The sequence below is a fragment of the Actinomyces bouchesdurhonensis genome, from assembly GCF_963540955.1.
In the GTDB taxonomy this organism is placed as follows: Bacteria; Actinomycetota; Actinomycetes; order Actinomycetales; family Actinomycetaceae; genus Pauljensenia; species Pauljensenia bouchesdurhonensis.
In genome coordinates, this window is sequence record NZ_CAUTSL010000015.1 from 1 (window position 1) to 42,861 (window position 42,861).

42 protein-coding genes and 1 tRNA gene are annotated in these 42,861 nt (G+C 63.7%); 31 read left to right on the forward strand and 12 right to left on the reverse strand.

The annotated features are described in order from the left end of the window. On the forward strand, positions 1 to 254 hold a 254-nt coding region (locus RYL44_RS03965; protein ID WP_314975152.1), incomplete at its 5' end, for an HU family DNA-binding protein. A 174-nt stretch (positions 255 to 428) separates the two neighbouring features. Here the strand turns inward: RYL44_RS03965 and RYL44_RS03970 are convergent. The 4 genes from RYL44_RS03970 to RYL44_RS03985 form a co-directional block, all read right to left on the reverse strand. Continuing rightward, a complete protein-coding gene (locus RYL44_RS03970) occupies positions 429 to 2,489 on the reverse strand; it encodes an ABC transporter ATP-binding protein (RefSeq protein ID WP_314975153.1) in 2,061 nt (686 codons plus the stop codon). Between the two features lie 8 nt (positions 2,490 to 2,497). Continuing rightward, positions 2,498 to 3,397 carry an ABC transporter permease gene (locus RYL44_RS03975; RefSeq protein ID WP_009059324.1) on the reverse strand — a complete coding sequence of 300 codons (900 nt, stop codon included), beginning with the start codon at positions 3,395 to 3,397 and terminating at the stop codon, positions 2,498 to 2,500. Next, positions 3,394 to 4,353, reverse strand: coding sequence for an ABC transporter permease (locus tag RYL44_RS03980; protein ID WP_314975154.1), 960 nt, complete (start codon positions 4,351 to 4,353; stop codon positions 3,394 to 3,396). The genes RYL44_RS03975 and RYL44_RS03980 overlap by 4 nt, the downstream gene beginning before the upstream one ends. A gap of 81 nt (positions 4,354 to 4,434) precedes the next feature. Continuing rightward, the gene (locus tag RYL44_RS03985; RefSeq protein WP_314975155.1) at positions 4,435 to 6,231 is read right to left on the reverse strand and encodes a peptide ABC transporter substrate-binding protein; all 1,797 of its coding nucleotides are present in this window, start codon (positions 6,229 to 6,231) and stop codon (positions 4,435 to 4,437) included. Positions 6,232 to 6,480: 249 nt separating this feature from the next. Between RYL44_RS03985 and RYL44_RS03990 the strand changes: the two genes are divergently transcribed. The 7 genes from RYL44_RS03990 to RYL44_RS04020 all read left to right on the forward strand — a co-directional run bounded on the left by RYL44_RS03990 (position 6,481) and on the right by RYL44_RS04020 (position 13,737). After that, on the forward strand, positions 6,481 to 7,629 hold the full coding sequence (locus RYL44_RS03990) for an ROK family transcriptional regulator (RefSeq protein ID WP_314975156.1): 1,149 nt from the start codon (positions 6,481 to 6,483) through the stop codon (positions 7,627 to 7,629). After that, a complete protein-coding gene (locus tag RYL44_RS03995) occupies positions 7,626 to 9,083 on the forward strand; it encodes a M81 family metallopeptidase (RefSeq protein ID WP_314975157.1) in 1,458 nt (485 codons plus the stop codon). Before RYL44_RS03990 ends, RYL44_RS03995 begins: the two co-directional genes overlap by 4 nt. Continuing rightward, the gene (locus RYL44_RS04000; protein WP_276739164.1) at positions 9,080 to 10,012 is read left to right on the forward strand and encodes an ROK family protein; all 933 of its coding nucleotides are present in this window, start codon (positions 9,080 to 9,082) and stop codon (positions 10,010 to 10,012) included. Before RYL44_RS03995 ends, RYL44_RS04000 begins: the two co-directional genes overlap by 4 nt. After that, positions 10,009 to 10,689 carry a copper homeostasis protein CutC gene (locus tag RYL44_RS04005; protein WP_314975158.1) on the forward strand — a complete coding sequence of 227 codons (681 nt, stop codon included), beginning with the start codon at positions 10,009 to 10,011 and terminating at the stop codon, positions 10,687 to 10,689. The genes RYL44_RS04000 and RYL44_RS04005 overlap by 4 nt, the downstream gene beginning before the upstream one ends. A gap of 73 nt (positions 10,690 to 10,762) precedes the next feature. Continuing rightward, complete coding sequence (gene nagB / locus RYL44_RS04010; protein WP_314975159.1) at positions 10,763 to 11,536, forward strand: glucosamine-6-phosphate deaminase; 774 nt, start codon at positions 10,763 to 10,765, stop codon at positions 11,534 to 11,536. Between the two features lie 129 nt (positions 11,537 to 11,665). Then, positions 11,666 to 11,998 (forward strand): DUF3039 domain-containing protein, encoded by a 333-nt coding sequence (locus tag RYL44_RS04015; RefSeq protein WP_276739158.1) that lies wholly within the window; start codon positions 11,666 to 11,668, stop codon positions 11,996 to 11,998. Then, positions 11,995 to 13,737, forward strand: coding sequence for a DEAD/DEAH box helicase (locus tag RYL44_RS04020; protein ID WP_314975160.1), 1,743 nt, complete (start codon positions 11,995 to 11,997; stop codon positions 13,735 to 13,737). The genes RYL44_RS04015 and RYL44_RS04020 overlap by 4 nt, the downstream gene beginning before the upstream one ends. Positions 13,738 to 13,839: 102 nt before the next feature. Here RYL44_RS04020 and RYL44_RS04025 read toward each other — a convergent pair whose 3' ends face one another. Beyond that, on the reverse strand, positions 13,840 to 15,183 hold the full coding sequence (locus RYL44_RS04025) for a nicotinate phosphoribosyltransferase (protein ID WP_314975161.1): 1,344 nt from the start codon (positions 15,181 to 15,183) through the stop codon (positions 13,840 to 13,842). Between the two features lie 81 nt (positions 15,184 to 15,264). Between RYL44_RS04025 and clpS the strand changes: the two genes are divergently transcribed. Genes clpS through RYL44_RS04045 form a run of 4 tightly spaced genes read left to right on the forward strand, consistent with a single transcriptional unit; the run spans position 15,265 to position 17,773 of the window. Further along, complete coding sequence (gene clpS, locus RYL44_RS04030) at positions 15,265 to 15,552, forward strand: ATP-dependent Clp protease adapter ClpS (RefSeq protein ID WP_276739151.1); 288 nt, start codon at positions 15,265 to 15,267, stop codon at positions 15,550 to 15,552. Positions 15,553 to 15,556: 4 nt separating this feature from the next. Then, on the forward strand, positions 15,557 to 16,129 hold the full coding sequence (locus RYL44_RS04035) for a DUF2017 family protein (RefSeq protein ID WP_073982729.1): 573 nt from the start codon (positions 15,557 to 15,559) through the stop codon (positions 16,127 to 16,129). Positions 16,130 to 16,145: 16 nt separating this feature from the next. Beyond that, positions 16,146 to 16,976 carry a glutamate racemase gene (murI, locus tag RYL44_RS04040; protein WP_073982728.1) on the forward strand — a complete coding sequence of 277 codons (831 nt, stop codon included), beginning with the start codon at positions 16,146 to 16,148 and terminating at the stop codon, positions 16,974 to 16,976. Further along, positions 16,973 to 17,773, forward strand: coding sequence for an MBL fold metallo-hydrolase (locus tag RYL44_RS04045; RefSeq protein ID WP_073982727.1), 801 nt, complete (start codon positions 16,973 to 16,975; stop codon positions 17,771 to 17,773). Before murI ends, RYL44_RS04045 begins: the two co-directional genes overlap by 4 nt. 48 nt (positions 17,774 to 17,821) lie before the next feature. On the opposite strand, the gene RYL44_RS04050 is transcribed toward RYL44_RS04045, so the two are convergent. Continuing rightward, positions 17,822 to 18,736 (reverse strand): LysR family transcriptional regulator, encoded by a 915-nt coding sequence (locus tag RYL44_RS04050; protein WP_073982726.1) that lies wholly within the window; start codon positions 18,734 to 18,736, stop codon positions 17,822 to 17,824. Positions 18,737 to 18,822: 86 nt separating this feature from the next. On the opposite strand from RYL44_RS04050, the gene RYL44_RS04055 reads away from it, so the two are divergent. Then, positions 18,823 to 19,152 (forward strand): CBU_0592 family membrane protein, encoded by a 330-nt coding sequence (locus RYL44_RS04055; RefSeq protein ID WP_314975162.1) that lies wholly within the window; start codon positions 18,823 to 18,825, stop codon positions 19,150 to 19,152. Between the two features lie 249 nt (positions 19,153 to 19,401). Continuing rightward, a complete protein-coding gene (locus RYL44_RS04060; RefSeq protein ID WP_268753698.1) occupies positions 19,402 to 19,524 on the forward strand; it encodes a hypothetical protein in 123 nt (40 codons plus the stop codon). A gap of 111 nt (positions 19,525 to 19,635) precedes the next feature. Here the strand turns inward: RYL44_RS04060 and rdgB are convergent, their stop codons facing one another. Next, complete coding sequence (gene rdgB / locus RYL44_RS04065) at positions 19,636 to 20,250, reverse strand: RdgB/HAM1 family non-canonical purine NTP pyrophosphatase (protein WP_276739142.1); 615 nt, start codon at positions 20,248 to 20,250, stop codon at positions 19,636 to 19,638. Continuing rightward, positions 20,247 to 21,014, reverse strand: coding sequence for a ribonuclease PH (gene rph / locus RYL44_RS04070; protein WP_276739141.1), 768 nt, complete (start codon positions 21,012 to 21,014; stop codon positions 20,247 to 20,249). The genes rdgB and rph overlap by 4 nt, the downstream gene beginning before the upstream one ends. Before the next feature lie 36 nt (positions 21,015 to 21,050). Between rph and nudC the strand changes: the two genes are divergently transcribed. Next, a complete protein-coding gene (gene nudC, locus RYL44_RS04075; protein WP_314975163.1) occupies positions 21,051 to 21,986 on the forward strand; it encodes an NAD(+) diphosphatase in 936 nt (311 codons plus the stop codon). A gap of 25 nt (positions 21,987 to 22,011) precedes the next feature. Continuing rightward, positions 22,012 to 24,021 (forward strand): ATP-dependent DNA helicase UvrD2, encoded by a 2,010-nt coding sequence (locus tag RYL44_RS04080; protein WP_314975164.1) that lies wholly within the window; start codon positions 22,012 to 22,014, stop codon positions 24,019 to 24,021. Between the two features lies 1 nt (position 24,022). On the opposite strand, the gene RYL44_RS04085 is transcribed toward RYL44_RS04080, so the two are convergent. Both RYL44_RS04085 and RYL44_RS04090 read right to left on the reverse strand, forming a co-directional pair. Continuing rightward, positions 24,023 to 24,901 carry a hypothetical protein gene (locus tag RYL44_RS04085; protein ID WP_276739136.1) on the reverse strand — a complete coding sequence of 293 codons (879 nt, stop codon included), beginning with the start codon at positions 24,899 to 24,901 and terminating at the stop codon, positions 24,023 to 24,025. Positions 24,902 to 24,996: 95 nt separating this feature from the next. After that, the gene (locus RYL44_RS04090) at positions 24,997 to 26,466 is read right to left on the reverse strand and encodes a zinc-dependent metalloprotease (RefSeq protein ID WP_314975165.1); all 1,470 of its coding nucleotides are present in this window, start codon (positions 26,464 to 26,466) and stop codon (positions 24,997 to 24,999) included. 136 nt (positions 26,467 to 26,602) lie between these two features. On the opposite strand from RYL44_RS04090, the gene RYL44_RS04095 reads away from it, so the two are divergent. After that, on the forward strand, positions 26,603 to 27,781 hold the full coding sequence (locus RYL44_RS04095) for a YlbL family protein (RefSeq protein ID WP_314975177.1): 1,179 nt from the start codon (positions 26,603 to 26,605) through the stop codon (positions 27,779 to 27,781). 95 nt (positions 27,782 to 27,876) lie between these two features. On the opposite strand, the gene RYL44_RS04100 is transcribed toward RYL44_RS04095, so the two are convergent. Further along, on the reverse strand, positions 27,877 to 28,446 hold the full coding sequence (locus RYL44_RS04100; RefSeq protein WP_314975166.1) for a PPA1309 family protein: 570 nt from the start codon (positions 28,444 to 28,446) through the stop codon (positions 27,877 to 27,879). A gap of 175 nt (positions 28,447 to 28,621) precedes the next feature. Here RYL44_RS04100 and RYL44_RS04105 point away from each other — a divergent pair, with 175 nt between their 5' ends. Both RYL44_RS04105 and RYL44_RS04110 read left to right on the forward strand, forming a co-directional pair. Further along, complete coding sequence (locus tag RYL44_RS04105) at positions 28,622 to 31,645, forward strand: UPF0182 family membrane protein (protein ID WP_314975178.1); 3,024 nt, start codon at positions 28,622 to 28,624, stop codon at positions 31,643 to 31,645. Positions 31,646 to 31,780: 135 nt separating this feature from the next. Then, positions 31,781 to 31,857, forward strand: a tRNA-Met gene (locus tag RYL44_RS04110). On the opposite strand, the gene RYL44_RS10190 is transcribed toward RYL44_RS04110, so the two are convergent. After that, positions 31,814 to 32,206, reverse strand: coding sequence for a helix-turn-helix domain-containing protein (locus tag RYL44_RS10190; protein ID WP_390883783.1), 393 nt, complete (start codon positions 32,204 to 32,206; stop codon positions 31,814 to 31,816). The genes RYL44_RS04110 and RYL44_RS10190 overlap by 44 nt on opposite strands. A 44-nt stretch (positions 32,207 to 32,250) precedes the next feature. Between RYL44_RS10190 and RYL44_RS10195 the strand changes: the two genes are divergently transcribed. The 12 genes from RYL44_RS10195 to RYL44_RS04165 all read left to right on the forward strand — a co-directional run bounded on the left by RYL44_RS10195 (position 32,251) and on the right by RYL44_RS04165 (position 42,846). Continuing rightward, positions 32,251 to 32,496, forward strand: a complete 246-nt coding sequence (locus tag RYL44_RS10195) for a helix-turn-helix domain-containing protein (RefSeq protein WP_390883784.1) — start codon at positions 32,251 to 32,253, stop codon at positions 32,494 to 32,496. A gap of 56 nt (positions 32,497 to 32,552) precedes the next feature. Further along, positions 32,553 to 32,819 carry a hypothetical protein gene (locus tag RYL44_RS04115; RefSeq protein ID WP_314975167.1) on the forward strand — a complete coding sequence of 89 codons (267 nt, stop codon included), beginning with the start codon at positions 32,553 to 32,555 and terminating at the stop codon, positions 32,817 to 32,819. After that, the gene (locus tag RYL44_RS04120; protein ID WP_314975168.1) at positions 32,816 to 34,210 is read left to right on the forward strand and encodes a helix-turn-helix domain-containing protein; all 1,395 of its coding nucleotides are present in this window, start codon (positions 32,816 to 32,818) and stop codon (positions 34,208 to 34,210) included. The genes RYL44_RS04115 and RYL44_RS04120 overlap by 4 nt, the downstream gene beginning before the upstream one ends. A gap of 70 nt (positions 34,211 to 34,280) precedes the next feature. Beyond that, positions 34,281 to 34,748: a single-stranded DNA-binding protein gene (locus RYL44_RS04125; RefSeq protein ID WP_314975169.1), complete on the forward strand. Its 468-nt coding sequence runs from the start codon at positions 34,281 to 34,283 to the stop codon at positions 34,746 to 34,748. Next, positions 34,745 to 35,767, forward strand: coding sequence for a conjugal transfer protein (locus RYL44_RS04130; RefSeq protein WP_314975170.1), 1,023 nt, complete (start codon positions 34,745 to 34,747; stop codon positions 35,765 to 35,767). Before RYL44_RS04125 ends, RYL44_RS04130 begins: the two co-directional genes overlap by 4 nt. 2 nt (positions 35,768 to 35,769) lie before the next feature. After that, entirely contained in the window at positions 35,770 to 35,994 is a 225-nt protein-coding gene (locus RYL44_RS04135; RefSeq protein ID WP_276739962.1) for a hypothetical protein, read from the forward strand. Positions 35,995 to 35,998: 4 nt separating this feature from the next. Continuing rightward, positions 35,999 to 36,571 (forward strand): hypothetical protein, encoded by a 573-nt coding sequence (locus tag RYL44_RS04140; protein ID WP_314975171.1) that lies wholly within the window; start codon positions 35,999 to 36,001, stop codon positions 36,569 to 36,571. Then, positions 36,564 to 39,029, forward strand: a complete 2,466-nt coding sequence (locus tag RYL44_RS04145; protein WP_314975172.1) for an ATP-binding protein — start codon at positions 36,564 to 36,566, stop codon at positions 39,027 to 39,029. Before RYL44_RS04140 ends, RYL44_RS04145 begins: the two co-directional genes overlap by 8 nt. Next, entirely contained in the window at positions 39,026 to 39,541 is a 516-nt protein-coding gene (locus tag RYL44_RS04150) for a hypothetical protein (RefSeq protein ID WP_314975173.1), read from the forward strand. The genes RYL44_RS04145 and RYL44_RS04150 overlap by 4 nt, the downstream gene beginning before the upstream one ends. Beyond that, positions 39,505 to 41,451: a TrbL/VirB6 family protein gene (locus tag RYL44_RS04155; protein WP_314975174.1), complete on the forward strand. Its 1,947-nt coding sequence runs from the start codon at positions 39,505 to 39,507 to the stop codon at positions 41,449 to 41,451. Before RYL44_RS04150 ends, RYL44_RS04155 begins: the two co-directional genes overlap by 37 nt. Then, complete coding sequence (locus tag RYL44_RS04160; RefSeq protein WP_314975175.1) at positions 41,435 to 42,079, forward strand: hypothetical protein; 645 nt, start codon at positions 41,435 to 41,437, stop codon at positions 42,077 to 42,079. The genes RYL44_RS04155 and RYL44_RS04160 overlap by 17 nt, the downstream gene beginning before the upstream one ends. Continuing rightward, on the forward strand, positions 42,076 to 42,846 hold the full coding sequence (locus tag RYL44_RS04165; RefSeq protein ID WP_314975176.1) for a lytic transglycosylase domain-containing protein: 771 nt from the start codon (positions 42,076 to 42,078) through the stop codon (positions 42,844 to 42,846). Before RYL44_RS04160 ends, RYL44_RS04165 begins: the two co-directional genes overlap by 4 nt. Positions 42,847 to 42,861 lie beyond the last annotated feature (15 nt).

Genomic DNA, 42,861 nt, shown 5'->3' on the forward strand with positions numbered 1-42,861 from the left:
CTCAGATTGCCGAACGTGCCGACCTGACCAAGGCGAAGGCCGACGAGGCCCTGGCAGCTTTCCAGGCCGTCCTCGTTGAGTCCCTGGCCAAGGGTGAGGCCGTGAAGGTCACCGGTCTCCTCTCCGTCGAGCGCGTCGAGCGCGCCGCCCGTACCGGTCGTAACCCCCGTACCGGTGAAGAGATCAAGATTCCCGCCGGCTACGGCGTCAAGCTCTCCGCTGGCTCCACGCTGAAGAAGGCCGTCTCCAAGTGACGCGCTGACCGAAAGTATCTCGGGTGTGGGGTGCGACCTGACGGTCGCACCCCACACCCATATCCGCGTCGCGTCGCCTCAGCGGGGGAGCGCAGAAAGCGACCCCGACCTGATTGCTCGGGTCGGGGTCGCGTTGGAGTCCGCCATGAACGTCTGCGTGCTTACATGCCTAGCTCATCCTTCGTTGGCCTGCACGAGCGGGTGGTGGCACGCCACCCGGTGTGTCTCGTCCGTCAGGAGAGGTTGCACCTTGCACTCTTCGCCAGCGAAGGGGCAGCGCGGGCGGAAACGGCAGCCCTTTGGCGGGTTGACGGCACTCGGTGGCTCACCCTCCAGTTTAATGGCCCGATCGTTGTGAGAGAACTCGGGGTCGGGCACGGGAATTGAGTCGATGAGTGCCTTCGTGTAGGGGTGCTTCGGGTTCTTAACGACCTCCTTGGCTGGCCCCTCTTCGACGATGCGACCCAGATACATGACGCCGATACGGTCCGCCATGTACTGGACGACCGCCAGGTCGTGACTAATGAACAGGTAAGACAGCCCCAGTTCGGTCTGCAGGTCCTTCATGAGGTTCAGGACCTGCGCTTGGACAGACACGTCCAGGGCGGACACGGGCTCGTCGGCGACGATGAGGTCCGGTGCCAGCGTCAAGGAACGTGCGAAGCCGATGCGCTGGAGCTGGCCGCCCGAGAACTCGTGCGGGTAGCGATCCAAGATTTCTTCGGTCAGGCCGACCTGCTCGATGATCTCCATGATGCGCTCAGCGATCTGACGCGTGTTCCCCGTCTTCTGAATGCTCATAGGTTCGGCCAGGATCTGGTCAATACGCATGCGCGGGTCCATTGCCGCGTAGGAATCCTGGAACATCATCTGCACGTCGCGGTGGATACGAATCGCGTCGCGGCCTTTCAGCTTAGCCAGGTCACGTCCACCCAACTCAATGGAGCCGCCCGAGGGGGATTCGAGTCCCGCAATCAGACGTCCCATCGTTGATTTGCCGCAACCCGACTCGCCGACCAAACCGTAGGTCTCACCCTTCTTCAAAGTGATTGAGACGCGGTCTACCGCGGAAACGACACCCTTGTCCCGCTTGAGGAAACCGGAGCCGGAGGACTCGTATTCGCGAGATGCCTCCTTGACTTCAAGGAGGACCTCGCACGAGTCTGCTTGCTGTACCGGTGTTCCCCCCGATGCTTCCACGGCCTCGTTCGAGGATGAAACAGCATCGATCTTTGCCTGCAGCTGGGCAGGTGACTCGTCGCCCTTCTGGACAGGATGGAAGCAGGAGTATGTGTGGAAGTCCTCGCCCGACAGACCCGGGTAACGGTCCACGCACTCGGCTCCGGCCCACAGGCAGCGGGAGGCGAAACGACATCCCACCGGCAGGTTAGTCAGCGAGGGGGGAGCACCCGGAATCGAGAACAGCTTCGTGCCCGCGGCGAGCGCCCGCTCGGGTAACGCTGCCATGAGGGAACTCGTGTAGCGGTGCTTAGGTTCCGTGAAGAGCGTCTTGGTGGGTGCTGTCTCCACGATGCGGCCCGCGTACATGACTGCCACACGGTCCGTGTGGCCGGCGACCACACCCAGGTCGTGGGTGATGAGAATGACGCCCATCTGGTATTCGTCGCGCAGCTCGTCGATGAGATCAAGGATCTGCATCTGAGTCGTCACGTCCAGGGCCGTCGTTGGTTCGTCAGCGATGAGGATACGTGGTTCGCACACGAGGGCCATGGCGATCATGACGCGCTGGCGCATACCGCCCGAGAGTTGGTGCGGGTAGTTGTTGATGACGATCTCGGGTCGGGGCATGCCCACGCGCCTAAGGATCTCGACGGCGCGCTCAAGCGCGTCCTTCTTCGACATTTTCTTGTGCACGCGCAGCGGCTCACAGACCTGCAAGCCGATCTTCATGGTCGGGTTCAGCGAAGTGAGCGGGTCCTGGAAGATCATGCCGACCTTCGTGCCGCGTAGCCTACGCTTCTCGCGCAGCGACATCTTCGTTAGGTCCTGCCCGTCAAGGATGATCGAGCCGGAGGATACCCGGCCTCCCTGGGGGAGCAAGCCCATGAGTGATAGGGCGGTCATCGTCTTTCCGGAGCCCGATTCGCCCACGATACCCAGGGTCTCGCCGGGGTTCACGTGCAGGTCGACACCCGAGAGGGCGTGGACCACGCCGGAGCGAATCTCAATGTCCGTATGGAGATCCTGGATGTCCAGGAGCGGAGAATAATCCATGGTAGTTCTCACCTCTTGCGCAGTCGAACTTCGAAGGCGTCACGCAGGCCGTCGCCGATGAAGTTGAACGACAGGACCAGGATGATGATGAGGACGCCCGGCGGGTAGAGCAGCCACCAGTTGCCCGAGTAGACGTGCGACTGGCTGTTGGAGAGCATGGCTCCCCAGTCGGTGGCGGGAGGCTGCGCGCCCAGGCCAAGGAACGACAGGTAAGCGACGTAGAGGACAGCGTCGGCGACTTGGAAGGTCGCGTTCACGATGACGGTACCGATCGTATTGCGCACGATGTGCGTGCGGATCGCTCGGGGCATCGATCCGCCCATGCCGCGCATTGCCACGACGTACTCGCGGGTGCGAAGAGACAGTGCTTCGCCGCGGATCAGTCGGGACGTGCCCAGCCAGGACAGCGCCGACATGATGATGATCAGGACGGGGACCGTCGGGGGAATCATCGTGGCGATCAGCATGAAGAGGAAGAGGACGGGCACGGACATGAGCGCGTCAACGATGCGCATCATGATCGCGTCGATCCAGCCTCCCACGAAGCCAGCGATGGCGCCGTACAGGGTGCCGATCGTGGTCGCGATGATGCCGGCGAAGAGGCCGACGATGATCGAGGTCTGTCCACCCTTCATGAGGCGCCCGAGCTGGTCGTAGCCGACCATGTCCGTGCCGAGGGGGTGTTCGGAGGAGGGGGGCAGCGCCGAGTTCATGAGGTCGGTGTGAACCTGGTCGGTGACGTAGAAGAGTGGACCGATGAAGGAGAACGCCAGCAGAATCAGGAGCATGCACACGCCGAAGACGGCGAGCCGGTTCTCCATGAAGACTTGCAGGCCCTGGAGCTTGGTGGACTTGCGGGCGGTGCGCGCTTTCGCGGGCGCGGTGGGGGTGGCGGTTGCTGTGCTCATTTGGATCGTCCTGCCAGTCGGATTCGAGGATCGGCGATGGCGTACAGGAAGTCAGCCAGGAGGGCGCCGATGACGGTTGCGAAGGAGACGATGAGCGCCACGCCCAGGAGGATCGGGTAGTCTCGCCTGCCGGTGGCCTGGTAGTACAGGTAGCCCATGCCGTTGAAGTTGAAGAGCGTCTCGATGACGAGGGCGCCACAGAACATCGCGGGAATGTAGAGGCCGATCATGGTGATGACGGGGAACATGGCGTTGCGCAGCGTGTGCACGAAGACGACGCGGAACTCTGATAGGCCCTTGGCGCGTGCAGTGCGCACGTACTGCTCGTTGAGGTTATCCACCATTGAGGAGCGCACGTAGCGGGCGTAGGCGGCGATCGTGCCGATCGATAGGGCGCACACCGGCAGGATCAGGTGATCCCACTGTTCCCACATGACGGAGAGATTCTCGCCCTGTGGGGCGTCGTTGGGCAGGATGGGCCACACCTGGGAGAAGAGGACGATGAGGAGGAGTCCCGCGAAGAAGATGGGCGTCGAGTAGGCCAGCAGACATGCGATCGTCACGATGTAGTCGGGTGCTTTGTTTCTCTTCACTGCCTGCCACACGCCCAGGGGGACCGCGATGATGAGGGCGAGGATGGTGGAGAGCAGGGAGAGGAAGATGGTGCGCGGTAGGCGGGCGGCTAGCAGGTCGTTGACGGACTGGTTGTGCTGGTAGGAGTAGCCGAAATCGCCGTGCGCAATTTTGCCCAGGTAGGTGACGTATTGCTCGGGGATCGGCCGGTCGTAGCCGTTTTCGTGGTCGAAAGCCGCGAGCTGTTCTTTTGTCGCGTCCTTGCCCAGTGCGGCTCGGGCGGCGCCGCCCGGCTGGGACTGGAGCAGGACGAAGGTGATGATGGTGACCAGGAAGACGACGACGACTGCCTGGCCGAGACGTTTGAGGATGAATTGAATCATTGCGAACTCCACAAGTTGGGGGCAGGCGCCCGCGCGGCAGCGGGTGCGGGCGCCTGCCCCGTGAGGCGGTGGGACGAGCGCTTACTTAGTCCCGTCGGTCTTCCACGCCCAGTCCTCGGGCCAGGTGTCACCCGTGGCGTCGAGTTCGCCCAGGTCGAGCGTGTTCTTCACTGCGGTGATCTGGTAGTACGGGTTGGGCATCCACAGGACGGGGAGGTCCTCCGCGAGGAAGTCGTTGTACGCCTGGAGGGCGTCGGGCGCGGTCGAGCGCGTCGACTCCTCGATGAGCTTGTCGGCCTCGGGGTTGGAGTACTGACCGAGGTTGACGGGCGCGTCGGTCGCGAAGAGACGTTCACCGGAGGCGTAGATCGGGAAGCCCCACGAGGTCTGGGATCCGAAGAAGGACAGGTCCCAGGTGCAGGGGGTCTCGTCGTCACATGCCTGCGAGGCACCGACCGAGTCGGGGACCTCGTTCATGTCGATCTTGATGCCGAGCTTGCCGAACTGGGAGATGATCTCTTCGAACATCTGGTGCGTGGAGACGAAGCCCGACTGGGAGATGAGCTTGAAGCTCAGGGCGTCGCCGGCTTCGATGCCCTCGCCGCACTGGTTATCCCCGGTGCCGGGGTTCTCGCAGGTGGTGGAGCCGTCGGGGACGACCTTCCAGCCGTGGTCCTCGAGGAGCTTCTTGGCGGCGTCCGGATCGAACTTGTAGACGCAGCCGTCGGTGGTGCCGACCTTGTCAGAGGCCATGGGGACGGGGCCGCAGGTGGGGGAGGCTGTGTTGGACCAGATTTTTTCCGACAGGGTCGGCTGGTCGATGAGCTGCTGCATCGCCTGGCGGATGTACTTCTGGTTGATGAACTTCGAGCCTGGTGCTTGGGGTGCGAAGTTCAGGGCCAGATAGGTGATGGTGTTACCGGGCCACAGGAAGACGTTGTAGCCCTTGCTCTCGACGGCGCTGCGCTGGTTGTATGACGCGGCCGGGATATAACCGAAGTCGATGGCGCCTGAGCGCACGGAGTTGAACTCGGCGTCGTCACCCGTGAAGGCCTTGTAGATCAGCTTGTCGATCTTGGGCTTGTCCTCGCCCCAGTAGTTCTCGTTGGGGACCAGTTCGAGGCCCTGGTCGGGGGTGAAAGAGGAGAGCTTCCACGGGCCGTTCACCGTCTGCCACAGCGGGTTCTTGGCGTAGGAGGACAGGTCTTTGGCTTCGCCCTGCAGGTAGGCGAAGACTGCTTGCGCACCCTCGGGGGTGCGGTCCAGGTCGGAGACGGCCTCGTCGGCGCTGGTCTTGTCCCAGGCGTGCTGGGGGAGCAACGCAACCTTGTTGATCTGGTTGTCGATGAACCAGGACGGGTTGAACACCTCTTCGGTCGTGATGGAGAAGGTGTAGTCGTCCAAGACGGCGAGCGAGGCTCCGTCGGGGAAGAAGCCCTCCTTATAGGAGGCCCACTGATCCTTGTTGTTGGTCACCAGGTTCCACCAGAACTCGATGTCGCGGGTGGATACGGCGGTGCCGTCGGACCACTTGGCATCATCGCGCAGGGTGATGGTGTAGGTCTTGCCGTCCTCGGAGACGTCGGGGACCTGACCTAGGGACTTGGGGAGGTTGATCTTGTAGGGGGTCTCGGAGGTGGATTTGTAGGCGAAGAGCGGGCGGTACAGCGACTGGATGAACTGGCCGTTTTCGCCCTGCGTGTAGCCCTTGGCGGAGATGGGGAAGATCCAGTTCGGTGTGCGTGAGGCCATGGTGACCTCGTTCTTTCCTGTCTCTGAGCTGAGCGCACGGTTGGTGCTACAGGCGGACAAGCCCATGGTGGCGACCATGGCCAGTGTCGCGCCGGCGGTGATCCACCGCTTCAATCTAAGGTTCATGACTGCTCCAAATCAACGTTGATCGGGGACTCTGACGGAACATGGTCCCACCAGATGAATCCCATCATATGACAGATTGTCAGCCGATGCTGCCAGTTTCGATAGATGTGCAAATGTTACGAAAAAATAACAGGAAATTTCGGCGAAAGAAGTAGCAAACTTTTGCCAGTGAGGCATAATGGGTCCTGTCCTCAGTGTTGAGTGCCATGTAACATTGCAGTTACCGAATAACTAATCAGGGGAGGTGTCATGGCGACCCACGATGTCGATGAGACTGTATTGACACTGATTGGCTCCGGCCAAGCAGACACCCGGCCCGCAATTGTCAAACAAACCGGACTCGCGGCGTCGACCGTGTCAGCGGCCGTGTCGCGACTCGTCGAAGCTGGAGTCATCGCAGAAGCAGACGAGTCCGTCTCGACGGGCGGACGCAGGGCCCGCCGCCTCGTCACATCTGAGGGAGCCGGTGCACTCGCCCTCGTCGAGCTGGGAGCCCACCACGGCCTCGTCGCCCTGACTGACCCGACCCGCGGTATCGGGCGCGCCACCAGCCTCCTCGTCGACATTGCAGACGGACCCGAGGTGGTCCTTACAGCTGTCATGGAAGAAATCAGCCGCCAGGAGAAAGCAGCCGGCGTGCGCGTAGGCGGCCTCGCACTGGCCGTGCCCGGCCCCGTCGATGCCGAACGCACGCGAGTTATCCGCCCCGCCCGCATGCCCGGTTGGGATGGCATCAACGTCGCCGAGGAAGTGGCCCGCCACTGCGGCCTACCCGCCATCATCGAAAACGACGCGCGCGCTGGGGCCATCGGTGAATCCATCTATCGACGTCGACTTCAAGGAGTCACCCCGATCGATACTCTCATCTACGTCAAAGCAGGCTCAGCGATCGGCGGAGCCTACCTGATCGAGGGCATCCCCCACGTGGGAGAAGGAGGCCTGGCCGGGGACATCTCGCACATCCCCGTCGATGCAGCCGCGGGGCGCCCATGCACATGCGGCAACATCGGGTGCCTGGAAACAATCGCTTCCGCCGACTCCATTCGAACCGACCTAGCCGCCTCAGGTCTGGTCTACACAAACAACGCACAACTGTTGGCGGCAGCCCGCGACGGAATCCCCGCAGTAGCGACCGCCATCCGCCACGCGGGAGCTCTCCTGGGCCATAGCCTCGCACACCTCGTGTCCTTCCTGGCGCCACAGGGCGTCATCCTCGGCGGAGCCCTGTCCGCCGTCGACGCCTTCAGCGCTGGCGTGCGAGCCGCGCTTCACCAGTCCTGTCTGCCATCCATCATGGAAGACCTCGTGATCGAATCATCCCGCTCCGGACGTGACGCCGCGCTCTGGGGCCTGTCGACACTCACGCCACACAAGATCTCAAAGGAGAATCACTCATGACCAAGCCCCGCATCGCGGTCGCCGGCATCCACATCGAATCGTCGACCTTCACCCCATATATCTCCACTGCTGACGACTTCATCGTCACGCGCGGCGAGGAGCTGATGGAACGCTTCTACTGGCGAGACGAAGGCTGGGCCACCCAGATCGAATGGATCCCCGTCCTGCACGCGCGTGCCCTGCCCGGCGGCGTCGTCGAGCGTGGCGCCTACGAGGCGTGGAAGGCCGAGATCCTCGAAGGACTCGCGGCTGCCGGACCTCTCGATGGTCTCTTCTTCGACATCCACGGCGCGATGAGCGTCCAGGGCATGGACGACGCCGAGGGCGACCTCATTAACGCCATCCGCGCCGTCATCGGTCCGGAGCCCATGGTCAGCGCCTCCATGGACCTGCACGGCAACGTCTCCCAGGATTTGTTCGACGGCTGTGACCTGCTCACCTGCTACCGTCTGGCCCCCCACGAGGACGCCCTCGAGTCGCGCCGACGCGCCGCTTACAACCTAGGCATGCGCCTGCTTAACGGAGCGCCCAAACCCATCAAAGCACTCGTCCACGTGCCCGTCCTACTGCCCGGCGAAAAAACCTCAACCCGCATCGAACCGGCCAAGTCGCTCTACAAGATGATCGATCCCATCGAGGCGATGGACGGCATTCTCGACGCCGCCATCTGGATCGGCTTCGCGTGGGCCGACCAGCCGCGCTGCAAGGGTGCGGTCGTCGTCACCGGCGACGACGCAGACCTCGTTAAGGAACAGGCCGAGCGTATCGGCCAATACTTCTGGGACGTGCACGACCGCTTCGAGTTCGTCGCCCCCGTCGCCTCCATGGAGGAGTGCCTGGCCGCCGCCGAGGATGGTCCCAAGCCCTTCTTTATCTCTGACTCCGGCGACAACCCGGGTGCGGGCGGCGCCGACGACGTGACCGTCGCGCTCGCAGCCTTGCTCGCGTGGAAGCCCGTCCAGGAGGCCACGCTTGACGTCGTCTACGCCTCGATCATCGACCCGGTCGCAGCCGGTCTCGCCTGGGAGGCGGGTGTCGGCGCCGAGGTGGACCTCGAGGTCGGCGGACACATCGACACGCGCGAGCCTGGAACTCTCAAGGTCCGCGCCACTGTCGAGGCCTTGGCTGACGATCCGATGGGCGGCCACACCGCGCTGGCGCGCACAGGCGGCCTGCGCTTCATCGTCACCACGAACCGCAACCAGTACACGATGTTTAGCCAGTTTGAGCTGCTCGGCGTCGACATCACTGTCGCCGACGTGGTCGTCGTCAAGATCGGCTACCTCGAACCCGATCTGTACGACACCCAGAAGGGTTGGCTCATGGCACTGACCCCCGGCGGCGTGGACCAAGATCTGATCCGCCTGGGACATCACAAGATTGAACGCCCAATGTTCCCCTTCGACCCGGATATGACGGAACCCGATCTGTGCGCTCAGGTGGTCGTGCCATGAGTCCCGTCATGGCGTCGACGGGTCCGGTATTTGCGGGCATTGATATTGGGGGAACGTCCATCAAGTGGATGATCGTCGATGAGGCCGGTGCGATTGCGACCCAGGGCAACGAACGGACCGATCGCGAGGCCGTGGCCCCTCAGGTGGGGCGCATCGGCGCGCGCCTGGCGGGGGAGTTCCCGGGACTGGTCGGTTTCGGCCTTATCTGCCCCGGCCTCGTTGATGAGGAGAAGGGGGCCGTTATCTACGCAGCGAACCTGGAGTTGCGCGGAGTTGAGCTCGCGCGTGCTGTCGAAGATGCCACGGGCGTGCCTGCCGCCCTCATGCATGATGGGCGGGCCGCTGGCCTGGCCGAAGGACTGCTAGGTGCCGGGCGTGGGGCTTCGTCCTTCCTCATGATGCCCATCGGTACCGGTATTTCCGTGGCTCTCATGCTCGGAGGAAGCCTGTGGAGCGGCGCGACCTTCAGCGCCGGCGAGGTGGGTCATGCGCCCGTCTTTCCGGGTGGCGAGTCCTGTCGCTGCGGGTCGCGCGGCTGCCTGGAGGTCTACGCCTCCGCGAAGGGTATCGCCAGGCGCTACGAGCAGGCCACCGGTGAGGACATTGGCGCGAAGGCAATTGAGAAGGCGGTCGGTACTGATCCTGTGGCCACCGAGGTGTGGGGGACGGCGGTGCAAGCCCTCGCACTGTCGCTTACTCACATGACTCTCACCGTTGACGTCGAGCGCATCATTATTGGTGGTGGTCTGTCGCACGCGGGGGACAACCTGCTCGCGCCGCTGCGGGCGCAGTTCGCGTCGATGTTGACCTTCCGTGATGCCCCCGAGATCGTGCGCGCCGCCCTAGGTGGGGCAGGCGGTCGTTGGGGTGCCGCGATCCTGGCCGCCCGCGTGGGCGGATCGTCGTGCTATGAAAGGTGGCAGCCGTGACCATCGTGGAAATCTGCGTTGAGGATGCCCTTGGTGCGCGCCGTGCGCGTGACGGGGGAGCCGATCGCATCGAAATTTGTGCTGACCTGTCGTGCGGGGGATTGACCCCCGCCTTCGACGAGGTGGGCGCCGCCCTCGAGGTTGGACCGGCTGGCGGCGTTCAGGTGCTCGTGCGCCCGCGCCCTGGAGACTTTGTGCATTCGCGCGAAGAAGTTGACCGCATCGCCTCCGACATTGTGGCGCTTCGTGCTCTTGGTACTGGCGCTGGTATTCGCCTTGGTTTCGTCGTTGGTGTCCTTACTGATGAGGGAACCATCAACGTGGGGGCGGCCGCCCGCCTGCGCGACGTCGCCGAGGATGCGCCGTTGACTTTCCATCGGGGCTTCGACCAGGTGCGCGACCAGGATCGTGGTCTTGATGTCCTGATGGAGCTGGGCTATGACCGGGTTCTGACGACGGGTGGCGATCCGGCGGTTGCCCAGCCGGGCGCCCTCGCTCGGCTCGTGGAGCGCGGGGGAGCGGACATCATCATCTTGGTGTCGGGGGGGCTGCGGGCTCATAACGTTGCCGAGGTCGTGGCGGCGTGTGGCGCCCGTGAAGTCCATATGCGCGCGCCGGGCACCACTGGAACCGATCGCAGCGAGGTTGAACGGATCGTGGCTGCTTTGCGCGGCTAACGCATTTCGAGTGTCCTCACAAATACCGCCGATTCGTCTGACAAATCGGCGTCAAGGGTGTAAGGTTAACCACATGAGAATTGGAATTTTCAACGACGAAGATCAGATCGCATCCCTCGCAGCGGACCGTATCCTTCAGGTGTACCGCGCCAAGCCAAACTTCGTGCTCGGCCTGGCCACAGGCTCCTCGCCGCTGAAGCTCTACGCGGAACTCGTGCGCCGCTACCAGGCCGGTCAGATCTCCTTCGCCCAGGTTCGCTCCTACAACCTCGACGAGTACGTGGGCCTGCCCCGCGACCACTACGAGGGCTACGCGAACTTCATCCACCGCAACCTCGTCGACCTGGTCGACATGCCCGAGGGTGCGGCACACGGCCCCGACGGCTGGTGCGATGACCTCCACGCCGGCGCCGCCGCCTACGACGAGGCCATCAAGGCCGACGGCGGCATCGACATCCAGGTCCTCGGCATCGGAAGCGACGGCCACATCGGCTTCAACGAGCCCGGCGGCACCCTCGCGTCGCGCACCCACGTGGGCGTCCTGACCGAGCAGACCCGCCGCGACAACGCCCGCTTCTTCGACGGCGACATCGACCAGGTCCCCACGCACTGCGTGACCCAGGGCCTGGGCACGATCATGGACTCGCGCGCCCACATCTTCATCGCCACGGGTGAAGGCAAGGCAGACGCTGTCAAGGCCATGATCGAGGGCGGCGTCACCCAGCGCTGGCCTGCCTCCATCCTCCAGCACCACCCCGACGTCACCGTGCTCCTCGACGAGGCCGCCGCCTCCAAGCTCGAGCTCGCAGACTTCTACAAGGAAGTCTGGGAGAAGGAACACCTGTGAGATAGTTTCCCCTCCCACCAAGCCCCGACCTCGTTCGCCCGAGGCCGGGGCATTATCATGCCCGCGTTTGCGCTCCCCGCGTACACCGCCTCCTGCCCCCGGCCCCCTTCGGGTCGTACAATAGACCCCATGCGTAACGCCCTTGACGAACCCACCGGTCCCTCCGCGCCCTCCGGTCCCTCCACCGCGTCCTCGACCGGTCTGCTGGAGCGCACCGAGACCCGCAAGGAGCGCACCGACGGCGACGGGGACCGCTTCGCGCACTTCGTGCGCAAGGACAAGGCGAACTCTTCAATGCTGACTGGCCAGCCCGTCGTTGCCCTGTGCGGCAAGGTCTGGATTCCCACCCGCGACGCATCCCAGTACCCCGTGTGCCCCACCTGCAAGGAGCTGCGCGACTCGATGGGCAAAAACGGGCGCAACTGGCCATTCTCCGACGGTGGTAAGGGCTCCGACAAGTGAGCGAGACAACCCGGCGCGCGCCCGTTGGCAGGCTGCGCGCCTGGCAGGCCGACGCCCTCGACCGATACATGGATGCCTCTCCGCGCGATTTCTTGGCCGTCGCGACCCCCGGGGCCGGCAAGACGACGTTCGCACTGACGCTCGCGACCGAGCTGATCGCCCGCGGTATCGTCGATAAGCTCACCGTCGTGTGCCCGACCGAGCACCTCAAAGGCCAGTGGGCCTCGAGCGCCGCTCGTTTCGGCATTCATATCGACCCCGACTTCACGAACTCCCAGGGCGTGGCCGGCTCGCACTTCGACGGCGTGGCCATCACGTACGCTCAGGTCGGCTCCAACCCGGCCGTCCACGCGGCCCGCACCCGCGCCTACAGGACCCTCGTCATCCTTGACGAAATCCACCACGCCGGAGACGCCCTCTCGTGGGGCGACGGCGTGCGCGAGGCCTTCACGGACGCGACCCGGCGCCTGGCCCTCACGGGCACGCCCTTCCGCTCCGACACCTCGCCGATCCCCTTCGTGACCTACGCGGAGGACGCCGAGGGCATCCGCCGCTCGCGCGCCGACTACACCTACGGCTACGGCGACGCCCTCAAGGACGGCGTCGTGCGCCCCGTCCTGTTCATGTCCTACTCCGGACAGATGGCCTGGCGCACCAACGCGGGCGACGAGGTCAGCGCACGCCTGGGCGAGCCCCTCACCAAGGACATGATGAAGCAGGCCTGGCGCACCGCTCTGGACCCCACAGGCGAGTGGATTCCCGCGGTCCTGCGCGCCGCTGACCTGCGCCTCGAAGAAGTACGTCGCGCCGTTCCCGACGCTGGTGGCCTCGTCATCGCCTCCAACCAGGAACACGCGCGCGCCTACGCCCGCCACCTGCGCCTCATCACCGGCAAGGCTCCCACAGTCGTCCTCTCTGACGACGCGGACGCCTCCGACCGCATCTCCGAATTCGCTGACTCCACCGACAAGTGGATGGTCGCCGTGCGCATGGTGTCCGAAGGCGTGGACGTGCCCCGCCTCGCGGTCGGCGTCTACGCCACTAACGCCTCCACGCCGCTGTTCTTCGCCCAAGCGATTGGCCGCTACGTGCGAGCCCGGCGCCGCGGCGAGACAGCCACCGTCTTCATCCCCTCCGTTGTTCCGCTTCTCGCCCTGGCGGGAGATATGGAGGTCGAACGCGACCACGCGCTCGACCGCCCCCGGCGCGAGGAGGCCAGCGAAGACGACATGTGGAACCCCGAAGACGCCCTGATGGCGGCCGCGAACCGTGAAGAAAAGGCTTCTTCCGACCTGCTCTCCCAATTCGAGGTTCTCGGCGCGGACGCCGAGTTCGACGGCGTCCTCTTCGACGGCGCCGCGTGGGGTGCGGGCGCGGAAGTCGGATCCGAGGAAGAGCAGGAATACCTGGGCATTCCCGGCCTCCTCGACGCCGAGCAAGTCACGACCCTACTGCGCGCTCGCCAAGCCGACCAGGTGGCCGCCCAGAAGAAGAGCCGTGCCGCCCAGAAGATGCGCGAGGACAACGCCGGTATTCCCGCCCACAAGCTGCGCGCAGCCAAACGCAAAGAACTCCAGCACCTGGTTTCCACCTGGTCGCGACGCTCCGGGGAGACGCATGCGACCATCCACTCGCGCCTGCGCTCTCGGTGCGGCGGCCCCGAAGTCGCCCAGGCAACGACCGAACAGATCGAAGCCCGCATCGCGCTGCTGCGCGAGTGGTTCGTCGGGCGTCACTGACACCGTCCGCTGCACTCGACGCGCCCTGACGCATCACGAACTCCGGCCTCGTCCCTCCGTAAGAAGGACGAGGCCGGGGCGTCGCTGTGGGAACGGACGTCCTCAGCCGACTTTCTCGTAGCGCGTCGGAATTGCTGCGTCGCCTTCGGATAGGCGCCAGGCCTGGTAAGGCAGCTCATTACGTGCGCGCAGGTGACGCTCCTGGGCGGCCATAAGCGCACCCTCGCCCCATGCCTGCGCATCGATGACGCCACCGCGTACGAGCGGGACCTGCAAGGGGCGGGCGCCGCGCTCAGCCAGGAGGGCCTGTCCCTCCTCGAAGGTGGTACCCACGAGGAGAAGTTCCTCGGTGGCGTAGCCGTCCTCGCCCAGAACGCGACCGGCGACCTTGCGTCCACCGACCGTGGACTTCGACTCGGCCTTCTTAGCGACCAGCACGGTCTTGCCGTCTTCGTCCTCGCGCTGAACGATCTTGTAGACCAAGGCAGCCGTGGGCACGCCCGATCCCGTCACCAGCTTCGTGCCAACGCCGTAGGAATCCACGGGCGCCGCGCCCAGGGCAGCGATCGCGTACTCATCCAGGTCCGAGGTCACGGTAATCTTCGTCGAGGTCGCGCCCATCGCGTCGAGCTGGCCACGCACCTTGAACGCCTCGGCGACCAGGTCGCCCGAGTCCAGGCGTACCGCACCCAATTCGCCGCCAGCCGCGCGTGCGGCCTCAACAGCGTTGACGACACCCTGCGTGATGTCGTAGGTGTCCACCAGCAGGGTCGTGCCCGCGCCCAGCAGAGCCACCTGCGAATCAAAGGCGTCACGTTCCGTGTCATGCAGAAGCGTGAACGCGTGTGCTGCCGTGCCGATACAACGAATGCCATAGCGCTTGGCGGCTTCCAGGTCGGAAGTGCCCTGGAACCCGCCGATGACCGCCGCCCGGGCAGCCGATACCGCGGCGCGCTCATGGGCGCGCCGCGCGCCCATATCCATGCAGGGGCGACCATGCGCGGCGATCGTCATACGCGAGGCCGCTGACGCCACCGCGCAGTCGTGGTTGAGGATCGACAGGAGCAGCGTTTCCAGGAGCGTGCAATCCGCGAAGGAACCCTCAACGGTGAGCAGGGGAGAACCCGAGAAGTAGCATTCGCCTTCCGCATAGCCCCAGATGTCGCCAGTGAAACGCCACGACGACAGGAAATCAGCGGCCTGTTGGGAAATGACACCCCCCTCGCGGAGCCAATCGATTTGGTCGGCGTCGAACTCGAAACGCTCCAGGGCCTCGAGGATTCGACCAGTACCGGCCACGACTCCGAAGCGGCGCGTGGCGGGGAGACGACGTCCGAACAGCTCGAACGTGCAACGGCGATGCGCGGTCCCGTCCTTTAGGGCAGCGTCGAGCATCGTGAGTTCGTACATATCAGTTAGCAATGAAGTGAATGTCGATGCAGGCATACTGTGAGCCTACCCTGAGAAGCGTGTCACCGGTGTGCGAAAACGCTTCCGTGGACGCACAAATCGACTTAGGGTTGACACATGACCACCATCGTCCAACCGGTACCGCGCACGCACGAGGCCCCCACCGCCGTGCCACGCTGGCGTACCGTCGTGTGGGACGACCCCGTCAACCTCATGAGCTACGTGAGCGCTGTCTTCCGCGAGTACTTCGGATACTCCGCTGCGCGCGCCGAAGAACTCATGATGACCGTCCACACGCGCGGACGCGCGACCGTGTCCACGGGCGTGCGCGAACGCGTCGAGGCCGACGTCATGGCCATGCACTCCTACGGCCTGCGCGCCACCATCGAAGCAGACGGGGACTAGCTCCATGGAAGCCTTCGCTTACCGTGACGGGGGCTTCGCAGCGTCGATGAGTACCGGCGAAGCCCTCCTCCTACGCCAGCTTGCCAGCGAGGTCCTGGTGGTCCTCGACGACCCCGGGGACTTCGCTACGACCTCGTCCATGATTAGAGCAGTCACCGAAACTGAGCAGCGCAGGGAAGCGCCCCGCGAGCGCTCCCTGACGATGCTGCTGCCCTCCATGAGCGATGACGAGGAGGACGCGGGGCGGATGCGTGCCCTCACGGAAGACCTGCTGCGTACCGAAAAGTCGGTTCGGCTGCGCGCCATGGTCAGCGATCTTGAACACATTACTCATGGGGAGGGGGATACCCTCGTCATTCCTCGGGAGTCCGTGTGGTCGTGGTTGGGAGCTCTCAACGACATTCGCCTCGGCTTAGCCGGTGAGCTGGACCTTTCCGATCAGGGGGACGCTCAGCGAATCGAACGACTGGCGATGAGCGAGCCGACGGGGGAGCGCACACAGGCGGTTGCTGCGATCTACGTCCTCGTGACATGGTGGCAGGACTCACTGCTGGACGCCGTGAATAATTCTCAGTAAGGAATAAGGTCGAAGCATGAATAATGCCCCGATCGGAATCTTCGACTCGGGCCTGGGTGGGCTGACGGTAGCCCGTGCGGTCATCGATAAGCTGCCCGACGAAGAGATCATCTACCTGGGCGACACCGAGCACACTCCCTACGGTCCGCGCGCGATCGCGCAGGTGCGCTCACTGACGCTGTCTGCCCTCGACGAATTGGCTTCGCGCGGAGTCAAAGCCCTGGTGATCGCGTGCAATACGGCGACGGCTGCCGCGCTCGCGGACGCACGCGAACGCTACTGGATCGATGCTGGCATTCCTGTCGTTGAGGTCATCACGCCCGCCGCACGCCAGAGCGTCATCGCGACGCGTAACCATCACGTCGGCGTCATCGGGACGAAGGCGACGATTCAGTCCGAGGCCTACCTGCGTGCGCTCGCGGCTGTTCCCGGGCTGACGGTCAGCCAGCAGGCCTGTCCCGCTTTCGTTGATTTTGTTGAGGCTGGGGTGACCACGGGTGAGGAGATCGAGGCTGTGGCGCGTGAATACCTCACGCCGCTGAAGGAGGCGGGTGTCGATACTCTGATCCTGGGGTGTACGCACTACCCGCTGCTCACCGGCGTCATTGGGCGTGTCATGGGTGAGGGTGTCGCCTTGGTGACCTCCTCGGAGGCCACCGCGAACGTGACGTACAACGAGTTGGTGGATCGTGGTCTCCTGCACGACCCGTGGCCCGAAGGGACGGGGCCGCAGCATCAGTTCTTGGCTACTGGTGCGTCAGAGAATTTCCCGCGCTTGGCGCGCCGCTTTCTGGGGCCCGAGGTCGGTTCGGTTGTCCGCGTGAACACCCGTGGGGGTCTCGCGTGAAGCTCACTGTCATCGGCGCGACAGGTTCCATGTCGGGACCGGAGTCTCCCGCCTCTTCCTATCTGGTTCAGGCGCGCGGCGTTGACGGTGCGTCCGGTCAGGAGCGGATCTTCTCTCTGGTGTGTGACATAGGGCCTGGCTCTTTCGGCGCGCTATGGGAGCGCATGTGCCCGTGCGAGCTGGATGCTCTGGCGCTGTCGCACTGTCACGCGGACCATATGGGCGACATCATTTCGTTGCAGGTGTATCGCAGGTGGGGGCCCGGTGCGGGCGCTGTTTCGCCCGTTGCTCTTTTCGGTCCTGCTGACACGTTGCATAGGGTGCGTCAGATTGAGGGTGCGTCGCACGAGGAGTCCTACGAGGGTGAGTTTGCGTTTTCCCCCTTGGTGCTTGGCCGTTCCTACGAGGTGGGGCCGATGACGATGTGGCCTGTCCGTGCGCTGCACCCAGTGGAGGCTTTTGGCCTGCGCATCGAGGGGCCTTCGGAGGAGGATCCTTCCCGTCGCGTGACCCTGTTTTACACGGGCGACACGGATTTGTGCGACTCGATCGTCGAGGGAGCGCGCGGCGTTGACGTTCTCCTGAGTGAGGTTGGCTTTACCTCCGATGAGACAGCGCCCGATATGCATATGGATGGTCGGCGCGCGGGTGAGTTGGCCTCGCGCGCGGGCGTTGGGCGTATGATCGCCACCCACATTCAGCCGTGGGTTTCCCGCGATCGTGTGGCGTCCGAGGTTCGCCAGACTTGGTCTGGGTCCCTTGACTTCGCGACCCGGTCGATGGTCGTTTCCCTCTAGAGGCAACCACGGCCTCGTTCGCGCGAGGCCGTGGTTGCGTGGCGCTCTTTAGTCCGCCGGGGCGGAGTAGGAGTTGTGTCGCTGCCATTCGGCCAGGAATGTAGCGACGCGCGCGGGGCCGCCGCCTTCGCTCCACCCATGGTTTTTATGTCGTAGCAGGATTTTTCGTGTGCCCAGCGACGGCAGGGGAGTGATTCGCATTCCTTCGGTGTGCGCGCCGGCGAGCGCCATTGCGGGCAGGATCGTTGATCCTGCGCGTGCTCGCACGAGGGAGCGGGCGGCCTCGTAGGTCGTGTACAGGTGAGGTGCCCAGCGTCTGTCGGGGAATGCCTTCGTGATGCGGCGCATGACGTGGTCGCCGCTTGAACCGGGGCTGACGCGCAGCCAGGTCAGGTCTGCGAGGTCCTCGATGGAGCCGATGGGGGGAGCGGAGTCAGGAGTGACGAGTACCCACGGTTCGTCGATGAATGGTATATCCGTGTAGCCGCGTGGCGGCATGCCGGGGTCCTCGTCTCGTTCGATGACGAGAATGTCGAAGTGACCCGTGCGCAGTGCTGCCATCCCGGGTGTTTCCTCTGTTTCCTCAATGTGTAGGTCAATGCCGGGTAGTGCCTGGGAGAGGTCGGGGAGCGCGGGGATGAGGGTTGAGCGGCAAATGGTGAGGAACGCACCGAGCGTGACTGTGCCCGTGACTTGGCCTGTCAGGGGCCGCAGTGCTTTGAGGGCTTCGGCGATGTCTGCGTTGATGCGTTCCCCGGCTTCGGCGACGATTGTGCCGGCGGGGGTCAGGATTGCCCCAGAGGTTGTACGCTCGACCAGTTTGAGGCCGACTTCTTCCTCGAGTTTTTGGATCTGCTGGGAGACCGCAGAGGGGGAGACCATGAGTATGTCTGCGGCGGCTACGATGCCGCCTTCGCGTGCCACCGAGAGCAGAAACGGTAGGCGACGGGGGTCGATGTCCATGAACACTCCATAGTTAAGTGAAACTGCAAGATAACTATAGAACCATTCAATTGTGCTTGACTAGTGGAGGGTGCACAATTGCTGTCATGACCTTCTCGCACCTGGCAATTGTGATCCTCGGATGGGTTGGCGCCGCAGCCTCCATCACCGCTTATTACCTCGTGTCCACCAAGCGCGTAGCGCCCGACTCTCTGCGTTATCACACGTTGAACGCGTCTAGCTGCATTCTCCTGGCTCTTGCCTGTGCGTCCACGGGCGCCTGGCCTTCTTTCCTGACTAATGCGATCTTCATCGGTGTTGGTCTCACCATGATCTGGCGTGTGCGCGACCGCCTGGTGCGTCGCCTTATGCAGGTGGTGCGCTTCTTTGACGTGCGCCGTTTCCTATCCGGGCGTCGCGTGGCGCGCGCTCGCTGACTCTTGTTGAATCGGGATAGTGAGGGGGTGGGCCGCGGGCCTGCCTCCTCACTGTATTCACCACCCCATAAATTAAGGATAGAAGCTTTGAAGAGTCAACGATTTATCAAGGCATATCAAGGAAAAGTCTGTAAGAAATACTTCAGTGAAAAATTAGAAAGAATCGATGGAAAGAAGTCCTCGCGCGCGTCATCATAGAGTCACAGTGCGATGACAGATCCATCGCACGTACTCAAAGAGGAGCCCACCATGTCTCGTTTCATCGCATCAGTCCTTCAGCGACTCGCCTATTACGGGCGCGGACGCCAACAGCGCAACCCGCTGCAATTCTCGATGGACCGGCCCTTCTTCGGTAACCTCGTGGCCCGCTGATGGAGCGCCCGCCGGGCGCAGCCACGTGCCGGACACCCTTAGGGTGCCCGGCACACCCGTGTTGACGAGCAACGATGTCCCATGGGCTGGCGGTTGGCGCGCGCGGGAATCTTAGCCGCGCAGGTAGTTCACGATGTGGGGCATGAGCGCGCGGAATGCGATGCCGCGGTGGCTGATCGCATTCTTCTGCTCGGCGCTCATCTGCGCGGTCGTGACCTCGAAGCCATCGGGTACGAAGATCGGGTCGTAGCCGAAACCACCCTCGCCTCGCGGGGAACGTGTCAAGGTGCCACGCACCTCGCCGCGCCGGGTGAACTCGCGACCGTCTGGGGTCACCAGGACGGCTGCCGACACGAAGGCGGCGCCGCGGTGGCGGTCGGGCACATCGGAGAGCTGATCGAGGAGCAGGCGCAGGTTTGCCTCATCGTCCCCGTGCGAGCCGGACCAACGCGCGGAGAAGATGCCGGGCGCCCCGCCCAGCACGTCAACGGTGATGCCGGAGTCGTCGGCGATCGCCGCCAGGCCTGTGGCGTCGGCTAAGGCGCGGGCCTTGATGAGCGAATTTTCCTCAAAAGTCACCCCGTCCTCGACAGGGGAAGGCACGTCGAAGTCGCTCATGCGCGCGACGCACCCCGCCTCGAAGCCCTCCCAGGCGGGGGCGAGGATAGCTTCGAGTTCGCTGACCTTGTGGGCGTTGGAAGTGGCAAAAACCAAGCGCGCTCTCACGGGCGCACCTCGATACGCTCCATGAGAGGAGCCTCGAGCGCAAGCTTCTGCGCGCGGGCGAGCTGAGCGTTTCCCAGGGTCGCCAGATCCAGCAGCTCGTTCAATTCGTCGCGGTCGAAGGGCGCGTGCTCGGCGGTCCCCTGCACCTCGATGAAGCGACCGTCGCCTGTCTGGACGACGTTCATGTCGGTCTGCGCGCGCACGTCCTCGACGTAGGGCAGATCCAGCATGGGAGTGCCGTCGATGACTCCCACGGAGATCGCGGAGATCGAGTCGGTCAGGACCGTGGCGGAAGGCTTGAGGATGCCGCGCTCCTTGGCCCAGGCGACAGCGTCCGCCAGGGCCACGTAGGCGCCCGTGATGGCCGCTGTGCGGGTACCGCCGTCGGCACGCAGGACGTCGCAGTCCAGGACGATGGTGTTCTCTCCGAGGGCACTAACATCGACGATGCCGCGCAGGGAACGACCGATGAGGCGCGAGATCTCCTGGGTGCGCCCGCCCACCTTGCCTTTAACGGACTCGCGGGAAGAACGCTGTTCGGTGGCGCGCGGGAGCATCGAGTACTCGCCGGTCACCCAGCCTTCGCCCGAGTCTCGCTTCCAGCGCGGCACGCCCTCGGTGAAGGATGCCACGCACAGGACGCGGGTGTTGCCGAACTCGATGAGGACGTTTCCTTCGCCGGTGCCCGCCCACCCGCGGGTGATGGAGACAGGACGAAGCTGGGACGGGGTGCGCCCATCGGCGCGCAGGGAGTTAGTAGTCATAGTGCCTAGCGTAGTCCACCGCGATACCGTGGAGATATGAGCATTGACCTTCCTCTCGTTCGCGGTGACGTCGATCCGGCGGTGGCGCTGCGTGAATCCGCGTCGCCGCGTGACCTGATCTCCTCGGGTGAGGCGGATGTTATCGTCGTTGATTCCTCCGGATTCGTCCTCCTCGACGAGGCCGGGGTGCGGCCCTCGGATACGCCAACTCTGCGACGCCTGGCCGGGGAAGAGGCCGCGCGCGATCTCGAGGGAACCACGGCCTCGTTCATCGGGGTGGCGGGTGGACGCAGCGTCGTCGCGATCGAGACCAGCCGGGACGAGGCCCGGGGCCGCTGGGAGCATCTGCGCGCGGTTGGTTGGCAGCTCGGGGGCGACGACGCGGCCCTGGCGCTGACCGCCGTGGCGTTGGCGGGCTGGCACGCGAACTATCGTTACTGCGGACGTTGCGGCTCTCCTGTTTCCCTGGAGGACGGCGGATGGACGGCGCGCTGCCAGGGGTGCGATCGGCTCGAATACCCACGCCAGGACCCCGCGATCATCGTCCTTGTGCAGGACCACGACGGGCGCGTGCTGCTCGCCCATAACGCCCTGTGGAAGCCCTGCTTCGTATCTCTCGTCGCAGGATACGTCGAGGCCGGTGAATCCCCGGATAACACGGTCGCGCGCGAGGTTGCTGAAGAGACGGATATTGCCATCGAACCCCCGACCTATGTGGCGTCCCAGCCCTGGCCGTTCGGGCGCTCCCAGATGATGGGGTACCGTGCGTTGACGGTTAAGCCGTGCCCGGCCCCCAAGGCGGATGGCGTGGAGATAGAGTGGGCGCGCTTCTTCAGCCGCGAGGAACTCACGCGCGCGCTTGAGAGTGGTGAGATTAGCGCACCCGGGCGCGCTTCCATCGCCTACGCTTTGCTGGCCTCTTGGTATGGCTCCGATTTGCCAAGCGGGCCGCAGCACGCGGGACGCAACTGAAGGCGGGCGATGGGACAATGAGTTCATGACCCCCGAGGAGTTGCTTGACGCCCTAGATCCCGACCAGCGAGCCGTCGCTACCCAGGTCGCTGGGCCTCTCGCTGTCCTCGCCGGCGCGGGAACGGGCAAGACACGCGCGATCACTTACCGTATCGCCTACGGCGCGGCAGTCGGCGCCGTCGACCCTTCCAACGTGCTGGCGGTGACTTTCACCCAGCGTGCCGCCTTTGAGATGCGCCACCGTCTGGCCCAATTGGGTGTCCCGAAGGCGCAGGCGCGTACATTCCACTCCGCGGCGCTGCGCCAGCTGCGCCATTTTTGGCCCTCGGTGGTCGGCGGACCGCTGCCCGACGTCATCGCGCATAAGGCGTCCCTGGTCGCCGCCTCCGCCGCCCGTCTCGGGATCGCCATCGACCGCACCAACGTGCGCGACATTGCCGCCGAAGTCGAGTGGGCGAAGGTATCCATGATCGACTCCGCACACTACGCCTCGCGCGTGGCCCGCATGAGGCGCGACGTGCCCGCAGGACTCGACGCCGACGACATGGCCCGCTTCCTCGACGTGTATGAGGATGCGAAAAATGAGCGTGGTGTCATCGACTTCGAGGACATCCTTATCTATCTGTGCGGCATGCTTCAGGAACGCGCCGACGTCGCCTCCATCGTGCGTCAGCAGTATCGCTCATTCGTGGTCGATGAGTTCCAGGACGTCAACCTGCTCCAGGCTCGCCTCCTTGACCTGTGGCTGGGTGGGCGCCACGATGTGTGCGTCGTCGGCGATGTCGCGCAGACCATCTACTCTTTCACGGGAGCTTCCCCCGACTATCTGACGGGTTTTGGGCGCAAGCATCCCGGCGCGCGCATCGTCGAGTTGACTCGCGACTACCGTTCCACCCCGCAGATCGTCACCCTGGCAAACGATGTCTTGGCCCGCGCCACTGAGCGTGAGGGGACCGTGCGCCTGTCCAGTCAGCGGGGCGACGGCGCGCACGTTGGCTACTGCACCTACGAGGATGACCATGCGGAGGCGGTGGGCGTTGCCGCGCAGATCGGCGACCTCATCGCTGGCGGCGTCGCTCCTCACAACATCGCCGTCCTCATGCGCACGAACGGCCAGTCTCAGGCTTTCGAGGAGGCCCTGGGAGCACGCGGTATTCCCGTCGCCGTCGCTGGAGGCAAACCCTTCTTCGCCCGCGACGACGTGCGCACTGCGATCTCTCGTCTGCGTGCAGCCGCCGCAGTATCGGAAGAGGGAACCGTGGGTGAGGTCGTGCGCGACGTCCTGACCAGCGTCGGCTGGGCACCCGAGGCCCCTTCCGGTCAAGCGGGTTCCGAGCGGTGGTCGAATATGAACGCCATCGTCGGATGGGCTGACGACTCCCAGGCTCTCACGCTGGCCGCCTTCGTCGCCGAACTCGACGAGCGGATCGCCTACCAGGTCGAGCCTGATAAGGAAGGCGTCGAACTGGCCACGATCCACGCCGCCAAGGGTCTCGAGTGGGATGCCGTGTTTCTGGTCGGTGTCGCCGAGGGACTCCTGCCTATTTCCTATGCGAAGACCCCCGAAGCTCGCGAGGAAGAGCGTCGTCTCCTCTACGTGGCCGTGACCCGAGCCCGTGACCTGCTGACGTTGTCGTGGGCGCGCTCGCGGGGCGCGGATGGACGTGGCACACGTAAGCGCAGTCGCTTGCTTGATGGGATCTGGCCTGAGCATCGTGGTGTGGGCGCGCCAAAGAAGAAGCGGGCCTCCGCGCGCGCTCGTCACCAGGCCTTTGAGGAGCATGCCTCCCCGCAGGCCGTTGAATTGTTCGCCCGCCTCAAAGCCTGGCGTCTGGAGGTGGCCCGCCAGGCGGGCGTGCCTCCCTTCGCGATCTTTACTGATCAGACGTTGCGCGACATTGCTTCTGCGATGCCGAGGAACACGACGCAGCTGCGTGTGATACGCGGAATCGGCGACGTCAAAGTGCAGCGTTTCGCAGCCCCGGTCCTGGCGCTCGTGCGTGGCGATGACGTCATCGTCGATGAGGGCGCCTGAGTCAGGAGGCAATCCCGCAGATTCCGCACACGCATTCATGGGCGGGTGATACTCGTTCGACGCTGATGGTTCCATCCTCGTCGACCGTGGCGACCTCGGCGCATAGCTGCGTGGTCAGTGCGCCCGAGGCAAAGTCGCGCAGCAGGCGTGCGACGCGCAGCGCCGCCGCCATGTGGGTGAGCATTGCGAGGCGTCCCAGTGGCCATCGGGTGAGTTCACGCAGGTGCGTGAGACGAAACGGGTCCTCTTGTGTTTCTGCGTGTTCGAAGCACTGGTAGCAGGGGGTGATGCCTGGGATGACGAAGGGGCCGATCTCGTAGGAGTGTTCACCGCGCGTGATGATCAGGTGTGGCGTGTCGTTCACAGTCAGGTCGAAGGGGATACCGGGGTCGATGACTCGGTCGGCGCCGATGAGGGCGACATCGACATCGCCTTGATGATGGAGGTTGGGTAGGGGCACGAGGTCCGCTAGCATGCGTCGGATTGCTCTGGAACGAGCAGTTCCGGTGAATGTGCCTCCGAACACGCGGTCCCAGTCCTGGTCCACGAGCTGTTCGGCCTCGATGCGCATCGTCAGGGCGAGCGTGTCAACCAGGGCGTGCAGTGCCAGGACGGTGGCGGGAACCGCGCCAATGACTGCGACGCGCAGTGACGCTCTCCGGTCGCCTTCGTCGAGTAGGTGGGCGCGCTCAAGCGCTGCCATCAACTCGGGCGAGGCTTGGAGCGGGCAAGGAGATCGCGCTGAGCGAACCTGGCTGCTGAGCCAGAGCTGATCGTTCGCGTGGAGGTCCTCGAGTAGGACGTGTCGGCTGCGGTCCCCACCGACTTGGACGGTTCCGGGTCCATGCCACAGGATCGCTGTATTGTGTGCCAGGTTCATGATGGTCTCCTTTACTTCATGTCTGTTAAGACCATCATGAACCCGGATGGGGGCAACTCACAGGGTTTTGATAAATCTGTGGATAACTTGTCGGATTACTTTTTTTCGTGTGGGTTCGAGTCCTCGCCACCCGTGTCGGGAGAGCGCCCGTCCGCCCCAGCCCCATCCTCGTCACCAGGCTCGAGTCCTTCCGCCCACCCGAGCGTCCCATCCAGAAGGGAAGTGAGAGCGGCATCAATGTCCGCGTCTTCCTCTGCGGCCGCACGCCTCAGCGTCAGGAAGGTATCAGGCGTGGCCAGCTCCGTCTCGGAGGGCACCATATCCGGGTGAGCCCAGAGGGCCTCGCGAGCATCGCGCCCACCGTCAGCCTCCACCAGCGCAACAATCGAGGCGGCTCCGCGCGCCTGGCGCGGCCGCATCTTCAGGCCCATGAGAGTCCCCAAAACCTCCTCGGCTGGACCCCCCGAGGCGCGGCGACGTCGCATCATCTCCCGCAGCGCATCCGCGTGAGGCAGGTAGGGTTGTGTCGCGCGAGCCGTCACCACCTCAACCCAGCCCTCGATGAGGGCGAGCATCGTCTCCAGGCGCGTTAGAGCGCGGCGCTGATCGGGCGTCGTTGATAGCGCAAACACGCCGCCGTTCAGTGCGTTCTCCACCGAAGCCGGATCCGAGGGATCCACCGAACGCGCCGCCTCTGAAATAGCGTCCGTGTCGATCGCGATCTGCGAAGCGTAGCGCTCAACCGCGCGCACCAGGTCGCCTTCAAGCCACGGGACCGAGGCAAAGAGACGGCGGTGAGCGGCCTGACGTACCGCCAGGAACTGTCGAACCTCGTCAAAAGGCACATCCAGGCCGTCAGCGAACTCGGCAATGTTGTGCGGCACAAGCGCTGCGTGTGACGTCTCCGACAGGGGAATACCCGTGTCGTAGGTTCCGAAGGACTCACCGGCCAGCGCTGCCAAGGCGCGGGCAATCTGCGCCGAGAACATCATCGCCGACAGGCGCGGCATCATCTCCTGCGTCTTTCCTAACATCGCCGCCATGCCATCGGGCAACGAGGCGCCCTCGTCCAAGCCGTCAGGGCCAAATTGCTCCGACAACGCCGCCGACAGGGCACGCGACACGTTGAGCGCGACCGGCTCACAGATGCGCCTCCACCTCGGAATCGTGTGCTCCACCCACGCGACCTTGCTCCACACGTCACGAGTCACCGGACCGGAAGCAAAGTCGGTGACGGCATCGAGCCACAGGTCCGCGACGGTCATCGCCTGGCGAGCCGCCTCAGCCTCCGTCGCCGTGGGAGCGGGATCGCCGCTCGCGTAGGCCGCCTGTTTGGCGCTGTCCTCCACGATGCGCCAATTGACCGGCCCCGCCGTCGTGTTCATCAGGAACTGGAACTGCCCCATCGCCGCCCGCATGCGCGCGGGATCGGAGAACTCAGGAGGCAGGTTCGCAGGGTCGAAGCCCTGAGCCTCAAGGGCGCGCGCGGCCTCGGCGGCCGCTTCGTCCCCCAGGATGGAGCGCAGGAAATCCTCAAATGGGGTGCCGGACTCGTTCTCATTCATGGAAACAGACTAGCGTCCCCTCGTGCGCCTGGGCTGACAAAAACCTCCAAAAATGCTGAGAGCATAAGGAACGCTGGTCCCCATGCGTGCGTCCAGCGCCCAGGTGAGACACAATTGCACGGTGAGCGAAACGGATATGACCTTGACAATCGACGGCTTGGCGTCCCCCGCGGACAGTGAAAAACAGCGTATCCCCCTCATCAGCTGGCGGCTGGTGACGGCCCTCCTGGCCCTCCTGGCGATGGTTGCTATCCTCTTCTGGGTCCCCGTGCCGTTCGTGGTGTCCAGCCCCGGACCAACATTCAACGTGCTGGGCTCATCGGAAGGTGAACCCATGATTGCGATTGAGGGAACCGATCCGACGACGGGTGATGCACTCCAGCTCGACGAGCCGCAATCCGCTTCCGTGACCGACAAGGCCAAACCAGGGCAGGGACAGTTACGCATGGTGACCGTCTCTGAATCCGGCGGACCCGGCAACCGCCTGAACTTCGCGCAGCTCTTGGTCGCCTACGCGGATCCACACAGCAAAATTGTCGACTATGACTCCGTGTACCCGCAGGGACAAACTGAAACCGACGTCAGTGACGCGCAGGTCGCGATGATGCGCAACTCGCAGATGACCTCGCAGGTCGCCGCGCTGGAATACCTCGGCTGGGACGTGCCTGCGACCGTGACGATTGAAGGAGCCGTGGAAGGGTCCAACGCGGAAGGCATCGTCCAACAGGGTGATACTCTGCGCGCAATCACGACCCCCGACGGCACGCGTCACGAGGTGAAAGACGGGTCGATTCCCTTCGCGCTCATGCGCACCGTTCCGCCAGGCAGTCCCATGACAATCACGGTCGAGCGTGACGGAAGCCTCCAGGACCTCTCGTTCGATTCGGTCGCACCCTCCGCGACAGAATCCGGCTCAAAGCTCGGCATCTACTTGACGGTGAATCCATCCCTCCCAGTCAACATCTCCTTCAACCTCGAGGGAGTGGGTGGCCCGAGCGCAGGCATGATGTTCTCCCTGGGTATCATTGATCGCCTGACCCCGGGTGACATGACGGGCGGAGCCACGATCGCTGGAACCGGCACGATGTCCTTCGATGGACAGGTTGGCGCGATCGGCGGCATCCAGCAGAAGATGTGGGGCGCCCACGACGATGGTGCCCAGTGGTTCCTCGCCCCCTCCGAGAATTGCTCCGAGGTCGTTGGGCACGTCCCCGGTGGTCTGAACGTCGTGTCAGTGTCCACCCTCGACGAGGCGGTCGCTGCCGTCGAGACCATCGCGCAGGGGGAAGGACAGACGCTTCCCACCTGCCACTAACCCTCACAGACTCGCCCACTGCCAGCTGCAGATGGGGCGCACGGACCCCGACCTCGTTCATTCTGGTCCGGACGAGGCCGGGGCCTCTTATCACGTCAGGCGTCCTCGTCCGTCACCGGCTCGAGGGATGCGCGCAGGGCGTCCACCAGTGCGGGGACCAGCGCCGAGCCCTGCCCGACCTTGTCGTCGGAATCGAAGGCGCGGGTACGCAATGCGCACCAAGATTCTCCCGTGCGCATGACGCCCACAGCCAGACGAACATCCGTTCGTAGCGGATGGTTCGCGACGAAAGCGAGGGCTTCCTCCGGATCCTCGGGGGCCTCGTCCTCAACCTCGGGCGGAACCACGATGCGCTCAACAGTGAGTGCGGCGCCCGGGACCGTCTCTGGCCACGCCAGGTGAGCCAGGATCCGCTCAATGTCGTCATCAGCGAAGTCCTCCTGGATAACCGCGCTCAGGTGCTCCTCACTTCCATCCCAACCGGCGCGCAGCTGAGCCGCGATGTCGGCGGGCAAGTTCGGATCCGCCAACAGTAACGCCGTCGGAACCAGCGCGTAGATGGAAGGAGCATGATCCCAACCCACACGAGCCGCACCCTTCTCAATGTCAACAACAACGTTGGCCAGTGCAACCTCACGTGCACTCGGCATCATTTCAACAGTCATAACCCCATAATCTCACGGAGAGCGGACAAAACAGCGACGAAGAAAAACGTGCGCGCCGGTAGACTGGGATCTAGCTTTCGGTTGAACAGAGAGGATTGCTGTGAGCTTCCCATTTTCGGTCTTCGGATCCCGTGACCCGCGCCAGCCGCGAAAGCCACGAGCACCACGGGCGGAGATAACACTACGTAAGCCGGGCCCCGGTACCATTACGGCGATCGCGCTGGTTGCCGTTGCAGCGATTATCTACCTGGCATCCATCGTGTGGACAGAGATTCTCTGGTTCCGTCAGATGCACGCCACGCGCGTCATCCTCACCCAGTGGGGAGCCCACGTCGGCCTCTTTGCCGTTGGTCTGCTGGTTGCCACGGGTCTGCTTTATTTTTCCATGGCCTACGCGTACCGGCATCGCGCTTCCTCCGCGCGCGGTGAGGCCTCCGCTGCTCTGCGCAGCTACCAGGAGGCGCTCGCGCCTGTACGCCGCCTCGCGTTCTGGGGAGTCGCACTTTTCTTCGGTGTCACGACCGGCGCCCGCCTGGGAGCACAGTGGCGCACTCTCTTGCAATTCTTGAACGCATCTTCCTTCGGTCAAACTGACCCGCAGTTCGGCCTGGACATCTCCTTCTTCGTGTTCATCCTGCCCGCGCTGAAGGTCCTCGTCTCCTTCCTCATGACCGTTACTGGCATCGGGCTGGCAGCCGCCCTCGTCGTGTCCTACCTCTATGGCACCATTCGGCTGGCGCCCCGCCCCCACGCCTCCAAGCACGCGCGCCTGCAGACCGGCCTCATGGCCGCCACCCTGTCGCTCCTCATCGGTATCAACTACTGGCTGGAGCGCTACGAGCTGCTCACTTCGGACTCCGGTTCAATCCACGGCGCCATGTACTCCGACATTAACGCGACACTGCCAGCACACTCTATCCTCGCGGTCATTTCCTTCCTCGTTGCAGCGCTGTTCGTGATTGCCGCCTTCCGCGGCACGTGGCGTCTGCCCGTCACGGGCGTGGCCGTCACCGTCATCGCCGCTCTGGTCCTGGCCGGCGCATACCCCGCGCTCATCGAACAGTTCCGCGTGCGCCCCAACCAGCGCACCCTCGAGTCGCCCTACATTCAGCGCAACATCGATGCCACTTTGGCGGCCTACGGCCTGGACGACGTCGACTATCAGACGAATTACGACGCGGCCACCACGGCCTCGGCTGGCCAGTTCGACAATGAGGCGCTCACTTCTCAGGTGCGCCTGCTCGACCCTAAAGTCATCACGAAGACCGTCCAACAACTCCAGCAGTCCCGCCTGTACTACGGCTTCAATTCCGGCATGAAAGTAGACCGATACAATGTCGGCGGCGAGCGGCGTGACACCGTCATCTCCGTGCGCGAACTCAACCTCTCGGGCCTGTCCGCCGAGCAGCAGACCTGGGTCAACCAGCACACTGTCTACACGCACGGCTACGGTATGGTCGCCGCCTACGGCAACCAGCTGACCAGCGACGGCCTGCCCTCCTATTGGGAGCAGTCTGTGCCCTCGGTCGGGGAAATGGGGGAGTACGAGGAGCGCGTCTACTTCAGCCCCGGCTCGCCCGACTACTCCATCGTCGGCGCCCCTGAAGGCGCCGAGCCCCAGGAACTCGACTACCCGGACGACACGGCGGTTGGCGGCCAGGTGTCGACGACCTTCACGGGCAACGGCGGCCCCTCCGTGGGCAACATGTGGAACAAGCTTCTGTACGCCATCAAGTTCGCCTCCACCGACCTGTTCTTCTCCTCCCAAACCAACGAGGCCTCGCAGATCCTCTACGACCGCGATCCACTCCAGCGTGTCTCCAAGGTTGCTCCCTACCTGACTCTCGAACAATCCGCCTACCCCGCGGTCGTCGACATGGACGGGGACCCCTCGACCCCCAAGCGCCTCGTGTGGGTCGTCGACGCCTACACGACGACGAACAACTACCCCTACGCCCAGCACGAGACACTTTCCGATGCCACCGTAGACTCTCAGTCCACGCAGATGGGCCAGTACGTGCAGGACAACAAGATCAACTACATGCGTAACTCCGTCAAGGCCGTCGTCGACGCGTACGACGGGTCCGTACGCCTGTTCCGTTGGGACGATCAGGACCCCATCTTGCGTACCTGGGAGAAGATTTACCCCGGCAGTGTCGAACCCATGTCGGCTATCTCCGGCGACCTCATGAGCCACCTTCGTTACCCGGAGGACATGTTCAAGGTTCAGCGCAACCTGTTGGCCACCTATCACGTGACTGATGCAGCCGGCTTCTACTCGGGCGGCGACCGGTGGCGTCTGGCCGAGGAGACCTCGACCTACGGGGATAACGCCGCGTCGTCTGAAACGTCCCCGCGCGTGGACGCTAACGGCAACCCCGTAGCTGCTCCAACCACGCTTCAGCCCCCGTACTACCTGACCATGCAGATGCCCGGCCAGGAGAGCGCCGAGTTCTCGCTGACCTCCGTGTTTGTGCCCGGTGGCGGCGGCGAGGGGCGGCGCGAGGCCATGGCTGGTTTCCTCGCCGTGGATTCCGAAACCGGTAACAGCCCCGGCCAGGTGCGCGAGGGGTACGGCAAGCTTCGGCTTCTCGCTCTACCCTCGTCGACGACCGTGCCCGGCCCCGGCCAAGTGCAGAACAAGTACGATTCCGACGAGAAGATTGCCACCCAGCTGAATCTGCTCAACCAGGCCGACTCGACCGTCATCCGAGGCAATCTCCTGACCCTGCCGGTGGGCGGCGGACTGCTCTACGTCCAGCCCGTCTACGTCCAGGGAACCGGATCGGCGTCCTACCCGGTGCTTCGTTCCGTGCTGACGGCATTCGGTGACAAGGTTGGCTTCGCGCCGACATTGGAGGAATCTCTGCGTCAACTGGTTTCGGATGACGGGTCAACGGCAACGACCACTCACAGCACTGACACGCAAACCAGTCAGACCGCCGTTCCCGGTGACGCTGGCGCCCAGCTCAACCAGGCAGTGACCGATGCGGCCCAAGCCATGCGTGACGCGGATAGCGCGATGACTAACTCCGACTGGACGGCCTATGGCGAGGCTCAGAACCGTCTGCACGACGCACTGAAGCGCGCCGAGGAAGCCCAGCGCGCGCTGGGTGGGGGAACGGGTGCGACTCCGGCCCCCACGTCCTCGGCGGCTCCCACGCCGACCCCGTCGACGGATGCGCAAAGCGGCTCCTAGCCCGCGTGTATCGATCGGGCGCCCGGCTCCGCGACCCCTCGCGGGTTGCGGGCCGGGCGCCACGATGCGGAGACGTAGTTCACGGTCGTCGTGATTGAAGCATCTTGATCCTAGTGGTAAGGTTTTAACCACCGACGCGGGGTGGAGCAGTTCGGTAGCTCGCCGGGCTCATAACCCGGAGGTCGCAGGTTCAAATCCTGTCCCCGCTACCACCACAGACCCGGTCCCGTAAGGGGCCGGGTCTCGTCGTATCTGAGCGGTCCCGGCGGGCACGTATGGCGCGGGCACCCAACCGCCCGACCCGTCCGGGGTGGGCATGAGAGCATCAACGGGGATGCCGAATAGATGTGCCGCGAGCGAAACTTCCTCAGCTGACCAGGTGACATGTCCGCGAACCTTGCGGCTAACGGTCGACTTGGATATGCCGAGTGCATGACCAAGGTCAATGTTCGTGAGTCGTTCAGCGAACATATGCTGGTTGATCGCAAATCCTAGAGCTTCGTCATGCTGCATATGTCGATAATAGCGATGTTGCATCGTATGCACAAGATCTATTGTCATGCACGTTAATGTTGAGTATGCTTATTGGCATGAAGGTGCATGACATGCAACATGGTGTTGATGGTGAGTGGTTGTCATCCTCGGCTGCTGCTGCGTTGCTGCCTGCGACATCTGCGCCGACTCTCCTTCGTTGGGCTAAGAGCGGCAAGGTGGAAGCAACGCGCCTCCCATCGGGACGTTACCTGTTTCGCAGGTCGGCAATTCTGGCGCTGTTGGAGCCAGTTTCCCCGGAGGGGCGCAAGCAGGCGCGAGATGTCCCGATTCCTGGTCTTGGGAGGGCCGGACGATGAAGTTGAGGCTGGCTAGGCCGGTAGATACGTTGCTGCGGCATGCGGATGAAAACCTCATGGACCTGGTTGACGCCTTGGGCGTTGAGGGGACGAACCTAGGGGAGACTCTGGAGATCGTGCGCTGTATGCTTGCCCAGGCCACGCGAGAGTATGCCGCTGACCGAGAGGCGTGCGGCATTGCGTATGGTCAGTGCATCGCCGCGCTGACGAACGCAAGGACGGCCCTCATCAACGGAGACCGTGACGCATGCACTGATTCCCTGAATAGCCTCGATACTCGCCTGCGCAACTTCCTTGCCGAGAAGGGGAGCGAGGGGCGATGAGCGTCAAGGTCTCTAGCTGGGTATGGGGCTTGGAAACCCTCACAGACAATGCCCCGTTGCTTGTTCTGCTAGCGCTAGCAGACGCCGCAAACGATGAGGGCTACTGCTGGCACAACCAGAAGACGTTGTGCAAGAAGTCCCGGCAAAGCGAATCAACAGCGCGCCGCGCGTTGCGCAAGCTCGAAGCGATGGGTCTTGTGACGACATTTCGTCGCATGACCTCGAAGGGCCTGGCATCCAACCTGTACCTGCTCAACGTTGGAGCAGAACCCGATCACACGCTCCAGTCCGACCAGAGCGTCACGCTCAACGTGCCCGACGGCGCGACCATCGACGAGGTCATCGCCGAGGTGGAGCGGTATCGACTTTTCCGCATGATTCCGCGACCGGTCAAAATGACCGGAGGGGGGTCCGGTCAAAATGACCGGGGGGTCCCCGCCGACGGGACTTTTCCGCATGATTCCGCGACCGGTCAAAATGACCGGAGGGGTCACGATGACCGGAGGGGTGCGGTCACCCATGACGGGACCCCCCGGTCACAGGTGACCGGTCCCTATAAGGAAGAACCGTCATATGAACCGTCATTAATGAACCAGACCCTACCCAACCCTCCCCAGCCTCCACGCGATCCGGTCGGGTCGGGTGCCATCCAGGATGATCTCTCAGCACAAGGCGCAGTGCCCGGCTCGGCTGACGCCGACGCCGAGGCGGCCACGGCTCGCGGAGAACTGGCGGCCGAAATGCTCGCCGCAGGAGAGAATCCCGCGAGCCTGGTAGCTGAAGGCTGGTGGAACGCAGGCCAGCTAGCCGAGGCCCTGGCGTGGGCAGCCGAGCATCCCGCACCGGCACGAACGCCGGAAACCACCCAACAGCACCAGGAGATCGCTCCCCAGGCCGCCCATCAGGAACGCGGCCACGTCGACGAGGCGAGCGCGCTCATCGGGGCGTGCCTGCCCGAGTGGATGCAGGCCATGGACCGCACTGGTGCCCGCCAGGTCGCAGGCATGCTTGCCGAGCGCATCGCTGCTGGGTGGACGCCGGCCCAGATTCGGAGCCTCATGGGCGAAAAACCCGCCAATGGCGTGCGCCGTATGAGTTCGCTTGTGGCCTACCGCCTCGACCAGAACGCGGGAATCGCGGACGCGCCGAAAGCCCGCACGGCTGCGGCGCGCCAGGCGCAGGAGGCCGCGATTGACGCCGCGCGCCAGGCGCAAGCAGCCGCGATCGCCGCCGCGATCGACGCCGCTAAGACACCCGAAGAACGCGCCCGAGAAGAGGCTCACAAGCGGATGTGGGAGCACATGCGAGCCGCACATCCTCAGGCCAGCAACGTCGAGCTAGTAGCTCTTGTTCGGGATGCTTTCGCCGCCCCGGGCACCGCGCTTGCGTGACCGCATATCCGTATCGACTGACCCCAGCAACCCGACGAATCTACACAGAAAGATAGAAAGGAGCATTGTCATGATGCATACATTCATTGGCAACCTCACCGCCGCCCCGACCACCCACAAGACCCCTGACGGGCGGGTGAGCATTCACCTGAGGTTGGCTTGTTCCGAGCGGTACCGCGACTCGCGTAGCGGGGAGTGGAAGTCGAAAGAGCCTACGTTCTGGGATGCTTACGCCTGGGGTGCGAGGGCACAAGCCCTCGCAGATCAGGCATGGGGTAAGGGTACGCCCGTTATCGTTGTTGGTGAGCTGGTTGCCAACGTGTGGACGGACCAGGAGACGGGCCAACAGCGACGCCGAACGAATATCGCGATCGAGGCTGCTGGAAAGAACAGCGCGATCCCGCGCCGCAGCGGCCCTGGCTCGCCAGTGGCCCCGTCTGCCCCGGAGTGGGCTGAACCTCAGCCAGTTGCGCAGCCCGAGGCCGCGAGCCTGCCGGGCGTGGGGGTCGTTGATGCCGCATCGGAGGCAGGGCTGTGAGCCTGCCAACAACGCCTCCAACAGGGGAGCGGGTAGAGGGGATTCCCGCGCCCCCTGGGTGGGATATTGATCCCGACCCGACCGAATCGATCCCACCCGAAACTGAGCCCGCCAGCGCAGCAGAAACGAGCGTGACGAGTGCGTCGCAGTTATGGGAAGCGGCCACGCCCTCGCGTGCGTCGCGCATCATGCGAGCGGTGTTGGTTGTGTCCGTGGCGGTCCTGGCGCTGTTGGGCGTCGTGCGCCTGTTCGCGCCGCGAGCAACCCCCGAGGCTGCAACGGTTGATCTCCCGCAGTCGTGGGGTGCCGACCGGGCGGCGGCAGCCAGCGTCGCCGACGAGGCGGCGCGCGCCTACCTGACGCTACGGAACCGCGAGGACTATCAGTCGGGGATGAGCCAGACGTGGGCGAACCCCTCTGCTAACGGGACGGGCTGGAATGGCAGCGGTTCACTGTCCGTCCTTGATTCGTACATCGTTCGCACCACGCCCGTGGATGCCCAGCACGTCGACGTGCTTGTCGCCGTGCACATCACGAACGAGGGCGACGAAAAAGCCAAGACCACAGTCTCGGGCTGGATCGGAGTCATGGTGCCCATCGTCATGTCGGACGCGCGTGCAAGCGTGGCGGGTGAACCCGCCCTCGCTGGGATCCCTGAACCCGCGCAGACCACCCGAGCCGAACGCCTCGACATCGATCGAGAGACCACGGAAGCCACCCGAGCCGACGCCGCCGCCTTCGTGCGAGCCTGGGCAGCGGGGGACGCGGCAGCGCTGGCCGCGCCCGGGGCGCAGATCGACTCACCGCCCGCAGGGCTAGCCACGGCCACACTCGACGACTGGCGCGTCGGAGTTGGCGAAGGCCAAGAGCGCGACGCACAAGCAACGATCACGTGGAGTATCGGCGCGTCAAAAATCACGTGCCACTACCGGCTGACGCTCACCCAGGTTGCCTCTGGGCAGGGAAGCCGCTGGCAAGTCCAACACCTCACGACAGATACCAAGACCAAGGAGCAATAGACATGCAGTTCACCGGACGATCGATTCAGGATTGGGTTCTCTCCCTCGTAGGAGTCGTGTTCACTATCCTCCTTGTCTCCAACATGACGGCAATTTTCGCCAAGAAGGACTGGGGACAGATGATCGGCTTTATCGCAGCCGCCATCGTGTGTGGATGGGTGATCTTGTCCCCTGACACGTTCATCACGTTCATCAAGTTCGTTGCCCAGAAGATCACCGAAAACTAACGCCATGGCTCAGGGACACATTCTGACGCGCAGCTTCGAGTTCGAGACGCGCCAGTACAAGTTTGGCCCCCTTGACGTTGTCGACGGGGTGCCACGAAGCGCGCTCACCATCGGTGTACCGCTCGTGGTGGCCTGGTGCGCATTGCTATGGCTCATTTTCGGACCACCAGGGCGTCTAACCATCCTCATCTACATCACGCTCCCTGTAGCCCTGGTGGTCAAGGGATTTGAGGATGACCCCAAGCGTGAGCGCCGCAAGCGCATCACCGTATGGATGCACTGGTTCCGATACGCCTTCGTCGGGCACCGGCCAGTCATTGCAGGCCAGCGATCCACCGATAGGCGCGAGGCATTGTCTCTCGCCACACGTTTCCAGCTCGACCACATTCGCCACTACGTGGGCGAAGGCACGGACACGGCCGTGTGGGCCACCCGCGCTGAGGCTGAGGACCACCGAGACGCCGAGGCCGGGGCAGGCATCGACCTCACACAAACGGTCACACTCATTGGCTTTGATGCCATGACTGACCTACGAACAGCAACACCCCGCAAGAAGAGGAGGAAAAAGCGTGTTTGACAAGGCCAAACGCATCGTGGACATCACACCCTCGCTCCGAGCACCGATGCCCGCCTACAAGATCCTCGCCGACGGCCTAACCGTCACCGAAGAACGCGCAACCGCGTGGTTCCGCATTGAGCCATCATCAACACAGATGGCCACCGCGAAGGAAATGGACGCCGAACTCGCCCAAGCGATCGCGCTGGCCCAAAAGGTCCTACGCGACCGCACGTGCCACATCAAGATTGTGTGGGGGCGCATCACCGGCGCAGAGTACGCCACGAGCGCGGCAGCGTTCACCGCGCCCGAAGGACGCGCATGGACTACCGTGCGCACACAAGCGATTGACGCCTGGCAGCTTCCCGAGCGCCACGTCTTCCTCGGTATCGACATCGAGGACCGCCACGACCCCAAGTTTTTGCGCGCGATCAACCGCGCCGTGGACTGGGTGAGAGGCGACCTGACCTCGATTCCACGCCAAGAACTCGCCTGGCTCGACCAGACCATGCGAGCATTGGGCGGCCAGCTCAACAAAGCGCCGTGGTACGGCGCCCCGGTCGACGTCGAAACCCTCGCATGGATGCTTGGCCGCGAGTGTTTCCGCGCGTCCGATGCTGCCCCCATCGAAGGAACCGTGTCCGGCGCGCACCTGGCCAGGCTGATGCGTGGCCGGATGGTCCCCTACAGGGACCACCAGCGCTTCTACGACGCCGCTGGCCAAGCGAGCGCCTACAGTGCGCAGCTCATCATCTCCCAGTTCTCCGCAGACGCGCTCGACACCAACGACACCGGCCAGTGGCTCACACTACTGTCGGGTATCTCCCGGCCCGCACTCGACGGAAGCTCGACCGTTGACGTGCACGCCGAAGCGTCGATTCGCTTCGAGTTCATGAGCCAAAAGGCCGCACGCAAGGTGGTCAAGCGCACCAAAGACAGCGCCGCCGAACAACGCCGCGAAGCCGCGAAATCGGACGCTGGCGAACCCAGCGCCGACGTTCAGTACTCCGAAGCCGAAATGGCCGTGCTCGAAGGCGACATCAACAGAGGACGCGTGCGCCTCGTAAAGTTCTGGCCGACCCTGAGCGTCAGCGAGGATAACCTCGACGACTTGCACGCAAGCGTCGACGCAGTCATCGAGGCATACAGCCAGGTCGGCATCACCGTCGAGGTCGCAGCCGACGAGCAAGCAGAGGCGTGGATGTCCACACTCCCGGGTGACCACGTGCGAGTGGAAGCGATGCACCACATCAGCGACGCCGAAGCCTTCTTCGGCTCGTGGTTTTGGGCAGGCAGCGTCGTGGGCGATGAGGACGGGCCAGCCATCGGTTACACAACAGGCACAACGGCCCAGATCGTTCGGTGCCACCCCACCCAAGCGCCACTGAAGGGAGACACCTCAACCATCGCGGTTCTGGGCCGATCAGGGCGAGGAAAAACAACCCTCTTGCAGCTCCTTGCCCTCGATGCCGCCGCCGAGCGCTCCTGGGTCCCCGTCTTCGACCTCAAAGGCGACCTGAACAACTCCGAGGGCGGCCTCGTGGGAGCCGCCCACAGCATGGGCCTAGAGGCCCGCCGCGTCGACATGAGCGCCACATACGCAGGTACGTGCGATCTGCTGGCAACCATGGACGCCGACGATGCGCTCATTCACGCCCATTCCCAGCTCATGCTGCTCGTCTCTGACGCGCTGCGTCTGGCAGCGCACCCAGTGCTCATGCGTCACATCGCGGCGCTCATCGGCGATGGGGAAGAACGATCGACGGCCATCCTTATCGAGCGCATGCGCCAGGACGAGGACGAGACCGCGCGGCGGGTCGCCGCTGAGCTTGGTGCATTCCAGGGAGACGCGATCGGCCGCATGATCGTAGGCGCACGTCAGGTCGGCACGCTCGAAGCGCGCCCCGGTATCGTCCTGCTTCAATTCCCGAAGCTCGACCTGCCTCCCGCAGGGACGCCTGCGTCAGAATGGACGGTCATGCAGCGAGTTAGCGCGGCCGTTGTACGTGGCGCCCTCTCGTGGGTTACCACCAGCGCGAAGGATCCCGCCCTGCGTCCCTTGCGCAAACTGGTCGTTGTACCCGAAGCACACCTGTTCACCGCCACCCAAGAAGGAGCGGCGTTCCTCGACCAAACAGCGCGCTTGGGCCGCGCGCTGGGAGCCTCCTTGGCTATCGACAGCCAAGACCCGACAAGCATTGCTGAACGCGACGGCATCATGGAGCAAATCGTTACTGTGTTTGCCTTCTCTCAAAAGACGCGCAAACAGCAGGACGCCGTCGCCGAAATTCTCGGGCTTGCCCCCAGTGACCAAGTACGAGCCATCTTGTCATCAATCAACACGAACCCCGCAGGCGGAGTATGGCACGGGCACTGCATCATGAGAGATGCACGTGACCGCGTGGCAACCATCCAGGTTGCAATCCCCAACCGGGCCGTGGCGCGAGCTCTCGACACAACCCCCAGGAGGACACCATGAACACTAACCTGACAAACCGCCGGTGGAGCACCATCGCTTTGTCCGCCACGGCGACCGCTACTCTTGCCATCGGCGCGGCAGTGGGCTACGGCATCGGTCACGCCACCACCCCAGCGCCCTCAGCCACGACGCCAATCGCCACGCCTGCCCAGGAATCTCCCGCAGCAATGAGCAAGGACGCCGCGGGCGTCGAAGCCACCATCAGGGACGAGTTCCGCACTCTCTACCAGGGAAGTATCACTAAGGAACAGTGGCAGCACTACTGCAATGACCTCATCACCGCCGAATCCCGCGCCCACGTGACAGGCTGCGAGGCCCCCAAAGATGACTACATGGGGCACAAAGACGAGATTCGACGCATCGAGAACATCGTCATCGACGGCGATACAGCGACCGCCACCGTCGATTACCACACCGTTCTGTACGGGGGCGGCAACGCAACGATTCAAGAAACTCTCTACTGGGAGGACGGGCGATGGAAACTCGATTCGCGCATGCGAAACGACCGCTAGCAGTTCTTGTTGCCCTCTGTCTGGCAGCACTTGGGCTGTTCGTGGGAACCGGAACGGCCTGGGCAGACGACCCCCAATCAGGGGACAGCCCCCAATCCGGTGACTACACGCCGGTGGGAATCGGTCAGCTGTTCCAGGCCCCGGACGCGACCCAGGGGCAAGACCCCACCCTGTACGAGAAATACCCAGACGGGGCGTATTCCTTCGACTATGAAGATCTCGGTGCCCTTGAAGTCGTACAAAACGGCGTCGACATCACGTTCAATGGCCTTTCCGAACTGACGTTCGCTGGGACAAGAGCCGTGACGAACGGAGCCATCGCCATGACCTGGCAGGCGACCGACCTCACGGCGTTCAACACCCTCGGAGACCGCGTCGAAACAGGTGTTAGCGGTGTCGCAGATTTCTTTAGCGGGTGGCTCCTGCCCTCAATGCTCATCCTGGGCGCGGGCACCGTTATCTTCCGGTTCCGGTCCCACACAGGCCAAGTCATCAACGACCTGGCCATCATGGCGGGCGCGGGCATAGCCGTCTTCCTTCTCAGCACCCAGGCAGGGCCGCTACTCGACGCCGTGGTCGGGGTCCACGACGTAGGTGCCCAGGCCTCAACGAAGATCATCGAATCCACCTCGACTGACCTGGCGACGCCCTTCCAAGGACCCACAGCAACATACGGGGACGACGAGGTCGACAACTCCATGCGCCGAATGGCTGATGCCGTGTGGCGCACCTACGTTGTCACGCCGTGGTGCTACGCCGAGTTTGGCTCGCTATCCGCATGTGACCGATGGGGACAGGAGGTCTTGTCTAGGGACACAAGCCCGCTCGCGGAAGATTCACGCCTGTCATACATCACGACCCAAATCAAGGGGAAGATTGGGGACGACAAATCTGATGCGTATCAAACCCTAACCGGGCACCGTGGAGCCTACCGACTCGGAATCGCCGTGATCTCTTTGATCTGTGCGCTCGCTTTCGCTGGCTTGACCTTCGTTATCGCTCTGACCAGCCTCGTATCCATGATGGTTGTGTTCCTTCTGCTCATCTTTGCTGGACTGTTTGCGTGCTTTGCTGCCACGCCCGGACGGCCCAGACGATGGGCACTGGGCTGGCTCGGAGCCGTTGTCGGAGTCTATCTCCTGTCCATCGCAGCTCTCCTGGCCCTCGCCGGGGCACTGGCCATCATGAGCGCAACCATCGCGCTGACCAGTTCGCTGGGATGGGGTGCCACCGTTATCTTCACCATCGGTGCGATCATCGCCGGATCGCGCGCTCTGGGCATTTTCAAAAACGTATTTGAGGCCAACAACGCTGGTAACGGTGGACTTGGTGGCTTCCTCGCTGGAGCCGCCAACGTCCGTCGTCTCCTGCCGCGAAGACCACACTTGCCCAAGGTCCCAGACAAACTCAAACAGCCTAGGGACCACCTGTCGCTGTTTAAGCGCGAGCCTCGCGAACAAGGGGATCCCTACTCCTTGCCACGGTACTCCCAGTACGTGCGACGTCAACCGGTGCAACCGCATCAGTTCTCAACCGATGTAGCGCGGCCCCGACAGGCAGGCATGACCAGGACGAGTCCCTACACGAATGTCTGGCGCTACAACGATTCCCAGATTAATCAGAGCCGCCCCGCAGGTGCACTCCCGCGTGGGTCCAACAAGCCGCCGGTCACCCCAACACAGCCAGGGCCTGCTCCTCGAACACCAGAGCCGCCACCGGAGCCGAAAGAGCCGGTCGAACCCACGCCGCCGTTGTGGTCCTTCCCGCAGTCTTCATCACCGCGGCGCGGGGCCGGAGAGCCACGCCTGCGCGATAACCCGCCCCCCAAGAACACGCAACCGCCGCGCGGTCCGATCATCGACATCGCCCCGAAGGACGTGAGGGAGAAGAAAGATGCACCAGGAGAGTAAGTGGGATGGGTTGCTCGACATCGAGGAACCCAGCGAACCCGCACCCCACCGGCCACGCGGCTACGCCGCTATCTGTGCCCTCATAGCGGCCATGAGCCTCCTAGCGGGCGTCGTGTGGTGGATATGGTCGATGCCCGCCCCTACACGACCACCTGTCGCGACGCCAACCGACCATGCAACGAACCTAAACCCCACACCTGCTACGCCGACACCAGCGCCGACGCACGTCACCTCTGCGACCCCCACGCCAACGCCTTCGCAGACCGTCGACGTGTTCGCGCCCGCGCGCGATACGGCACGCACATGGATTGAGCGCTTCTACATCGAGCGAACAGGAGCAACCACATGGACGCAGATCGCCCAACGCCTCACGCCCCTCCAGACGTGGGCGATGGGCGCATACATGGCCGAGCACCCCGAAGCCCAGGCCGCGCCGCTCAACATCCATCACGTCCAGGTCGCGTTCAGCGATGAAACGGCCGACGCCGAGCACCCCACGACCTGGAGTGCAACAGCGACGATCACGCTCGATACAGGACAACAGGTGAGCGCGCGCATCACCGTCATTCCCGACCCTGACACAGTCGACGGCGGCTGGAAAGTCGACCAGTGGAAGGTGCTCCCATGAAGCTCTTCTTCGCATGGAAGCTCAAACTCGCCGCCGCACTCATCGCCGCTATCGCTTTCCTCATGATCATTGCGATGAGTTCCATCGTCGGCAGCTCCTATCAGCAAAACAAAACCGCCGCCAGCGGTCCCGGAGGCGGCGTCTCTGACTCGGTTCCCGAACAGTACCGATCCGATGTAATTCGAGCAGGAAGTATTTGCGCTGGAATTACCCCCGCGCTTATCGCAGCGCAAATTGCTGCAGAGTCAAACTGGGATGAAAACGCCGGAAGTGAAGCGGGAGCACAGGGTATCAGCCAGTTTATGCCTGCCACCTGGGACGGAGGTGCAGGAAAGGACGGTGACGGCGACGGGAAAGCCGATATTCATAATCCACACGACGCCATTATCAGCCAAGGGCATTACATGTGCTCCATGCTCGCAACCGTCAAAAGTTACATCGAATCCGGTACTGCAAGCGGGGCACCCGTCGAGCTAGCACTCGCTGCCTACAATGCAGGAGCAGGCGCAGTGCAATCGGCAGGCGGAATACCCACCAACGGAGAAACAGAAAAGTATGTCCCCAAGATCATTAATTCCATGGCCACCTACCAGGGCGCAACAACACTGACGACAAACACAACAGCTATCAGCGCAACAACTGAGCAAGCTATCGAATGGGCTAAAGGAATCGCTAACGACGATTCACACACCTATGTATGGGGAGGCGAAGGACCGCATTATGATTGCTCGGGACTCACCCAAGCATGGCGGTGTCATAGGGTGTAAGCAATTTTCGTGTAG

Bases quoted from the DNA above. Each gene is read 5' to 3' on its own strand.
- RYL44_RS03970 (WP_314975153.1), bottom strand. From the start codon at position 2,489: ATGGATTATTCTCCGCTCCTGGACATCCAGGATCTCCATACGGACATT.
- RYL44_RS03975 (WP_009059324.1), bottom strand. From the start codon at position 3,397: ATGAGCACAGCAACCGCCACCCCCACCGCGCCCGCGAAAGCGCGCACC.
- RYL44_RS03980 (WP_314975154.1), bottom strand. From the start codon at position 4,353: ATGATTCAATTCATCCTCAAACGTCTCGGCCAGGCAGTCGTCGTCGTC.
- RYL44_RS03985 (WP_314975155.1), bottom strand. From the start codon at position 6,231: ATGAACCTTAGATTGAAGCGGTGGATCACCGCCGGCGCGACACTGGCC.
- RYL44_RS03990 (WP_314975156.1), top strand. From the start codon at position 6,481: ATGGCGACCCACGATGTCGATGAGACTGTATTGACACTGATTGGCTCC.
- RYL44_RS03995 (WP_314975157.1), top strand. From the start codon at position 7,626: ATGACCAAGCCCCGCATCGCGGTCGCCGGCATCCACATCGAATCGTCG.
- RYL44_RS04000 (WP_276739164.1), top strand. From the start codon at position 9,080: ATGAGTCCCGTCATGGCGTCGACGGGTCCGGTATTTGCGGGCATTGAT.
- nagB (WP_314975159.1), top strand. From the start codon at position 10,763: ATGAGAATTGGAATTTTCAACGACGAAGATCAGATCGCATCCCTCGCA.
- RYL44_RS04015 (WP_276739158.1), top strand. From the start codon at position 11,666: ATGCGTAACGCCCTTGACGAACCCACCGGTCCCTCCGCGCCCTCCGGT.
- RYL44_RS04025 (WP_314975161.1), bottom strand. From the start codon at position 15,183: ATGCCTGCATCGACATTCACTTCATTGCTAACTGATATGTACGAACTC.
- clpS (WP_276739151.1), top strand. From the start codon at position 15,265: ATGACCACCATCGTCCAACCGGTACCGCGCACGCACGAGGCCCCCACC.
- RYL44_RS04035 (WP_073982729.1), top strand. From the start codon at position 15,557: ATGGAAGCCTTCGCTTACCGTGACGGGGGCTTCGCAGCGTCGATGAGT.
- murI (WP_073982728.1), top strand. From the start codon at position 16,146: ATGAATAATGCCCCGATCGGAATCTTCGACTCGGGCCTGGGTGGGCTG.
- RYL44_RS04050 (WP_073982726.1), bottom strand. From the start codon at position 18,736: ATGGACATCGACCCCCGTCGCCTACCGTTTCTGCTCTCGGTGGCACGC.
- RYL44_RS04055 (WP_314975162.1), top strand. From the start codon at position 18,823: ATGACCTTCTCGCACCTGGCAATTGTGATCCTCGGATGGGTTGGCGCC.
- RYL44_RS04060 (WP_268753698.1), top strand. From the start codon at position 19,402: ATGTCTCGTTTCATCGCATCAGTCCTTCAGCGACTCGCCTATTACGGG.
- rph (WP_276739141.1), bottom strand. From the start codon at position 21,014: ATGACTACTAACTCCCTGCGCGCCGATGGGCGCACCCCGTCCCAGCTT.
- nudC (WP_314975163.1), top strand. From the start codon at position 21,051: ATGAGCATTGACCTTCCTCTCGTTCGCGGTGACGTCGATCCGGCGGTG.
- RYL44_RS04080 (WP_314975164.1), top strand. From the start codon at position 22,012: ATGACCCCCGAGGAGTTGCTTGACGCCCTAGATCCCGACCAGCGAGCC.
- RYL44_RS04085 (WP_276739136.1), bottom strand. From the start codon at position 24,901: ATGAACCTGGCACACAATACAGCGATCCTGTGGCATGGACCCGGAACC.
- RYL44_RS04090 (WP_314975165.1), bottom strand. From the start codon at position 26,466: ATGAATGAGAACGAGTCCGGCACCCCATTTGAGGATTTCCTGCGCTCC.
- RYL44_RS04095 (WP_314975177.1), top strand. From the start codon at position 26,603: ATGACCTTGACAATCGACGGCTTGGCGTCCCCCGCGGACAGTGAAAAA.
- RYL44_RS04100 (WP_314975166.1), bottom strand. From the start codon at position 28,446: ATGACTGTTGAAATGATGCCGAGTGCACGTGAGGTTGCACTGGCCAAC.
- RYL44_RS10190 (WP_390883783.1), bottom strand. From the start codon at position 32,206: ATGACAATAGATCTTGTGCATACGATGCAACATCGCTATTATCGACAT.
- RYL44_RS10195 (WP_390883784.1), top strand. From the start codon at position 32,251: ATGCAACATGGTGTTGATGGTGAGTGGTTGTCATCCTCGGCTGCTGCT.
- RYL44_RS04115 (WP_314975167.1), top strand. From the start codon at position 32,553: ATGGACCTGGTTGACGCCTTGGGCGTTGAGGGGACGAACCTAGGGGAG.
- RYL44_RS04120 (WP_314975168.1), top strand. From the start codon at position 32,816: ATGAGCGTCAAGGTCTCTAGCTGGGTATGGGGCTTGGAAACCCTCACA.
- RYL44_RS04125 (WP_314975169.1), top strand. From the start codon at position 34,281: ATGATGCATACATTCATTGGCAACCTCACCGCCGCCCCGACCACCCAC.
- RYL44_RS04135 (WP_276739962.1), top strand. From the start codon at position 35,770: ATGCAGTTCACCGGACGATCGATTCAGGATTGGGTTCTCTCCCTCGTA.
- RYL44_RS04140 (WP_314975171.1), top strand. From the start codon at position 35,999: ATGGCTCAGGGACACATTCTGACGCGCAGCTTCGAGTTCGAGACGCGC.
- RYL44_RS04150 (WP_314975173.1), top strand. From the start codon at position 39,026: ATGAACACTAACCTGACAAACCGCCGGTGGAGCACCATCGCTTTGTCC.
- RYL44_RS04155 (WP_314975174.1), top strand. From the start codon at position 39,505: ATGGAAACTCGATTCGCGCATGCGAAACGACCGCTAGCAGTTCTTGTT.
- RYL44_RS04160 (WP_314975175.1), top strand. From the start codon at position 41,435: ATGCACCAGGAGAGTAAGTGGGATGGGTTGCTCGACATCGAGGAACCC.
- RYL44_RS04165 (WP_314975176.1), top strand. From the start codon at position 42,076: ATGAAGCTCTTCTTCGCATGGAAGCTCAAACTCGCCGCCGCACTCATC.